46 protein-coding genes and 2 tRNA genes (2 of these 48 only partly in view) are annotated in these 57,671 nt (G+C 42.1%); 13 read left to right on the top strand and 35 right to left on the bottom strand.

Translation table 11 applies throughout. The annotated features are described in order from the left end of the window. From PGR74_RS06685 to PGR74_RS06660, 6 genes are all read right to left on the bottom strand, one after another. On the bottom strand, positions 1–3,061 hold the 5' portion of the coding sequence (locus PGR74_RS06685; RefSeq protein WP_041504349.1) for a SusC/RagA family TonB-linked outer membrane protein. It extends 266 nt beyond the left edge of the window; only the first 3,061 of its 3,327 coding nucleotides appear in the window; it begins with the start codon at positions 3,059–3,061; the stop codon falls past the left edge of the window. A 117-nt stretch (positions 3,062–3,178) separates the two neighbouring features. Continuing rightward, complete coding sequence (gene tig, locus PGR74_RS06680; RefSeq protein ID WP_041504348.1) at positions 3,179–4,531, bottom strand: trigger factor; 1,353 nt, start codon at positions 4,529–4,531, stop codon at positions 3,179–3,181. A 79-nt stretch (positions 4,532–4,610) separates the two neighbouring features. Further along, positions 4,611–4,692: transfer RNA gene (locus PGR74_RS06675), tRNA-Leu, on the bottom strand. Positions 4,693–4,754: 62 nt separating this feature from the next. Next, positions 4,755–5,486 carry an LPS export ABC transporter ATP-binding protein gene (lptB, locus tag PGR74_RS06670; protein WP_041504347.1) on the bottom strand — a complete coding sequence of 244 codons (732 nt, stop codon included), beginning with the start codon at positions 5,484–5,486 and terminating at the stop codon, positions 4,755–4,757. A gap of 105 nt (positions 5,487–5,591) precedes the next feature. After that, positions 5,592–8,087, bottom strand: a complete 2,496-nt coding sequence (locus PGR74_RS06665; RefSeq protein WP_110688811.1) for a DUF5686 and carboxypeptidase-like regulatory domain-containing protein — start codon at positions 8,085–8,087, stop codon at positions 5,592–5,594. Between the two features lie 56 nt (positions 8,088–8,143). Then, positions 8,144–9,109, bottom strand: coding sequence for a KpsF/GutQ family sugar-phosphate isomerase (locus PGR74_RS06660; protein WP_041504346.1), 966 nt, complete (start codon positions 9,107–9,109; stop codon positions 8,144–8,146). A 238-nt stretch (positions 9,110–9,347) separates the two neighbouring features. On the opposite strand from PGR74_RS06660, the gene recQ reads away from it, so the two are divergent. Continuing rightward, positions 9,348–11,522, top strand: a complete 2,175-nt coding sequence (gene recQ, locus PGR74_RS06655) for a DNA helicase RecQ (protein WP_041504345.1) — start codon at positions 9,348–9,350, stop codon at positions 11,520–11,522. A gap of 38 nt (positions 11,523–11,560) precedes the next feature. Here recQ and PGR74_RS06650 read toward each other — a convergent pair whose 3' ends face one another. Next, on the bottom strand, positions 11,561–12,223 hold the full coding sequence (locus PGR74_RS06650) for an MgtC/SapB family protein (protein WP_041504344.1): 663 nt from the start codon (positions 12,221–12,223) through the stop codon (positions 11,561–11,563). Positions 12,224–12,299: 76 nt separating this feature from the next. Here PGR74_RS06650 and nhaD point away from each other — a divergent pair, with 76 nt between their 5' ends. Next, on the top strand, positions 12,300–13,706 hold the full coding sequence (gene nhaD, locus PGR74_RS06645; RefSeq protein ID WP_041504343.1) for a sodium:proton antiporter NhaD: 1,407 nt from the start codon (positions 12,300–12,302) through the stop codon (positions 13,704–13,706). A gap of 30 nt (positions 13,707–13,736) precedes the next feature. On the opposite strand, the gene PGR74_RS06640 is transcribed toward nhaD, so the two are convergent. The 9 genes from PGR74_RS06640 to PGR74_RS06600 all read right to left on the bottom strand — a co-directional run bounded on the left by PGR74_RS06640 (position 13,737) and on the right by PGR74_RS06600 (position 24,365). Continuing rightward, positions 13,737–15,005, bottom strand: a complete 1,269-nt coding sequence (locus tag PGR74_RS06640; protein WP_041504342.1) for an adenylosuccinate synthase — start codon at positions 15,003–15,005, stop codon at positions 13,737–13,739. Between the two features lie 91 nt (positions 15,006–15,096). Then, complete coding sequence (locus tag PGR74_RS06635) at positions 15,097–15,549, bottom strand: Fur family transcriptional regulator (protein ID WP_041504341.1); 453 nt, start codon at positions 15,547–15,549, stop codon at positions 15,097–15,099. 83 nt (positions 15,550–15,632) lie between these two features. Then, entirely contained in the window at positions 15,633–17,843 is a 2,211-nt protein-coding gene (locus tag PGR74_RS06630; protein ID WP_041504464.1) for a RelA/SpoT family protein, read from the bottom strand. A 23-nt stretch (positions 17,844–17,866) separates the two neighbouring features. Further along, on the bottom strand, positions 17,867–18,691 hold the full coding sequence (gene murI, locus PGR74_RS06625) for a glutamate racemase (protein ID WP_041504340.1): 825 nt from the start codon (positions 18,689–18,691) through the stop codon (positions 17,867–17,869). A gap of 94 nt (positions 18,692–18,785) precedes the next feature. Then, a complete protein-coding gene (locus PGR74_RS06620; RefSeq protein WP_041504339.1) occupies positions 18,786–19,301 on the bottom strand; it encodes an OmpH family outer membrane protein in 516 nt (171 codons plus the stop codon). A gap of 106 nt (positions 19,302–19,407) precedes the next feature. After that, positions 19,408–21,963, bottom strand: a complete 2,556-nt coding sequence (locus PGR74_RS06615) for a BamA/OMP85 family outer membrane protein (RefSeq protein ID WP_041504338.1) — start codon at positions 21,961–21,963, stop codon at positions 19,408–19,410. A gap of 5 nt (positions 21,964–21,968) precedes the next feature. Further along, positions 21,969–22,712, bottom strand: a complete 744-nt coding sequence (locus PGR74_RS06610) for an isoprenyl transferase (protein ID WP_041504337.1) — start codon at positions 22,710–22,712, stop codon at positions 21,969–21,971. A 69-nt stretch (positions 22,713–22,781) separates the two neighbouring features. Further along, entirely contained in the window at positions 22,782–23,669 is an 888-nt protein-coding gene (locus tag PGR74_RS06605) for an NAD kinase (protein WP_041504336.1), read from the bottom strand. 30 nt (positions 23,670–23,699) lie between these two features. Further along, a complete protein-coding gene (locus PGR74_RS06600) occupies positions 23,700–24,365 on the bottom strand; it encodes a CBS domain-containing protein (protein ID WP_041504335.1) in 666 nt (221 codons plus the stop codon). A 203-nt stretch (positions 24,366–24,568) separates the two neighbouring features. Here PGR74_RS06600 and PGR74_RS06595 point away from each other — a divergent pair, with 203 nt between their 5' ends. The 3 genes from PGR74_RS06595 to PGR74_RS06585 all read left to right on the top strand — a co-directional run bounded on the left by PGR74_RS06595 (position 24,569) and on the right by PGR74_RS06585 (position 27,444). Further along, positions 24,569–24,820, top strand: coding sequence for a hypothetical protein (locus PGR74_RS06595; protein WP_041504334.1), 252 nt, complete (start codon positions 24,569–24,571; stop codon positions 24,818–24,820). A gap of 113 nt (positions 24,821–24,933) precedes the next feature. Further along, positions 24,934–26,496 carry a DUF4301 family protein gene (locus PGR74_RS06590; RefSeq protein WP_270516855.1) on the top strand — a complete coding sequence of 521 codons (1,563 nt, stop codon included), beginning with the start codon at positions 24,934–24,936 and terminating at the stop codon, positions 26,494–26,496. A 27-nt stretch (positions 26,497–26,523) separates the two neighbouring features. Beyond that, entirely contained in the window at positions 26,524–27,444 is a 921-nt protein-coding gene (locus PGR74_RS06585) for a DUF368 domain-containing protein (RefSeq protein WP_041505128.1), read from the top strand. Between the two features lie 40 nt (positions 27,445–27,484). On the opposite strand, the gene PGR74_RS06580 is transcribed toward PGR74_RS06585, so the two are convergent. Continuing rightward, complete coding sequence (locus PGR74_RS06580) at positions 27,485–29,410, bottom strand: SpoIIE family protein phosphatase (RefSeq protein WP_041505127.1); 1,926 nt, start codon at positions 29,408–29,410, stop codon at positions 27,485–27,487. Between the two features lie 366 nt (positions 29,411–29,776). Between PGR74_RS06580 and PGR74_RS06575 the strand changes: the two genes are divergently transcribed. Then, positions 29,777–31,369: a thiamine pyrophosphate-dependent enzyme gene (locus PGR74_RS06575; protein WP_041504330.1), complete on the top strand. Its 1,593-nt coding sequence runs from the start codon at positions 29,777–29,779 to the stop codon at positions 31,367–31,369. Positions 31,370–31,412: 43 nt separating this feature from the next. Next, on the top strand, positions 31,413–32,000 hold the full coding sequence (locus tag PGR74_RS06570; RefSeq protein ID WP_041504329.1) for an indolepyruvate oxidoreductase subunit beta: 588 nt from the start codon (positions 31,413–31,415) through the stop codon (positions 31,998–32,000). 41 nt (positions 32,001–32,041) lie between these two features. Here the strand turns inward: PGR74_RS06570 and PGR74_RS06565 are convergent, their stop codons facing one another. The 9 genes from PGR74_RS06565 to PGR74_RS06525 form a co-directional block, all read right to left on the bottom strand. Beyond that, a complete protein-coding gene (locus PGR74_RS06565) occupies positions 32,042–32,842 on the bottom strand; it encodes a metal ABC transporter permease (RefSeq protein ID WP_041504328.1) in 801 nt (266 codons plus the stop codon). Between the two features lie 103 nt (positions 32,843–32,945). Further along, entirely contained in the window at positions 32,946–33,698 is a 753-nt protein-coding gene (locus PGR74_RS06560; protein ID WP_041504327.1) for a metal ABC transporter ATP-binding protein, read from the bottom strand. Position 33,699: 1 nt separating this feature from the next. Beyond that, positions 33,700–34,557 (bottom strand): metal ABC transporter solute-binding protein, Zn/Mn family, encoded by an 858-nt coding sequence (locus PGR74_RS06555; RefSeq protein WP_041504326.1) that lies wholly within the window; start codon positions 34,555–34,557, stop codon positions 33,700–33,702. Between the two features lies 1 nt (position 34,558). Next, positions 34,559–35,038: an S-ribosylhomocysteine lyase gene (locus PGR74_RS06550; RefSeq protein WP_041504325.1), complete on the bottom strand. Its 480-nt coding sequence runs from the start codon at positions 35,036–35,038 to the stop codon at positions 34,559–34,561. Between the two features lie 12 nt (positions 35,039–35,050). Then, positions 35,051–35,758, bottom strand: coding sequence for a 5'-methylthioadenosine/adenosylhomocysteine nucleosidase (locus tag PGR74_RS06545; RefSeq protein WP_041504324.1), 708 nt, complete (start codon positions 35,756–35,758; stop codon positions 35,051–35,053). A gap of 1 nt (position 35,759) precedes the next feature. Then, positions 35,760–36,401 carry an MBL fold metallo-hydrolase gene (locus tag PGR74_RS06540; protein ID WP_041504323.1) on the bottom strand — a complete coding sequence of 214 codons (642 nt, stop codon included), beginning with the start codon at positions 36,399–36,401 and terminating at the stop codon, positions 35,760–35,762. A 286-nt stretch (positions 36,402–36,687) separates the two neighbouring features. Then, on the bottom strand, positions 36,688–37,014 hold the full coding sequence (locus tag PGR74_RS06535; protein ID WP_041504322.1) for a hypothetical protein: 327 nt from the start codon (positions 37,012–37,014) through the stop codon (positions 36,688–36,690). A 119-nt stretch (positions 37,015–37,133) separates the two neighbouring features. Beyond that, positions 37,134–38,003: a YitT family protein gene (locus PGR74_RS06530; RefSeq protein ID WP_041504321.1), complete on the bottom strand. Its 870-nt coding sequence runs from the start codon at positions 38,001–38,003 to the stop codon at positions 37,134–37,136. A gap of 89 nt (positions 38,004–38,092) precedes the next feature. Next, positions 38,093–39,799: a glutamine--tRNA ligase/YqeY domain fusion protein gene (locus tag PGR74_RS06525; RefSeq protein WP_052634815.1), complete on the bottom strand. Its 1,707-nt coding sequence runs from the start codon at positions 39,797–39,799 to the stop codon at positions 38,093–38,095. Between the two features lie 78 nt (positions 39,800–39,877). Here PGR74_RS06525 and PGR74_RS06520 point away from each other — a divergent pair, with 78 nt between their 5' ends. From PGR74_RS06520 to PGR74_RS06510, 3 genes are all read left to right on the top strand, one after another. After that, positions 39,878–41,857 carry a putative porin gene (locus PGR74_RS06520; protein WP_041504462.1) on the top strand — a complete coding sequence of 660 codons (1,980 nt, stop codon included), beginning with the start codon at positions 39,878–39,880 and terminating at the stop codon, positions 41,855–41,857. 36 nt (positions 41,858–41,893) lie between these two features. Beyond that, on the top strand, positions 41,894–43,282 hold the full coding sequence (locus tag PGR74_RS06515; protein ID WP_110688809.1) for a transglycosylase SLT domain-containing protein: 1,389 nt from the start codon (positions 41,894–41,896) through the stop codon (positions 43,280–43,282). 114 nt (positions 43,283–43,396) lie between these two features. After that, positions 43,397–44,146 carry a hypothetical protein gene (locus tag PGR74_RS06510; RefSeq protein WP_041504319.1) on the top strand — a complete coding sequence of 250 codons (750 nt, stop codon included), beginning with the start codon at positions 43,397–43,399 and terminating at the stop codon, positions 44,144–44,146. A gap of 40 nt (positions 44,147–44,186) precedes the next feature. Here PGR74_RS06510 and hydG read toward each other — a convergent pair whose 3' ends face one another. After that, on the bottom strand, positions 44,187–45,686 hold the full coding sequence (gene hydG, locus PGR74_RS06505; RefSeq protein ID WP_082032919.1) for a [FeFe] hydrogenase H-cluster radical SAM maturase HydG: 1,500 nt from the start codon (positions 45,684–45,686) through the stop codon (positions 44,187–44,189). Between the two features lie 156 nt (positions 45,687–45,842). Beyond that, the gene (locus tag PGR74_RS06500; RefSeq protein ID WP_041504317.1) at positions 45,843–46,292 is read right to left on the bottom strand and encodes a GatB/YqeY domain-containing protein; all 450 of its coding nucleotides are present in this window, start codon (positions 46,290–46,292) and stop codon (positions 45,843–45,845) included. 114 nt (positions 46,293–46,406) lie between these two features. Between PGR74_RS06500 and PGR74_RS06495 the strand changes: the two genes are divergently transcribed. The 3 genes from PGR74_RS06495 to PGR74_RS06485 all read left to right on the top strand — a co-directional run bounded on the left by PGR74_RS06495 (position 46,407) and on the right by PGR74_RS06485 (position 50,510). Further along, positions 46,407–47,738: an MATE family efflux transporter gene (locus tag PGR74_RS06495; RefSeq protein ID WP_041504316.1), complete on the top strand. Its 1,332-nt coding sequence runs from the start codon at positions 46,407–46,409 to the stop codon at positions 47,736–47,738. 102 nt (positions 47,739–47,840) lie between these two features. Next, positions 47,841–48,767: a lytic transglycosylase domain-containing protein gene (locus PGR74_RS06490; protein WP_041504315.1), complete on the top strand. Its 927-nt coding sequence runs from the start codon at positions 47,841–47,843 to the stop codon at positions 48,765–48,767. Positions 48,768–48,839: 72 nt separating this feature from the next. After that, positions 48,840–50,510 (top strand): nucleoside kinase, encoded by a 1,671-nt coding sequence (locus tag PGR74_RS06485; protein ID WP_041505120.1) that lies wholly within the window; start codon positions 48,840–48,842, stop codon positions 50,508–50,510. A 317-nt stretch (positions 50,511–50,827) separates the two neighbouring features. Here the strand turns inward: PGR74_RS06485 and PGR74_RS06480 are convergent, their stop codons facing one another. The 7 genes from PGR74_RS06480 to PGR74_RS06450 all read right to left on the bottom strand — a co-directional run. After that, entirely contained in the window at positions 50,828–51,478 is a 651-nt protein-coding gene (locus PGR74_RS06480) for an HAD family hydrolase (RefSeq protein WP_041504461.1), read from the bottom strand. 65 nt (positions 51,479–51,543) lie between these two features. After that, a tRNA-Trp gene (locus PGR74_RS06475) sits at positions 51,544–51,616 on the bottom strand. 150 nt (positions 51,617–51,766) lie between these two features. After that, positions 51,767–52,837, bottom strand: a complete 1,071-nt coding sequence (gene mnmA, locus PGR74_RS06470; protein WP_041505119.1) for a tRNA 2-thiouridine(34) synthase MnmA — start codon at positions 52,835–52,837, stop codon at positions 51,767–51,769. Positions 52,838–52,875: 38 nt separating this feature from the next. Further along, entirely contained in the window at positions 52,876–54,537 is a 1,662-nt protein-coding gene (locus PGR74_RS06465; protein WP_041505118.1) for a putative transporter, read from the bottom strand. 22 nt (positions 54,538–54,559) lie between these two features. Beyond that, positions 54,560–55,759: a hypothetical protein gene (locus PGR74_RS06460; protein ID WP_041505117.1), complete on the bottom strand. Its 1,200-nt coding sequence runs from the start codon at positions 55,757–55,759 to the stop codon at positions 54,560–54,562. 4 nt (positions 55,760–55,763) lie between these two features. Continuing rightward, on the bottom strand, positions 55,764–56,735 hold the full coding sequence (locus tag PGR74_RS06455) for a nucleoside recognition domain-containing protein (RefSeq protein WP_236684975.1): 972 nt from the start codon (positions 56,733–56,735) through the stop codon (positions 55,764–55,766). 63 nt (positions 56,736–56,798) lie between these two features. Next, positions 56,799–57,671: the 3' portion of an NAD(P)H-dependent glycerol-3-phosphate dehydrogenase gene (locus PGR74_RS06450; protein WP_041504310.1), read on the bottom strand. The gene runs 129 nt beyond the window's last position; only the last 873 of its 1,002 coding nucleotides appear in the window; the start codon falls outside the window, past its right edge; it ends in the stop codon at positions 56,799–56,801.

Raw genomic sequence — 57,671 nt, 5'->3', positions numbered from 1 at the left:
CCCCCGGTTTACGCCATCTTTCCAACAAAACCCTACGATCTGCATTCTCTTCGGCAATATCTACATTTTCCACCTTTCGAACCAAGGTCTCGTTGTATCGCTGTCCTCCGAACTCATAAAGAAAAGAGGCGAATAATGTCCATCCCTTGTATTTCACATTAAATCCGAAAGCTCCGCGAACATCCGGTTCGTAATCTCCAATGACAACTTGTTCTCCGGACTTCCACTCCTGGGTCATCGTTCCTTGTCGACCAAGAAACAGCTCCTTCCCCGTGGAAGGATCGATTCCCAAAGAGCGCATTCCCCAAATGGCGGTTAAAGATCCCCCCTCCACGTATTTCAACAATGGACGGGTATATTTTAAATCACTCAGCCCCTCGTGATAGTCTCCATAGTACCCGTCAACTTTTCGATTATACTCTCTCAAGGCATCGGAAATCTTCATTATTCGATTCCGATTATGCGACAAATTACCGTACACATTCAAATGAATATCGGATTTATTTATCAAGTTTCCACTCAATGACAATTCGATTCCCCGATTCCGTACCTCTCCCAAATTATCTTTGTAAGAGGGAAAGCCGGAAGAGGCTGCAATCGTCACATCCGTAATCAAATCGCGCGTGCGACTATCGTAATAACTCAAATTACAAGCCAACACCCCCTTAAACAGTTCCAGTTCCATTCCGATATCCATCGTATTGGTCCGTTCCCATTTCAAATTAGGGTTTCCCAAAGTCTTCATCAAAACCCCGGAACCCGTTTTATACAGGTCATCCAAGGTCACCTCGTAAGTGGAGATGGCACAATAGGCGGGAAAATCCACTTTCCCCGTCTGCCCGTAACTCATCCTTACCTTCAGACGATCCACAGCAGACCCTTTTTTCATAAAAGAGCAATGGTGCAGATTGATTCCCGCACCCAACGACCAAAAAGGGGCGAACCGTCTATTTTTTCCGAATTCGGAAGAACCGTCCACACGCCCGGCAACATCAAACAAATAGATCGAGCGATAAGCATAATTCAGACTCCCGAATACACCCAAAAGTCTTTTGGTCACCTCTCCCAACGTCGGTTTTACAACGACTTCCATGGCATAATTGGGAGAATGTAAATCCCCTGAAGCAAATCCCCGGTAAGCAGAAGATATATACTCAGTCCGGGAAGAACGAATATTTATTCCTACCGTCATATGAATATAATGTACCCCCACCGACCTGTCATAGGTTACCAAAGCATTCGTATTCCACTCCGGAGCTTTTCCCTTTCTTATGTCCAAATAGCCTTTCAATGTACTCTCCAGATTTACCGGTTTCAAGGAATGCGGATCCGTGAACTCCTCCCGCTCCGAAGTCCGGTGACTCACACTGATTCCTCCTTTAAAAGAGAGGTAATCATTCACGTACCAGTTTATATCGAAATTATTGATCCATTGATTATAATTCGAATAAGCAAAACTCTTTAAACCGGCTTCATAAAGAGGATTCAGTTTCAAGGGGCCGGAATGCCAATTTTGTAAATAAGGCAGATCGTCTCCTTTATCATCCCGATATTCGTCGTAAGGCAGCTGTTTCGTATAATCGCTAAATACCCCATAAGGGGAATCCTCCGACCGGACAGCGTAATAAGATATCCTGTTCCGAAGTTGCAAAGAACGATAACGAAAATCGAGGTTTAAACCTCCACCGGTCCGGTTCCGGAAAGAACCTTTCATAACACCGTTCTGTTGGTGATAAAGAAAGTCCACCCCCACCCGCAGGTTTCCGGTCTCCCCCTCCATAACCAGCGAGTGTTTATGATTGAAAACCGCACGTACCGGTTTCGACAGCCAATAGGTATCGACTCCTTTAGCCAATTGTTTCAACTTACTATTATACTCCGCAAGTCCCGCTACCTCAGAAGAGGCATTATCCGGTTCGAACAAACCTGCCAACCGTTCGGTTTCAATTTTTTCTGCCGCATGCATCAGATTATAATCCGACAAATCAGGAAACGCCACCTCCCCATTCATACGGTAGCCGACATGCAATTTTCCCGGCCGTATTCCCCGAGTGGTAATAACGATAACACCATTGGCGGCCCTGGAACCATACATCGCCGTTGCCGCCGCATCTTTCAAAATCGTGATACTCTCCACCCGATCCATATCCATATCGTACACTTTCTGAATATCAATCTGAAAACCGTCCAGAATAAACGTCGGCAAATTGGAATTATTTTCCAAGGCCGACTTCGTCAAATCTTCCTTGCTTAACTCCGTGACTCCTATACCCGACCGTCCCCTCACGTAAAGTTCCGGCAAGGTATTCGGGTCTGATCCCCATTCATTATTCCCATGGATTCGGAAAGAAGGTTCAAACGTCTGAATGGCACTCAAAAGATTGGTTTTTGAAACCCTCAGCAATTTATCTCCGGAAATAGTTGTTGAGTTTCCGGTAAAACTACCTTTCGCATAATTAGAATAACCGGTAATCACCACTTCATCTATCAATTCCGGATCATCTTCCAGAAAGACACTTATACCCGTTGTCCGCCCCTGAATAATCGGAATCCTTCGCGGTTTCATCCCGACAAAAGAAAAAAGAAGAACTCCCGCTTCACGAGGGTAAATATCCAACCGAAATCGCCCCTCTCGGTCCGTGGAGACCCCGACAACAGTCCCATCCAACTTCACGGTTACTCCGGGTAAAGGAAGTCCGGAGATATCATATACCCGACCGGAAATCTCCATTTTATTTATCATCTCAGGCTCCATGGGAGTAATAATAATAACACGATTGACAAACTGAAAATCAAGTCCGGAATCTTTCAGGCAAAATTTCAATATATTCTCTATCGTCTCCGACCGGAAACGTTTGGTAACGGGAGGAAGTTCCCGAACTTGTTCGTGATTACATAAAAAACTGATTCCGCTCTTTTGCTTTATCTCTTCCAATACCTTTAAAATGGGGGTATCTTTAAAATCTGCACTTATTCTTATATTAGCGGGATGCCGAGCTTGAGCAAAAGTAAAACACGAAACAAATTGCAATAACAAGATCAGATACAAGACTTTATTCATACAGCAAAAATAGAGTAATCTATTCCATTTTAAAAACAAAACATGTTAAAAACAATAGGAAACATAAAAAAACTGCCGGAAAAAATTTTCCGGCAGTTTTTTCTATATTGAAAAAAATTACTTCTCAAACAATTTCCCGAATTCATCCATCGTTACCAACTGCTCCTCCAATTTTACACCTTCTTTCACGGTAGCGAAAATTTTATTCTCCAAAGCTCTCTCGTACATATTGGCACGTTGCTTTTGATCTTCCAACAAACGAACGGCAAAACCGTCCAACTGTTCATTGGTCAGACCGTACAATCCGTATTGTTGCAATTGAGCTGCCGCAATCTCACGAGCCATTCCTTTCATATCCTCATCCTCTACCTTTATTTCGTACTCCTTAACCATAGCAGTCTTAATCAACTGCCACTTGAACTCCTCCCGATAAGAATCGAAGTCCTTCTCTACCGATTCGGGTGTCATCTCCCTGTTCGTAGCCACCATCCAACGTTTCAAAAAAGCTTCCGGCAAAACAACATCCTCATTCTTTTTCAGCATTTTATCGCGAGCATCCACAGAGAAACGATATTCACTATGTCCCTTAAACTGGTTTCCTAAATCTTCTTTTACTTTAGCGCGAAACTCCTCCACACTCTTTACCGCACCCTCTCCATATAATTTATCAAACAATGCCTGATTAACTTCCGCATCGACATATCTTTTTATCTCACTGACAATCAAACAGAAATCAGACTTAACTTTCTCAGCCTCCTCCTTGCTTACTCCCAACATGGCGGCAAAATCAGTCTTATTCGGATAAGCTCTTGCCGGATTGAAAATAACTTCACTTCCCGCTTTTGCCCCGATAAAAGCATTACGAGCCTCTTCGTCCTTCATATGATACACGGAAACAGAAGCATCCTCATTGCGAATTCCTCCCTCTTTCGGTTTCCCGTTTTCGTCCAATTCGATCAGCTCACCTTTCAAATACTCTGTCCCTTCAACAACATCAACGACCTCAAGACTTCCGCTATTTTTACAGATACTCTCGACCTGTTTGTCTATCATTTCATCATCAATCTTTATCGTATAATAAGGTACTTTCTCACGCTTGCTCAACTTCACATTCATCACGGGAGCCAATGCAATATCATAAGTAAATTCGAAATTCTCCTGATCCAAATTCAAATCCTGTCCTTCCGTTTCGTTAGGAAGCGGTTCCCCAAGCAAATTCAGTGTATTGTCTTGAATATATTTGGTCAGCCCTTCTCCTATCAATTTATTGATCTCCTCTATCAACACGGCCTTACCGTACATCTTCCTTATGATCCCAAAGGGAGTTTTACCTTTACGAAAACCGTCAATTACTGCTTTCTTCTGATACTCCTTCAATGCATCGTTCACGCGGGTAGCGTAGTCATCCTTATCTAATTGAACCTTAAGAGTTGCGTTAAGGTCATCGATCTGGGTTTGTGTTATATTCATACTTCTCTATGATAAATGATAATAATGATAAAACAAACAAAAAAGCCACCTAAATGAAGGCGGCCAGCTCTTTCTCAAGTGCGGGCGAAGGGACTCGAACCCCCACGCCTTGCGGCACTAGATCCTAAGTCTAGTGCGTCTACCAATTTCGCCACGCCCGCTTGCTAATTTGCGGTGCAAATATAGTGCTTTTTTATCAGTTCCAAAATTTTTAAACCTTTTTTTATTTTTTCCTTCTTAGTTCAAAATTCTTTCCCAAGTATACGCGTCTCACCTCCGGATCTTCCGCCAATTGTTCCGCTGAACCCGATTGCAATATACGTCCGTCATACAGCAGATAAGCCCGGTCGGTAATACACAAGGTCTCCTGTACGTTATGGTCCGTAATCAAAATACCGATATTCTTCTCTTTCAATTTCTGTACTATACTCTGAATGTCTTCCACGGCAATGGGATCGACACCGGCAAACGGTTCATCCAACAAAATAAATTTCGGAGAAATGGATAAAGCCCGCGCAATCTCCGTACGCCGACGTTCTCCCCCCGACAGTTGGATACCTTTGCTTTTTCGAATATGCTGCAACCCGAACTCATCCAACATCTCTTCCAAACGTTGCTTTTGATAATCTTTCGGGAACTTACTCATCTCCAGTACGGCTTTGATATTATCTTCCACGCTCAGTTGTCTGAACACGGAAGCTTCCTGCGCCAGATAACCGACTCCCAGTTGAGCTCTCCGGTACACCGGCTCCGTCGTAATTTCCGTATCGTCCAAAAAAATACGTCCGCCATTCGGTTTGATCAAACCTACGATCATATAAAAAGAGGTCGTCTTTCCTGCCCCGTTCGGCCCTAACAACCCCACGATCTCCCCTTGCTCCACGTTTACCGAAACTCCTTTTACGACGGTTCTGCTTTTGTATTTTTTTACCAGATCCTCAGCCCTTAATTTCATATTATTCAGTTTTATCGCGCTAAGATAATTCTTTTCGACGTAAAAGTAAAAGCCGTCACCCAAAAATGATCAAAAGTGACAATTTGCCTATACGATAACTCTCCGTCAGAAATTCAAATGCAAGGAAAAATTAATGGCAAAATTATCCACGTCCTGCCTATCTTTATCCTTCCGATGAGTTATTCTCCACATGGCATCGATACGAATAAATCGAAATATATTTTCAACACCGAACCCAGCCTCTATATAAGGTTTCGAAACCGAAGACATTCCTTGGGGAAAGAGCAACAAAGCTTCCGTGTCGGGTCGGCTTCCGTTATTTTTATCGGACAAAGATCCCCACAACGCTTTTACTGTCGCCACCTCGCGCCACTTCAACCGCTTCATTAACGGAATTTTACTCAAGAAAAATCCCCGGAAATGATGTTCCCAGAAAACAGCTCCCCACAAATCCGAGGCAAACTCGTAGAAATTCATACAAGAAAAAGCATAAGGATCATAGAAATAGGTCGCATTCCCTTCATGCAATTTCAACAAAGGATAGGGAACTTTTCCGAATATTTTCCCTCCGGACAACATAACGTCGCTGTAACCTATCGGAGCAATCGTAAAATCATGTTTAACGGAAAGCTCCAAACGTTGATAATTGTATTGACTGTTAAAAACCCCTTTTACACCTGCGATCAAATCCATACCGACAATAGGGTATTTAGACCCCATAGACATCTTGTCGAAAGTCTTACGTACCACTACCTCATTTTTAGAAAAACGCAATCCCAAGCGGAATTGTGAGGTACGGATCTGGCTTACCTCCATACTATCCGGACGGAAAAAATCCACATAAGGGGTAGGAAACATCTGTCTGTATTCATAGGCAAAAGTATTGGTAAACCACGACCACCACTCTTTTTCATACCGTAAATCAAATTGATTGATAAGCGTCAATTTTTCATTATTACCCCGGGAGAAAATAGAACTTAAAATATTTCCGGTAGTGAAAGCATTTTCGCTCGCACCCAATTGAAGCACATCATGTTTACCCCCGATCGTCATTTTGGAAGTCGGCAACGTATTGAATACGATCTCCACACTCCCCCCTCCTTTAAATTCATTGTCTTTCGTACTGTAAGCACCGTAACCGCTCAGGCGTATTTTCTTGCTGAATTCACTCGTGGTACGGGCTCCCAGCTGGAATCTTGCACCTTCCAGCTTATTAAAACTGAATAACTTATAATAAGGTCCCAACTCCACTTTTTTCACCGGATAATAACCGAACAGCACCGTATTGATCAAATCATATATGTTTTGATACAAAGGCACATTCTTTATCGAGTCTACCATATTATAGATATTCTGTTCCCGTTCGCTCAACTGATAAGGACGCACCGACTGCCAATAACTCTCATCATTCTTCAACACATCCTCACTCAATATCATATCATTATCCAACCTGGCAATTTCCGGCGGAATATCCTCGTTAATCCTTACATCTGAATAGTCGATTTGCCGGTGTCCCATAAAAGATATCAACTTAGAGGAATCTTTCATTTGCACGGTAAAATCCGCCATGATTTTGTCCTGTTTCAAAAACCAGGTCGAATCATTCACCAGCTCGTTGGTATTTTCAATCACCAAATCTCGAATCCAGTTTACATTTAATCCCTTTACCATACGCAAGGTAGCGGACTCCAAAGCCCAGGTCAAAGAATCGATATTGATCTCTCCGTCGAAAACCGGAATCGATTTTCCCTTGGGATGGAAACGAATCTTATATATCTTTCTCCCTTCCTTTTGAACACTATCCACCAAAAAATATTTATAATACATCAATCCGTGTTCACTTAAAGGACTGGCAAAGTTTACTTCAAAAATATTAATATAATTATCATACAGGTTCACGTTCACGTGCAGATGTCCCGTGAATTGGGCCAGGGTATAATCTTCTTCTATGCCCGATATACGACTGGCTTTTACAATTTCCCTGCTTAAGCGGGGGTTTTTCCGATAATAATAGTCAGCTGAAGCTTCCGAAATCATAACGGGCAGATAAGCTTTACCCGTTATAACAGAGGTATCGATATATTGAAATATAAAGCCGAAATTCTTTTGCAGTTTTTTATTTCTAAATTCCGGTTTTATATTGGCCACGTCCAGTTCCATTTTGGTATAAGTGGAACAATGATAAGAGTCCTTCTCGGCCGGGTTGTTTCGTCTCTTATTTTTAGAGATATTACGCAAAATAGCGTGAGCAGGATTCTCCCCCGGAGTCACCATCACTTCTTCTAAATCCGTAACAACCGGTACCAGTTTAAAGTCCACCGTATTGAATGCTCCCGGCTTTATCTTTACCACCTGCCGCTCGTAAGAAAGATAAGCCGCCATAATCTCCGACACTTCAGCGCGGGTTTCAATTGTATAATATCCGTCAAAATCCGTGGTAATTCCGATCGTAGTTCCGACAAAAGAGATACTTACCAAAGGTAAAGGCTCTCCCGTTTTGGCATCGGTCACCCGTCCGCGTACTTTAGTTGTTTGTGCCGATAATTCGGTAATCCATAAAGACAAAAATAAAAATAGAATGAATTTTGCGCGTTTCATCATATTCAAAATCTCCCACTTTTAAATTTTTCATTGCCACCTTTAAAATCATGATCCCATCAAACCACCCCTTCGCGCAATATGTCATGTAAATGAACGATTCCCTTATAACGTAACTTCTCGTCAACAACGACCAGTTGAGTAATACTATTTTTTTCCATCAACCGATAGGCGTTATAAGCCAACTCCTCTTCAAAAATAGTCTTCGGAGACTTCGACATAATATCGTTTGCCGTCAATCCGTCGACATCTTCATATTTCTCCATCATTCTCCGTAAATCACCGTCTGTAATAATCCCTATTAGTTTCTCGTTTTCGTCCACAATAGCAACAGCTCCCAATCTTCCTTTCGACATCGCTAAAATCACCGGACGAATTCCCGCTTCCTTCTTGATACAAGGACGATTATTTTTATCAAAAACATCTGCGACCCTTAAATACAAACGTTTTCCCAAAGAACCTCCCGGATGATATTTAGCAAAATCCCGACTAGAAAAACTTCTGCAACCGATCAGACACATTGCTAATGCATCTCCTAACACTAATTGTGCCGTAGTTGAATTTGTCGGGGCTAAATTTAAAGGACCGGCCTCTTTTTCCACTTTTGCCTTCAAAACATACATCGCATTTTGTGCCAAAAAAGAATCGGTATTAGAGACCATGGCTATGATGTTATGATTACCTATATTCCGTATCAACGGGACGAGTACCTTTATCTCCGGAGTATTTCCACTTTTTGAAACGCAGATAACCACATCCTCCTCCCGGATCATTCCCAAATCACCGTGAATAGCATCAGCGGCATGCATAAATATAGCCTGAGTACCCGTTGAGTTTAGGGTCGCTACAATTTTCGTCGCTATGATGGCACTTTTACCGATACCGGTAACAATGACGCGTCCTTTGCTCTCGTAAATCAATTTTACGACAGCCTCAAAGTCTTTATCTATGTATCGGGACAGATTCTGAATAGCTTCGGCCTCATCCCGAATCACATTCAAGGCGATTGATTTTATGTCTACCATGCTCCTTTTCGTTTATTAATTTCAAAAAACGAGTTTCAGCAAAAAAAAAAAATCAAAATTTATTGCACACTCGGTTTTTGTCTATAACTTTACTAAGGGCAAAAGTATTATTTTTTTACGATTGCCCCAAAAATGTGTAGGAATAGATTTATTATCGCCTATTTTGTTTGTACAAAAAAATTAAGTTATAAATTTGCACTCCCTCCTATGGAGGTGTGTAGAAATTTTTAATAAAATCATGGGATTGCAAATTGATTTACATGCTAAATTAAAAGAGTATTTCGGTTTTGATAATTTTAAAGGGAATCAGGAGCAGATTATTAAGAATGTACTGGCAGGAAACAATACTTTTGTTTTAATGCCTACGGGAGGGGGAAAATCTTTATGTTATCAACTGCCCGCTCTCATTCTGGAAGGGACAGCGATTGTAATCTCTCCGCTGATTGCTTTAATGAAAAACCAGGTGGATGCAATGCGCTCCTTTAGCGAATCTGAAGGCGTAGCTCATTTCATGAACTCTTCTCTCAGTAAAAACGACATATTAAGCGTAAAAGAAGACGTACTCAACGGCAAAACAAAATTATTGTATGTAGCTCCGGAGTCATTAACCAAAGAAAGTAATATCGAATTCCTCCGTAAGGTCAATATCTCTTTCTTTGCCGTGGACGAAGCGCATTGTATCTCCGAATGGGGGCATGACTTCCGTACGGAATACCGGAAAATCCGTCCTATCGTGGAACAAATAGGGAAAGCTCCCATAATCGCCTTAACGGCAACGGCAACACCGAAGGTACAACACGATATTCAGAAAAACTTAGATATGCTGGATGCCCAAGTATTCAAATCTTCTTTTAACCGTCCTAATCTATATTACGAAGTACGACCGAAGATCGATCCGACAAAAGACATCATCAAATTTATTAAAAACAACGAGGGTAAATCAGGCATTATTTATTGCCTGAGTCGAAAAAAGGTAGAAGAACTGACAGAAGTCTTATGTGTGAACGGCATCAAAGCAGCCGCTTATCACGCGGGGATGGATGCGGCAACCCGGAGCATGAATCAGGACAAATTCTTAATGGAAGAGGTAAACGTCATTGTCGCAACGATCGCTTTCGGTATGGGCATTGACAAACCGGATGTCAGATTCGTTATCCACTACGATATACCCAAAAGTCTGGAAGGATACTACCAGGAAACCGGACGCGCGGGAAGAGACGGAGGAGAAGGTTATTGCCTGACTTTTTATAGTTATAAAGATATTCAGAAATTAGAAAAATTCATGCAGGGGAAACCCATTGCGGAGCAAGAGATAGGTAAACAACTTTTGTTTGAAACCGTCTCTTACGCGGAATCTTCCCTATGCAGGCGAAAAGTCCTGTTACACTATTTCGGTGAAACCTACGAGGAAGAAAATTGTGGTTCCTGCGATAATTGCCTGTTCCCCAAAAAAGAATTCGAAGGGAAAGAATATTTGATCGACGCTTTAAATACGATTCTGGAAGTTAAAGAGAAATTCAAGGTCGAGCATCTGGTAAATATTCTGATGGGAGAAACCGATTCTACTATAAAATCGTATCATCACGACGAACTGGAATCTTTCGGTATCGGTTCTGAAAAAACTCCCCAATTCTGGAATATGGTTTTCAGAAGAGCCTTAGTTAGCTGTTATATAGAAAAAGATATTGAACAATACGGTGTCATTAAATTAACTCAAAAAGGACACGAATTTTTAAAAGAACCTAAAGATTTTATGCTGATGGAAGATCATAATTTTGAAGAATCTGAAGAGAAACTTCAGGAAAAGGGGGGTGTTTCAGCGTTAGACAGCACATTATTTGCCATACTGAAAGATTTAAGAAAAAAGATAGCCAAGAAAAACAATCTGCCCCCTTATGTTATTTTCCAGGACCCGTCACTGGAAGACATGTGTATCAACTATCCGATTACCCTCGAAGAGTTAGCTAACATACAAGGAGTAGGAACAGGAAAGGCTCAAAAATATGGTAAGGAGTTTGTCGAGGTGATCAAACAATACGTGGATGACAACGAAATCGAACGGGCTCAGGATATGGTAGTTAAAACCGTCGCCAATAAATCCAAATTTAAGGTATACATCATACAAAATATCGACCGCCAAATCGATCTGGAAGACATCGCTTCCGCAGAAGGATTATCTTTTGAGGAATTAATCAAAGAGATGGAGGCTATTGTATTTTCAGGTACCAAATTGAACATCGACTACTATATTAACAAAATCCTCGATGAAGAGCAGCAACAGGAAATATTCGATTATTTCATGGAAGCCAAGAGCGACAATATCGGAGATGCTTATGATGAGTTCGACGGGGATTACGCGGAAGAAGACCTGAGGTTGATGCGTTTGAAATTCCATTCCAAACATGGAAATTAAACCAATAGAAAAAACTGCCCTGTAAGGCAGTTTTTTTTTCATTCCATACGGTCTATCATCATATCCGGAAGATGTTGCATATATTGAAATAACAAACTTTCATCCCCTGCCCTTCTCGTTTTTATAATTAAAGTCACCCGGTAAGTCGAAGAATCACCTAATTGTCCGGTTTCCGTCGAATAACTTGCGATAGTATGTCCTTTGCGTTCGATCTCATCCGTGACCAATTTAATATTTTCACGCGCACTTGTCGTGAACACCAACAATACACTCCGTAACCCTATCCTCTTAAACAAATACCCCAACCCTTCAAGTCCCAGTAAAGTCAAAACCATAGCCCCGACACCCAGCCAATACATTCCGCCTCCCACGGCAAGTCCGATAGCTGCTGTTGCCCATACCCCTGCCGCGGTCGTCAAGCCGCGTACAAACTGTTTCTGAATAATAATAGTACCGGCCCCCAGAAAACCTATCCCGCTCACCACCTGCGCAGCTATACGACTGGGATCCAACCCTATACCCTTATCTCCCAAAACATCTTCAAAACCATATTTTGAAACAATCATAAACAAAGCGCTACCGCAAGCGACCAAGAAATGTGTTCTAAAACCAGCCTCTTTGGCCCGGTATTCCCGATCCAAACCGATAATCGCACCTAAAACACCCGCAACAAATAATCTAAAAATAAAATCCCAAATCATATCCTCTCTTTTCTATTTATGAATACCAACAAATTTACGCAAAATAACGTATGATGTTTATCAGAAACAAAAGAATATGATCACAATTGCTATCTTACTATTCATCATAGGTTACACGTTTATTGCCCTCGAACATTCCCTTGGGGTTAATAAAACCGCTACGGCCTTGGTGTTAGGAATGCTACTCTGGACCCTTTGTATCTTTGCGGGCCCGGATATCATTATCTCGGCCAACAACACTTCTTTCCATGAATACGTTACGGCAAATCCCTCTCTGCATTCTCTCTCTCTCCGGGAGCAAGCCATTCAGTATCTTATTAACCTGCAAATAATAGACCACTTAGGGAATATTGCCGAAATTTTATTTTATTTACTCGGGGCCATGACAATCGTCGAGATCATAGATACGCATCATGGCTTCGACATCATTACCAAGCAGATAAAAACAAAAAGTAAAAGAAAGTTATTGTGGCTTATCGCCTTTCTTACTTTTTTCATGTCGGCCGTATTAGACAATTTGACGACAGCCATGGTGATGGTCATGTTGTTACGTCGCCTGATTACGGATCGAACGGAACGATGGATATTCGGAAGCATCGTCATCCTCGCCGCTAACGCGGGCGGAACCTGGACTCCCATAGGAGACGTCACCACTATTATGCTCTGGATACACGACAACATAACCGCCGCTCGCATTATGAAACAACTTCTACTTCCCAGCCTGATCTCTATCGTGATACCCCTGATCATCGTCTCTTTTCAGATCAAAGGAGATACGGCTACCGTTTCCAACGCATCATCAACTACCGGCAACAATTTACCCGTCTCCCATCGCGAGCAATTTATTATTCTTTTACTGGGAATCGTCGGTTTGCTGTTTGTCCCCGTTTTCAAATCCATAACCCATTTACCGCCTTTTGTCGGCATCCTATTAGCTTTAGGCATGTTATGGATATACCTTGAGATTCTTTACAACCGCAAAAAAACACCCGCTACGACTTTCCCTTACCGAGTCTCGGCCATACTCCCCAAAGTAGATTACTCGACCCTACTCTTTTTCCTTGGCATCCTTTTGGCCGTTGCCGCTATAGAAACCGTAGGAATATTAAATCATATGGCCACCTTCCTTAACGAGAAACTGGACAATGTCTACCTTATCGACGGTATCATCGGATTACTGTCTTCCATCATCGATAATGTTCCTTTAGTGGCTGCCGCCATGGGCATGTATCCTCTCGTTACCCCGGAAACGCAACCCCTCACGCCCTATTTAATGAATTTCGTCACGAACGGTACCTTTTGGGAACTCCTGGCTTATTGCGCGGGAGTCGGGGGCAGCATCCTCATCATCGGCTCCGCAGCCGGTGTTGTGGTCATGGGGTTAGAACGTATCAATTTCGTTTGGTATCTCAAACATATCACATGGATCGCCCTCCTCGGTTATCTCGGTGGTATCGCCGTTTATATCTTACAGAAAATATAAATGGAGTGTCCTCCGACACTCCATTTTATATTACTCCTGATAACGGACGATCGTTTGTTCCCGATCCGGTCCGACGGAAACGATCTTGATCGGCACTCCCGTCTCTTCTTCGAGAAAAGTCAAATAGTTATTAAACTCTTCCGGAAATTCATCTTCCGAACTCACCCGGGTCATATCGGTTTTCCAACCGGGAAGTTCCACATAAACCGGTTTGATGTTATCATTGATTTCGAAAGGGAAATCCTCTACCTCTTTTCCGTCAATTTCGTAAGCTACACAGGCTTTGATGGTATCGAAAGAATCCAACACGTCACTTTTCATCATAATGAGTTGCGTGACACCATTTATCATAATGGCATATTTTAACGCAACCAAATCAATCCAACCGCAACGACGACGTCTTCCAGTAACGGATCCGAACTCATGTCCCAGGTCGCACAACCGATCTCCCACCTCGTTTTTCAGCTCCGTGGGGAAAGGACCGCTTCCGACACGGGTACAATAGGCTTTAAAAATACCGTAAACCTCTCCTATACGGCTCGGGGCCACCCCCAGCCCGGTACAAGCTCCGGCACAAACGGTATTGGACGAGGTCACAAAAGGATAAGAACCGAAATCGATATCCAACATCGTTCCCTGTGCCCCTTCCGCCAAAATAGACTTTCCGGCTTTCAACGAATGATTGACCTCATGTTCGCTATCTACCAATTGAAATTGTTTCAAATATTCGATTCCCTCAAACCACTCTTTTTCAACGGCAGACAAATCGTATGAAAAATTCAAACTCTTCAATATCTGTTCGTGACGAGCTTTTGCTTTCGCGTATTTAGTATCGAAGTCATGTAAAATATCCCCTACGCGAACGCCATTACGACTGATCTTATCCGTATAAGTCGGTCCGATTCCCTTCCCCGTCGTTCCCACTTTGGCATCTCCTTTAGCCACCTCATAGGCAGCATCCAAGAAACGATGTGTAGGAAGGATCAAATGGGCTTTCTTAGATACATGCAATCTCTTCTTCAAATCATGACCGGACGCCTCGAGTGCCTCTGCTTCCGCCTTAAATAAAGCAGGATCCAACACGACACCATTCCCGATAATATTTATTTTATCCCCCTGAAAAATTCCGGAAGGGATAGAACGAAGAATATATTTTTCACCGTTAAATTCCAGCGTATGTCCCGCGTTAGGACCTCCTTGGAAACGAGCAATCACATCGTAATGAGGCGTTAAAACATCAACGACCTTTCCTTTTCCCTCATCTCCCCACTGTAACCCCAGCAATACATCTACTTTCATTTGATACTATTTTAATTATAATCGCCGCGTAAGCACAACGATTTTGGATTATAAAACAATTACTAAAAAAACAAACGTACAAAGGTAATATTTATTTCGAAGCAGCCAACTTGCAGTCGTGACAGACACCATATATATAAAGCATATGATGATGAACCGAAAAATCATATTTATCCTCCACGTGCTCAACGATCTCCTCCAATCGAGGGTCTGCAAACTCTTCCACCTTTCCGCATACCTTACATACAATATGTTCGTGTTTCCTGTTGTTGTAAGCTTTTTCAAACTGGGCAATATTATTTCCGAACTGATGTTTTATCACCAGTTTGCACTCCAACAGCAAATCAATCGTATTATACAAAGTTGCCCGACTTACCCTGTAATTTTTATTCTTCATAAAAACATACAAAGATTCGATATCGAAATGTCCTGTATGAGAATAGATCTCATCTAAAATAGCATATCGTTCCGGTGTTTTACGATGTCCTTTTTGCTGCAAGTAAGTAGTAAAAATCTCTTTTACCGTCTCCTTTATTTTTTCCATTGAGTCCAAAGCACTTGATTTATGACTTTGCTAAATTACAACAAATCTCGAAAACATGCTCATCTAATTTAGAAGAATTTTAATTAAAGGTCTATATTCTCCACTCGAGATACGTTTTCCACTCCTTTCAACGAAGCTATTTTCATCATCAGATTGTTTAAATCCGCCGTATTATGTACGTATAAATGAATCATTCCTTCGAATATTCCGTCTTTCGTTTCAAAATGCACCGTGCGCATATTCACGTTATTCTCCTTAGAAATAATCATTGTAATATCACTCACGATCCCCATACTATCAATACCGTTCAATTTAATCACGGCTAAAAAAGACATAATCTTATGACTAACCCACTTGACAGGCACAATTCGATCCCCGTAACGGGACATTAAACGAATGGCTTCGGGACATTTACGTTTATGAACGGTAATCTTATCGTCGATCTTCATTCCGACGACATCATCGCCCGGAATAGGATTACAGCAAGGGGCAATAATAAAATCGGAGGCATCCTCCACAACATCATTAAAGACCTTTTCATCCTTTTTCTTTTTATCTCCCGCTCCCCCCTCTTTCGCCGCATCTGATCTGTCGTTTTTGAAAAACTGTAATTTCCAGTATTTTACAAATTTATTTTCCGATTTTCTTTTCAATGCCCTCTTCACCTCTTCCACATCCAGATGCCCTTTAGCCAAGCTAACAAACAAATCCTCTTTTGCATTCAATTTCAAATGATTGAGTGCTTTCCTCATTGTCTCTGGGGAATCGGGTAGACGCATATCCTCCAGCAATTTCTCAAAAATCATTCCGCCATTCCGGACCTGCTCTTTCTTTTCCTTCCTGCAAGTCGCACTTATATTCGTTTTCGCCTTGGCCGTAACCACGAAATCTAGCCAATCGCCCTGAGGCTTTTGCCTATCACTCGTCAACACCTCCACCTGATCTCCGCTTTGTAAAACATGACTCATGGGAACCAACTTATGATTGACCTTTGCCCCGATGCAGGAATTTCCGATTTCGGTATGGATATCATAAGCAAAATCCAAAGCCGTTGCTCCTTTGGGGAGAGTTTTCATATCTCCCTTAGGAGTAAATACCCGGATCTCTTTCGCGTATAAATTCATTTTGAATTCATCCAGAAACTCTAAAGCGTCCGTCCCCGGTTGTTCCAGCATCTCTTTGATCCCAGCCAGCCATTTATCCAATTCGGAATTAGCATCCGTATCGCCCTTATATTTCCAATGGGCGGCTAATCCCCGTTCCGCGATTTCGTCCATACGTTCCGAACGAATCTGAACCTCAATCCACCGTCCCCCCGGTCCCATTACCGTCAGATGCAATGCCTCATATCCATTCGCTTTCGGAACACTGACCCAATCCCGTATACGCTCGGGTTTGGGACTGTACAAATCCGTAATCAGGGAGTATATGTTCCAGCACTGCCATTTTTCGGGTTGATTACTTTTGGGAACGAAAACAATACGTACCGCCAGCAAATCGTATATTTCCTCAAACGAGATATGGCGACGTTGCATCTTAGACCAAACAGAATAGACGCTCTTGGTACGTGCCGTAATCTCAAACCGGTAACCATTCTCCGCCAAACGCTCCCGTATAGGAATAATAAACTGCTGAAAAAGATTCGTATTTTCGGTTTTATAGGCTTGAATCCGTTTTTCTAAAGCTTTATACTCTTCCGGATTTTCATATTTCAAACTCAAATCCTCCAATTCGGTTTTTATCGCATGCAGTCCCATACGATGAGCCAAAGGAGCATAAATATACAACGTCTCTCCCGCTATTTTCACCTGCTTATGTTCGGGCATGGAGTCTAACGTGCGCATATTATGCAAACGATCGGCAATTTTAATCAGAATCACACGAACATCATCAGCCAAAGTAAGGATCATTTTTCGAAAACTTTCGGCCTGCTTCGTGGTATTCGATCCCATCACCTCACTGATTTTCGTCAATCCATCCACGAGAGAAGCGATTTTAGGCCCAAACAGATTGGATATATCTTCTACCGTGTAATCCGTATCTTCCACGACATCATGCAGCAAAGCGGCGATCACCGACTTCGTTCCCAAACCGATCTCTTTCGTCGCGATTTTGGCCACAGCAATCGGATGAAGAATATAAGGTTCTCCGGATTTTCTCCGAACCCCCTGATGCGCCTCGTTGGCAAACTCAAACGCCACCCGAATTAACCTCTTATTCTCTTCAGTGGTCCCCTTCCGCATGGAATTCAATAAATCCTCGAAAGCTGCCTCTATTATTTCCTGCTCTGTCATATCCATCATGATTTAGGTCACGGTTATATCTCTATATGCCGGGAAGTTACGTCCGATTGCAGGAATAAAGCCGCCATCCGGTCAAACATACCCCCTTTTTCAGTCGTATAATATATGATTTTCCCCTCTTTGGAAAGCCGCCCGTCAATTTCAGGATGACGTTCCAAATAATCTTTTAAACTTCGGGCCACCAAGCCCCCCTGCTCAACAACAGTCACGCCCTCGGGTATAATCTCATCTATTTTCTCTCTTAACAGCGGATAATGGGTACAGGCCAATATAATCGTATCTATCATCGGGTCTTTTTCCATTAGCTCCTGAACATATTTTCTTACAAAATAATCCGTCCCCGGCGAATCTATTTCGTCATTCTCCACCAGAGGAACCCACATGGGACATGCCTGTTGCGTAACCCGGAGTCCCTTTTCCGAATGTATCTTGGCAATTTCCATAAGATAGGAACCGGAAGCCACGGTACCCTTGGTCCCCAATACCCCGATATGCCCGTTCGTCGTAAAACGGGGAACAGCCTCCACGCTGGGACGAATAACCCCCAGCACCCTTCTTTCCGGGTCAATCAAAGGTAAATCCACCTGCTGAATCGTACGAAGAGCCTTGGCCGATGCGGTATTACAGGCAAGTATGACCAACCGGCAATTCATTTCGAATAATTTAAAAACCGCCTGGCGGGTATATTCATAAACGACATCAAAGGATCGGGTTCCGTACGGTGTCCGAGCATTATCGCCCAAATAAATATAATCGTATCCAGGCATCTCTTTCACAATATCTTTCAATATCGTAAGCCCTCCATAACCAGAATCAAAAACCCCTATTGGACAACTCATACTTCTTTTCTATATATAGGTGCTAATATAACCTTTTTCGAGATATTAAACAAAAAAAAAGCCGCCATCGGCGGCTTTTTATATCGGATCGACTTTATAGAATCCCGAGTTTCTTCTTAATCAAAGGCAATACATCATCGCTATTATCAGCTGCAAACAGCAATGCACCGGCTGCAAAGATATAGGTATACCCATTCTCTTTTCCCACTTCGGTAATCGCTTTTTTAATCTTTTCAAGAAGCGGAGCCATCAACTCGTTTCTCTCTCTATCCAATCTTTCACCTGCATTCGTATCAAAATCCTGTATTCTTTGATTCATTTGTTGCAATTCCTGCTCTTTCGTTTCTCTGATAATATCAGTCCACGTTTTCGCATTTTGCTGATACTCTTGATACTTTTTGGCAAACTCCGCACGCATATCCTCAGACTCTTTCCTTGCAGCCTCAAATTTCTGTTGTATTTTCGTCTGTACATCCTTAAATTCCGGCATTATACTTAACAGCTTATCCGTATCTAAATGCCCTAACTTTATAGGACTCGTCTGAGCCGAAGCTGTAAGTGCAGCAAAAATAAATGCTACAAAAACAAAAAATTTCATTGTATTCCTCATAATGTTTGTCTATTTGATGATTTACAAAAGTAATAAATTAATTGCTTTTTCACTCTTTTATCTTATTAATCTAACCTAACAAATTACAAAAAAAAGATTATGTCAACTAAAATTCCTGACCGAGTACAAAGTGTATTTGCGATCCGGCAGCTCCCGGACGACCGGGCACTTCATCAAATCCATACCCCCAGTCTATACCCAACAAACCGAACATAGGCAAAAATACGCGTAAACCGACCCCGGCAGAACGATACAGGTTAAAAGGCTCAAAATCCTTTAATTTATACCATGAGTTTCCCGCCTCCAAAAATCCCAACGCGTAAATAGTCGCCGATTGTGCCAACGAAATAGGATAACGGATCTCCATGGTAATCTTGGAATAAAGACTCGCATCCGCGGCATTCGGTGCAATAAAGCTCGACCCCGCATTCGTCAACGATCCGTTCTCGTATCCTCTCAACCCGATATATTCACGACCGTACAAGCTATATCCCGACATTCCGTCTCCACCCATTTCGAATCCTTCGAACGGGGATTTTTTATCACTATCGTAATGTCCCAGGTAACCGTATTGAACGGACGCATAAAGGACCAAAGGACGAGGTTTGTTCACATCCGTCAAAGGGACATAAACTTTCCCGCTAAACTTCCATTTATGATATTCGATCCATTTATACCTTATCCGGTCCTTCTCCGTCGCGTAATCACGATTATCAAACCAAGAGTAAGGAGGAGTAAAAGCCAAGGACAAGGTAAATTCACTTCCCTGTTTCGTGTACAAAGGGTTATCTATCGAACTCCGCTTCAACACGGTTGCAAAAGATAGATTATTGGAATTTCCGTCACTAAAAATATAATAGGGCCAATTCTTCAACTCGTAACGTTGATAAGAGATCTCGTTATACATTGTAAACCAATCGTCCGGCCAGGTAATTCTCCGTCCCAGCCCGACACTAATACCGTAAGTCAACATCAACTCGCTCGAATTATAAAAATCCTTGGATTTATTGGAGTTCACGTAATAAGAATTATAATAATTACGGGAATAACCTGTCTGGCGGGAAAAATAGGCCGAAACACTCAGCGAGTTCGGACGCTTCCCTCCTAACCACGGTTCCCGGAACGAGATACTGAACGAGGTATAATACTTACCGTTCGTTTGAGCTTTCAAACTGAATGTTTGTCCATCTCCTTGCGGTAAAGGACGATAGGAATCCCAATTAAAAATATTCCGGATAGAGAAGTTGTTGAATGTCAATCCTAACGAACCGATGATCATTCCGGCCCCCCAACCTCCGGATAACTCGATCTTATCATTGGGTTTTTCTGATACATTGTAAATAATATCCGTTGTTCCGGCTTCCGGATGCGGTTCGAATTTAGGATCGATCTTTTCCGGATCGAAGTGACCCATGTTAGCCAATTCCCGAATACTCCGAATAACATCTTGTCGACTGTACAGCTCACCCGGATACGTGTATAATTCCCGACGAATCACATGTTCATGCGTACGGGTATTACCCCTTATCATTAACTTGTTAATAGTGGCCTGAGGTCCTTCGATCACACGAATTTCCAAGTTAATCGAATCATTGCCGACAATCGTTTCAATAGGATCCAGTCTCGAAAAAAGATAACCGTTATTCTGGTATATATTACTTACTGCATCCTCATCCATATACAACCGTTCTTGGAGGTACTTGCTATTGTAGACATCTCCCTTCTTGATATTCAATAGTGAAGATAAACGCCACGATTCGTATTTGGTATTACCCACCCAAGTAATATCGTTAAAATAATATTTATTCCCTTCTTCCAGATTAATATAAATCTTCACCCTGTTCGGCGAAACCGGAACGATCGAGTCCGACAGGATAACGGCATCTCGATACCCTTTTTCATTGTATCTGCTCAGAAGATTAAATTTGTCTTCGTCATAATTTTTCTCTATAAAGTTAGCGGATTTAAAGAAATTAACAAAAGATTTTTCTTTTGTTTTTTTCATCGCCGCTTTTAATTTCCGGGCTTTAATCTCTTTATTCCCCGTAATAATAATATCGGAAATTTTAATTTTGCTATTCTTCTCGACAATAACATCCAATATCACACTCCCCTCCACGGCAGGATCATCTCTTTGAATAATCTTGATAGAGGAATTGTAATACCCTTTCTCTTTTAAATATTTCTCAATACCTCTTTTTATATTGACCTTCGTGTTCTCTGTTACCTGGATACCCGGCATAAGAGCTAATTTTTCCCGTACTTTTGTCTCTTCCGATTTTTTCAAACCGACATACAATACTTTCGAAAGCCTATAACTTCCTTGAATATACAAATTCAGATACACTTTATCTCCTTCGATCCGGTCCACGGAGATAGAGATATCAGAAAAAATCCCCTGATCATATAATCTCCGTATAGCTTTTGTTATCGCATCTCCGGGTATGGTAATCCTTTGTCCGACAATCAATCCGGACATCTGTAATAAAATATCCTTATCATAACCTCCGCCGCTACCGGTTATCTCCACCCCGGCCAACTCGTACGATTTAGGATCAGAATAATAAATCTCGATTTCTTTTTTTGTCGAATCCGCAACTTGGGCCTCAACCCAATTAAAACAAAATATAAATATCAGTACAAACGCTGTTTTTCCTATCATCTGACTCACTTTTTTAGTTGTTCTCCGGTTTTTCCGAAGCGTCTCTCTCGTTTTTGAAAATTACGAATGGCCAAATATAAATCTTCTTTTTCAAAATCAGGCCAAAATTTGTCAATAAAATATAGTTCCGTGTACGCCAATTGCCACAAAAGGAAATTACTTAACCGACATTCACCGCTTGTCCGAATTAACAAATCCGGATCCGGAATCCCGGTCGTTGTCAAATATGACGCGAATTTTTCATCATTAATACTCTCTAAATCAGATATTTTCCCACTCTTATAATCCTTAGCCAAATGTTTCGCCGCCTCCAAAAGCTCCCATCGGGCTCCGTAACTCAATGCCAGTACCAGGGTCACCCCTGTATTTTCCGACGTCAGAGCGATCAAATTTTTCAATTTCCGATATACCGCTTCAGGCAAATCCGACAGGTTACCGATAGCCATTACCCGTACTTGTTGCTTCATCAGGTTGTCCGTCTCGGCAAGAATGGCATCAACCATCAATCCCATCAACATACTTATCTCTTCCTTAGGCCGATTCCAATTTTCTATCGAAAAGGTATAAAGAGTCAAGTATTTCAGTCCGATTTCCCCACTTGCCTCCACAACTCTTTTTACCGTATCCACCCCCTCTTTATGTCCTTGCCATCGTTCCAACCCCCGACTCTTGGCCCATCTTCCGTTACCATCCATGATAATGGCCACATGATCCGGCACGTTCCTTTTGTGTTTGATTTCTTCTATCATAATTTTTCACCAGATGAGATTGCAAATTTACAAGAGTTCTCCATATCCTCTCACACTTTTTACTATTTTTCACTTTTCGTTTCGCAAATCCTCACCCCACCGCAATTTATTCCTCAGTGTTTCATAATAACTGTGATCCGGCATTTTAACCACATTCAATTTAAAATTCCCCGAAGATATGTACAATTCACGAATATTCGATATTTTATGCATCCTGGAATCCAAACTCAGCATAAAGTCTGCAGACCTGCTTTCCACTTGTAGCTTGACCCTCACGTTTCCCGGTAAAATCAAGGGACGGATGCTCAGATTATGAGGACTTACCGGAGTCAGAATTAAATTGTCGCAGGCAGGAGACACGATGGGCCCCCCGCCACTCAAAGAGTAAGCGGTAGAACCGGTCGGAGTCGCCACAATCAGACCATCGGCCCAATAAGTGGTCAAATATTCACCTTCAATATAAGCGTGTACTTTCAAAAGAGAAGATCGCTCCGTTTTCAACACGCTAACCTCGTTCAATGCATAATTGAAATCAGAAAACGGATTTTCTTCTATATCCAGGTGGATCAGATCCCGCCGTTCGATTTCAAAATCTCCAGTGCAAAGCATCGCCACGGCCCGAGAAATTTCCTCCTGAGCGATATTGGCCAAAAAACCTAATCGCCCGCTGTTAATGCCTAAAATAGGTATACCGCTATCCCTTACATAGATAACGGAGTTCAGGAAAGTTCCGTCTCCTCCCACGCTAAATAACACATCGACCTCCCCTTTAGACAAAACCCCGTCGAAAGTGGAGTCGAAATACTTCGCCATATCCCCGCTCCGCCGCTCCAAAAAAGAATAAAAAGGACGGTAACAACTCAACACGGCTCCTCTCCTTCTTAAATCTTCCAACATGCTCTCCAAAAAAGGGAAAAAATGAGTTTCCACCACCCTCCCGAATATTGCTATTTTCATATCACCTACAAAATTTAATCAGATGCTTCTTCACATCTCCATATATCTCATCAATTGACCATAACGCTCCCTCAACTCTTCGCCGTACTCCTCGCCGTTTACAAAAGTAATTTTTATCGAATACTGGTATCGGTTGAAAGTCTCCAGTATAGGTTCCAAATTAGAAGTATTCACTTTTAAGACGACATACACTTTGTTAGTATCCCCACCTCCCGTTACACAGCAACTGACGACTTTCGCTTCATTATACTCGACAATTTGAGCGATCTCCGCTAAAGAATAGTCAATATTATTTACCTCCAAAACAATAATCCCACCGGGCAAATTAGCACCTAACAAGCGATCAACCTGATACAAAATATCAGCAGGCAGAATAACTCCTCTGTATTTTCCACTCCGGCTCAACACGGGGATAACGGACAACATTCCGGCTGAAGCCACACCGACAATATCATAAATATAAGTATCCTCATATACAAACGTCGACTCCCTGTGAATCTCCAAAGATGCGATAGGGTCTTCCAAATTTCCATGAGCATATATTGTCTCATCCTCTAATAACCCCAAATATTCATCTCCCTCAACAACAGGCAAATGAGAAACTCTAAAAATTTCCATCCACCCCAATGCTTGAGAACAACGATCTTCCCGGTTCAATACGGGAATAACCTGTGATAATATTTTTAATGCAATCATTGTTAACTCCTTGAATATATGACGTTACCCCAAAAGAGCATCCGTTCCTCCCTTCTTGAACTTTAAATTCTATCTCTTTTTATGCCCTAAAGATACGCTTTTTTCTCTACTTCCCGTTCACCCGAAAATAATTTTCGGGTTTCAATTTTCAATTTTCAATTATTCTTTATATTTGCCTTTGAATTTTTAAAACAATAAACATTATGTTACCGAAGTTTCTCATCGCAGACAATTCACAGGAAGCATCTGATCTATTGTATGTTGTACATACAGAAAAACCTCGTTGTATCATACAATGCGATATGGACGGCTTCTATAGTAATCAACGTATTTACTGGATTGACGAAGAGCCTCTTTGCATCGATGATGTAGAAAGTCTATTGGAAGAAGCAGAAGATTTCTTTGAAAAAGAGCTGGACAACCAAGAAGACCTATACGATGAAGATGAAAATTAAATAAAAGCGCGGCCCTGCCGTGCTTTTTGTTTAATTTAACAATTAATCGCATACTATTTCACAATTCATTCGTACATTACGGAACTATTACTAACCTTTCAAATTTGAAATTTATGTATACAAAGAACGATATTAAACAATTTAGACACCGGGGCATCAAACTCGTACAAATTGATAAACAAATCGAAAATTTCAAGAAAGGTTTCGGATTTGTCAAACTTCAAGATGCGGCCACTCTTCGGAACGGGATAAAAAGTTTAACAGAAGAAGAGGAAAACAATTATATTTCAATCTTCGAAAATAAAAAAGACGCTCTCGATATGGTTAAAATGGTTCCGGCTTCGGGTTCCGCTTCGCGAATGTTCAAAACCTTAAACACATTCTATAATACCTACACGGGAAGCGACGAAGATTACCTGAATTTCCGACAAAACAAAGAGCCGGGAACCATATTCTCCTTCTTCGAAAAACTAAAAGAATTCCCCTTCTATCCTCATCTGAAGGAAGCCCTTTATAAAGACATGTTAGATGTCGATAAGCTTTTGTGGAAAAATCAATTCTCTGAAATCTTAGAGTACCTGTTGACAGAAAAAGGGTTGAATTACAATTCGACACCCAAGGGCCTTATTGATTTTCATATTTACCAGGATCATATCCGAACCGCATTGGAAGAGCATCTCGTGGAAGCCGCATTGTATTGTAACAACGGGAAAACAGCCAATCTGCACTTTACAGTTTCCGAAGAGCACCTCGGTAAATTCAAACTACTGTTAAAAAACATTCTAAAGGATTACCAAAAAGAGTACAACATAAAATACAAGATCTCTTTTTCCCTTCAAAAGCCCTCAACGGATACGATTAGTTTGGATGCAGATGGAAATATTTTACGCGATGCCCAGGGAAACATCGTTTTCCGGCCGGGAGGACACGGAGCCTTAATCCATAACCTGAACGATTTGAAAGAAGAGTTGATCTTTATCAAAAATATCGACAACGTAGCTCCGGACAGGAACAAAGCCGACACGATCAAATACAAAAAGATCTTAGCCGGACTATTGCTCGATATCCAGGAAAAAGTATTCGGTTACCTGAAGATTCTGACTAAAAACAGGAATAATTTAACGGAAGAAAAATTGAACGAGATCGAAAACTTCATAAGTGAGAATTTAGGGTACAAACTAAAGGAAGGATTTACATTCTCCTCTGCCAAAGAGCGAATCAAATACCTGAAACATTTACTGGATCGCCCCATTCGCGTATGTGGCATGGTTAAAAATGAAGGAGAACCCGGAGGAGGACCTTTCTGGGTCGGCGACGATACGGGAAGCCGCCTAATGATCTTGGAAAGTGCCCAAATCGATCTAAAGGATAAGGAACAGAAAAAAATATTTTCCAAAGCGACTCATTTCAATCCGGTAGATATCGTATGCAGTACTTATAATTATCGCGGAAAAAAATTCGATTTAAATGAGTTCATCGATGCGACACAAGGATTCATCTCCAAAAAATCTTATGAAGGCCAGGAAATCGAAGTTCAGGAATTACCCGGACTTTGGAATGGAGCCATGGCAAACTGGAACACGCTCTTCGTCGAAGTTCCCTTGTCAACTTTTACCCCGGTAAAAACCGTATTTGACTTGCTGCGCTTTGAACATCGCAACGTGTTCAGCGTATAAGCGAAAAAACATTTTTAATATAAATATATGCAAAAAAGAAACTATCTATTACTTGTCTTGCGGGGATGTGCGATGGGTGCGGCTGATGTCATACCGGGAGTATCCGGAGGCACCATTGCTTTTATTACCGGAATATATGAAGAATTAATCAACTCCATTCGCTCCATTAATTTACAAGCTTTACGACTTCTGTTCACCTTCAGATGGCAAGAATTATGGAAACATATAAACGGTAATTTCTTATTTTCCGTGGTTGCCGGAATAGCTATATCCATATTCTCCTTAGCCAAACTAATGAAATTCCTGTTAGAAACATATCCTATTCATGTCTGGTCTTTTTTCTTCGGACTAATCATAGCCTCCGCCTTTTTAGTTTTTAAAGAAGTTAAAAACTGGAACACCTTTACCGTACTCTCGTTATTAGCAGGAGGTGTAATAGCCTACACGATCACGGTACTTACCCCAACCACGACACCGGAGACCTGGTGGTTTATCTTACTCTCGGGAGCTATAGCCATTTGTGCCATGATCCTACCCGGAATATCCGGAGCGTTCATTCTCCTTTTACTCGGGAAATACGAATATATCATCACCGCCGTTAGTAATTTCAATATCGGTATACTACTTATTTTTTTAGTAGGAGCCGTTTCCGGATTAATCGCGTTTTCTCATTTACTTTCTTGGCTATTAAAAAATTATCACGGACTGACGGTTGCGTTATTGATCGGGTTTATGATCGGATCTTTGAATAAAATATGGCCCTGGAAAATCAACAATCCGGAATTCATCAACGGAAAGATATTCGAAACGGAAAAAAATGTTCTGCCCCATACCTTCGAACAAATGCAGGTAAGCGATCCTTATACATGGCAAGCCGTACTCATGTGCGTCCTCGGGTTCTTACTGATTTGGGGGATCGAAAGAATGGCCGTAGCGTTAAAAAAATGACATGGGACAGGCGACCTTATTCATGCACGAACAAGGTCGTCTATTCTTCTGTTTCCGGATAAAAAGATATACTTAACAAGGTCTGATCGTCAGATTGAAGGGCTCCCGAAACAAACTCATTGACATCGATCAGAATGGCTTCGATCATTCCTTTCGAAGAGGAAGAAGCATGGTTTCGAATCGTTTCCAACAGTCGCTCTCGCGAATAAAGCTTATGTCCGACATTCTCCGCTTCCGTAATTCCGTCCGTATAGAGCAACATCTTTGCTCCCGGCTCCCATGAACAATTGTACTCCTTATACTCGTACTCCTTCAATATGCCTAAAGGAAGACTCGGTTCCATCTCCATAATCCGAACCGAATGGTCCGGTTGGATCATAACGGGTAAAGAGTGACCTGCATTGCAAAATTTAAACTTCCCGCTCTTCAAATGAAGCATTCCGACGAAAAAAGTGACAAACCGATCCGGCTGTCCCGAACGCAATAACCCCTGATTGATAAAATTCGTCACGTATTGAGGTTCGAAATTCGAAAAGGAGATGGAACGCATCAAACTCAATGTAGTAGCCATCAATAAAGAAGCCGGAACTCCTTTTCCCGACACATCCCCTATCGCAAAACAAAGTTCGTCTCCAATTACAAAGTAATCGTAAAAATCACCCCCGACCTGTCGCGCGGGGTTCAGAACGGCATAAAGTTCCACCCCTTCCCATTTGGGACAGGCAACAGCCGGTTTAGGAAGTAACCCCATCTGAATATCGTGAGCAATTCGCAATTCACTCTCTATCTTTTCTTTTGCCGAAGTGGTCTGCTGTAAGCGCTCGATAAACATCGTCAATTGTTGCTGCATGTATTCAAACGAATCCCGCAACTCTGCCATCTCATCCCTCGAATGGATGACGGGCAAAGGCGTATCAAACCTTCCTAAGGCTATCGTCCGGGCCGATTGAGCGAAATCTTTCAACGGAGCAGTCAGACGCCTAATCGTTCCGGAACTTATGATGTAAAGCATCAATATTATAATCAAAAAAGCCACCCATAAGATAACATTAAACTGAAAAAATTCGCGATAGATCTCCTGGTAGGGACAAACGATTGCCATATACCATTCGGTCGCATTTAAAGGCATATAATATACATAGGCATCTTCATCGTTATCCAACATCCGCATCTTCCCTTTTTTACCCGCCGCAAGCCGCTTGGCAACCAACATTGCCGTCGTATCGGACATCGCCTCGGCCACGTCGAAAATGGTCCGTTCCACCATATTTTTCTCCCTCTTATGAACAATATAATTCCCTAAGCTATCAATAACAATAGCATAACTACTCGGGTACGGCTTAATAGAATCCACCAGATCGGTCAACCAATTAGTCGACAAATCGACAGAGAAAATACCGATAAAACGTCTCTTCCTATCGTACATCGGAACGGAATACGTGGATGTAATTATATCATGATCCCCAAACTCCCTATAAGGCTGACTCCATCGCGATATACCGAATTTCTTGGAACGGGCATACCATCTCATTTCAAAATAGTTATAGGCGACATCTCCCAACTGAACGGTTATCACCGAATCCCGGCTCATGTAAGAATAAGGAGCAAAATAATATCCTTTAGACTTGAAATAATTCGGCTCAAAAGCAATGGCACAACCAAAAACTTCATCGTTGTCTTCCACCACCCGGCGAGTAACACTGAAGATAGAATCCGCATCCAAGAACCCATTGGATATCATCCAAGCCATATTTTTCGGAATTTTCTCCACCCCTCGCAAAAGAGTGGTCAATCGCAAATCTGATTTTTCAGCAATATTCCATATTCGCTCGTCTACATCCCGCTCCAACTTCAACACGGCATAGTGATAAAAAACACCAAACATAACAATCGCCCAAACAGTCATAGAGGCTATCAAATAAAAACTCAACTTAGCCGAAAATGACCTCTCTATACGTTTAAACATGATCTCAGTGATTAATTGGTCGAAATTAACGAATTCCCTCAAGAAAAACAGGTATTTGACTCTATTTTTTTATTTTTCAGACTCGTTGGATGCTTAAAATAGAGTTATCAGGTAAAACGATATAAAAATTTGCTCTTGTTAAATAATAATGCTACATTAGCACCGAAATGAGTATTGAAAACGTTTTAAATAACGCGTGATGTATCGTCCGTCAGAGTATTATTTCGTATTAGCTTACATTGTAGGCGTTCTTAAACTGTTCGGAGGACTATAAACCGAACGCCCCGTTGTCTCACGATTGTAGATCGTGAAACCGTTTTTCCATTATAAAAATCAACAAAAACTTAATATCATAATCTTATCACTATGCAAAAACAACTATTATTAGGTGTTGAAGCTATTGCACAAGGTGCTATAGACGGAGGAATCTCCGGAGTATACGCTTACCCCGGAACCCCATCAACAGAGATCACTGAGTACATTCAAGAATCCAAACAGGCTATCGCCCGTAACGTTCACAGGATGTGGTCCGCTAACGAAAAAACAGCCATGGAGGCTGCTTTGGGTATGTCTTACGCCGGTAAAAGAGTATTGGTTTGTATGAAACACGTGGGAATGAACGTCGCTGCCGATTGTTTCATGAACTCGGCTATTACCGGGGCAAACGGCGGAATGGTGGTCACGGCTGCCGACGATCCGTCCATGCACTCTTCTCAAAACGAGCAAGACTCCCGCGCTTACGGAAAGTTCGCACTCATTCCCATGTTAGAACCCTCCAACCAACAGGAAGCATACGAAATGACCCGCTACGGTTTTGAACTTTCCGAAAAAATGGGAACCCCCGTAATGATGCGTATCACTACTCGCCTGGCTCACTCCCGTGCCGGAGTCGAAACCCGAGAGGCCGTCAAGGAAAACGACTTGCACCTGCCGGAAGACAAACGCCAATTCGTATTATTACCTGCCATCGCAAAAAAAAGATACAAGATATTATTAGAAAAACAAACCGCTTTCGTAGAAGAATCCGACCGTTCCGCATTCAACCGCTACATCGACGGGGCCGACAAATCCATGGGGATTATTGCCTGCGGTATCGGTTACAATTACCTGATGGAAGTATTTAAAGGAAAATGCCCTTATCCGGTAGTTAAGGTTAGTCAGTATCCCCTCCCCAGAAAAATGATTACCCGATTGGCTGAAAGCTGTGAAAAACTTCTGGTAATCGAAGAGGGATATCCTATCATGGAAGAATTACTAAAAGGATACCTGGAAAAAGAAGAAGTACACGGACGCTTGGACGGCACGCTTCCCCGCGACGGAGAATTGAATCCGGATTGGATCGCCAAGGCTTTCGGAATACCCGTAACGGAAGGAGCTCCCGTACCGGAAATAGTAGCCCCCCGCCCGCCCGCTTTATGCGTAGGTTGCAGCCACCGGGATGTATATAACGCGTTAAATGCCGTCGTGGCCGAATATCCCAACGCAAGGGTTTTCTCGGACATCGGATGTTATACCTTAGGTGCCCTTCCTCCTTTCCAAGCCATTAACTCCTGCGTAGATATGGGAGCCTCTATCACTATGGCCAAAGGTGCAGCGGACGCCGGATTATATCCCGCCGTATCCGTTATCGGAGACTCTACTTTTACCCATTCGGGGATGACGGGGCTTTTGGATGCCGTAAATGAAAAATCCAACATTACCATCATTATTTCAGACAACGAATCCATCTCTATGACTGGAGGACAGGAATCCTCCGCCTTAGGACATCTTGAAGCCATCTGTCGCGGTATTGGAGTAGAGCCGGAACACATCCGGGTTTTGCTTCCTGTTCCGAAAAACCACGATGAACTTTGTAAGATTATTCGCGACGAGATAGAATACAAGGGTGTATCCGTGATCATTCCGAGAAGAGTTTGTATCCAGAAAGCTTCCCGCGATGCTAAGAAAAAGAAAAAATAAAAGATAACGGATCAATTGGAAATCCATTTTAAAATTAAAAATCATGAAGACAGATATCATATTAGCCGGTGTAGGAGGACAAGGTATATTGTCAATCGCTGCCGCTTTAGGTTCCGCGGCCCTCACCAATAATTTATACATGAAACAGGCCGAAACCCACGGGATGAGCCAACGGGGCGGGGATGTTCAATCCTATATGAGAATATCGGATCAACCGATCTTCTCCGATCTGATTGCCAAAGGCTCAGCCGACATCATTCTTTCGGTTGAACCTATGGAAGCTTTACGTTATTTGCCTTACCTGAAACAAGGCGGATACGTGGTAACCAACTCCACGCCGTTCATCAATATTCCGAACTACCCGGATACCGAAGAGCTGATGAAAACATTAAAGGCATTACCTCACCAGGTAATCATCGATGCCGATACCATCGCAAAAGAAGCAGCCGGAAACGTCAGAGCCAGTAATTTTGTCATGTTAGGAGCCGCATCACCCTTTATCGAGATTCCTTTCGAATACCTCGAAAAAGGAATTGCAGCAATCTTCGAACGGAAAGGAGCCGACATCGTGGAAATGAATCTAAAAGCCTTACGTGCCGGACGCCAATTCGCACAAAACTACATCAAGTAAATAACAATACCCCGGGTACGCTTGAGAACCGTGCCCGGGATTCACTTTTTGCGTCTAATCAAATAGCAGAACAGAAAAACGACTAAAAAGCAGAGGACAATAGCAGCCCCGGAAGGGATCTCCAAAAAAGCGGAAAGAAAAAGTCCCACGACAGATCCTAAACAACTAATTAAGGTAGAGAGTATCAACTGTTGTTTGAAATTTTTATAAAACATACCTCCGATAGCCTGAGGCATGGTCAGGTAAGAGATAACAAGAATGATTCCCGCCAACTTCATGCAAAGAACGATACAAAGAGCAATTAAGGCCGTAATTCCGATCTCTATCGAAGAAAGAGCGATATAATGGGTCCGACTGTACTCTTTATCGAAAGCGATATAAAAAAGCGGACGATAAAACTTCATAAAAAAAAGAAAAATCATTACACAGAGCAACAATGCCATCATAAGTTGATCCCCGGTAATAGTCAATATATTACCGAAAAGATAAGAAAGGAGATTCGGAGCATAGCCCGGTGTCAAGTAGATAAACAGTACTCCGATAGCCATTCCGGCCGACCAAAATATACCGATTAAAGAGTCTTCTTTGAAACGCTTGTTATCGGATAAATACAAAATGCAGAAAGCGGCAATCAAAGCAAATACAGCAGCACCGAAAAGGGGTGAGATACCCAAAAAATAAGCTAATCCCAAACCTCCGAAGGAAGCATGAGTGATTCCCCCACTAATAAAAACCATTCGCTTAGCCACGATATAAGTTCCTATCAAACCGCAGCTTATCCCGATTAATATCGTTCCGGCTAAGGCATTCTGAAAAAATCCGTACTCCAATAAATCGAACATCTTCTAATTTTAAATTTACAATTGTAGATTTTAGATTCTAAAAATATGATATTTTCATGATTATTAATAAGTTGTATTTCATATCATTCCCCATCTCTAATTTTTACTCCCCGTCTTTCTCGTGTTTCAATAACACCCGATGAGGCACCGTCCCGTGAGAGATCAACTCTATCGGGCAATTATACATCTTCAACTGTTCCTGAGAAATCAGATTCGACTCATGATAATGTAAGCCCCCATTCACACAGGCAATCGTTTTCACGTAAGAACATATCATCCCCAAATCATGGGAAACCATCACGATACTCATCTTTTTATTCAACTCTTCCAATAATTCGTAAAACTCCTTCTCAAAATTGGAATCCACGTAAGTTGAGGGTTCATCCAGAATCAACACTTTAGGAGATGAAATAATAGCTCTACACAAAAACACCCGCTGCATTTGTCCTCCAGACAGATCCCCGATAGGTGTTTTCTGATATGCCCCCATTCCGTAAGTATCAAGTAACTCCTTTACTTTCAACCGATCTTCTTTCGAATAGGTTTTCCATACTCCCTTTTCTGACATCAACCCGGACAACACAACTTCTTCCACGCTAATTGGGAAACGAACATCAAAACGACTGTTTTGCGGCAGATAACCAAATAATGATTGCTTGGAGGTATGATAAATAATCTCCCCGGAAAACGGTTTCATCAAACCCAAAATGACTTTTAATAAAGTGGTCTTTCCTCCTCCGTTTGGTCCGATAATACCGATAAAATCATTGTCATGAATGGTTAGATTTACTCCCCGCAAAACGACATGATTTTCATATCCCGCACTTATTCCTTTTAATTCCAGAATTTCATTCATATCAATCCATCTTTTGATCGATGATTTTTAACAAGGAGATCATCTCTTCCTTCCAATCCGGACTCAAGGGATCAATTGCTATCACTTCTCCCCCGATCTCCGTAGCGATAGCACGCGCATTAGCCTCATCGAACTGACTCTGAATAAAAACAACCCGCACTCCCTTTTCCCGGCTACGATCAATAATCGCCCTCACATGAACCGGATTAGGCTCTTTACCCTCGTCTTCTATCGCTATTTGTTCCATTCCGTAATCCCGGGCAAAGTAAGTTAAAGCCGGATGATATATCAAAAACAATTTATGCCGTTTGGATAAAATAATCCGACGGGCTTCCCGATCCACACTATCTATCTCCTGCATAAAGCGATCGCAATTTTCCGAAAAAAGATTCTTTTTTTCCGGAAAATTATCACTCAAAACGTCCCGTATGGTTCGAGCCATCTGTTTGGCGTAAGTTGGCGACATCCAAATATGCGGGTCCAAACTTTCCACGTCTCCATGTTTATGCGCCGGAAACTCCTTTTCCGGAAGCTCGATAGCGTCAGTATGTTTTATCAGTTGAATATCCCTCCTGTTTTTCAATAAGGAGTAAATATGAGTAAGCTCGAACGGCAAATACCCGACTGCAAAATAGAGAGAACTATTATTCAGCATTTTCAACTGCTCGGATGTCAAATCGCTTATAGCAGGATTGGCGCCGGGCGGAATCATCACGTTCACTCGTACGAAATCCCCCGCGATACGCTCTACAAAATATTTTTGCGGCAATATGCTCACACTGATATTTTTGGATTTATCCTGCTTTGTACCGCAAGCGACAATACATAACAGCAGCACTATTCCCCAAATCCATTTCATACTATTCCGGATATACCATATTTTTTTCTTCAATCACATCCAAGACCTCCGTCAGGTATTTAGCCGCTTCATATCGGGCCATAGGTAAATTATGTAACAAATAATTTCCGCAATCCTTAGGTGCCGCTCCCGGAATCTCACCCTCAAAATCCCGGATGAACCGGAAGGTCTCACGCATCAATTCCACAATATCCCGAGGCTCCAAATCCCCTTTTACCAAGAAATAGTTTCCGGTACAACAACCCATCGGACCCCAGAAAATAATTTTATCTCTCCATTGCGGGTCATTTCTCAAATAAGTGGCTGCCAAATGTTCGATGGTATGCAACTCTCCTTGGCCCAATACCGGTTCCCGGTTCGGCTCTTTCATCCGGATATCGAAGGTCGTAACCAGCTCGTTTCCGACTGTATCCTTCCGAGAAACATATATTCCTCTTAACAAACGAATATGATCTATAGTAAAACTCGGTATCTTTTCCATTATTCTTCCATTTTATATCCTTGCTTTCATTTTTCCGACACGCGTAATCAACTCTTTCAACATCGCGAAAGAACGTTTAGGGGCCTCTTCCCAAAAGTTTCGATATTGTCCGGAATGATTCTCCACTCCAGGGGTATCGCTAATGATACGATAACTTAAAAAAGGAATATCCATCAAATAACAGACCTGAGCGATAGAACAGGATTCCATGTCCACGGCCAAACCCTCCGGAAATCTCTTTTTTATTTTAGCTAAAGCCGCCTGATCCGTAATAAACTGATCCCCGCTACAAATCAACCCGCCATATACCTGTCCTTCATGAGGAATATCCAACGCAACCCGATAAAGCTCCTCATCCGATACAAACCGGGACGGTAATCCTTGTACTTGCCCGTATTCATTTCCTTCTCCGCACCAAACATCGTGATATACCATCTGCTTTCCGACCACAATATCCATCACCCGAGTAAGCGGATCGATTCCCCCGGCCACCCCGGTATTGATAATGACATCCGGAACATAATCCCGAATTAACAGAACCGTTCCCACGGCCGAGCATACTTTACCGATCCCCGACTTCACCAAAACAACCCGACACCCCTCTACCTGTCCTTCCAAAAAACATATCCCATGATGCTCTTTCTCTTGCTTTCCCGTTAAAAGCGACCTGACCAGCTCGTATTCCGAACTCATGGCCACCATAATTCCAATCGTTTTCATCTCAAACCTGAAAAAAAGGGTTATATCTCTTTTCCGCTCCGATCGTTGTCTCCCTTCCATGTCCCGGAATAACCCGTACATCATCGGGTAAAACAAACAATTTAGCACGTATCCCATCCAAAAGTTCCGCCATATTGCCACCCGGTAAATCCGCCCGTCCGACACTCCCCTCAAACAGCACATCACCGGAAATCAACAACTTATCCTTTTTGCTATAAAAACAAACGCCACCCGGAGAGTGACCGGGGACATGAATGACTTCCAATTCCGAATGACCGAAACGAACGATCTGGCCGTCTTCCAAAAAATCACCCAAGGCCGGTGGCGGAGTAATCCCCCGTACCCCCAACATAGCCGCATACTTTTCCGCATCCTCTACCCAAAAAGCATCCGCGGGATGAGCTTGAGCCGACAAACCGTATTCATTAAACATAAAATCGTTCCCGAAAATATGATCTATATGCAAGTGGGTATCCAGCAACGCAACCGGTTTCAAATGATGATCCGCTAAAAAATCCTTCACCCGCAGACGTTCTTCTTCCGAAAAACATCCGCAATCTATTACCACGGCCTCACCCGTCTCATCATACAATACGACCGTGTTCTCTTGCCATGGATTATTTACAAATACCTTTATTTCCATCTCTCTCCATTTTATATCTCTTACAAAGATAATACGATTTACGATTTATAACGGAGGATGACTTGATGAAAATCAAAAAATCATAAAACAAAAATCTTCCCGCATCGCTTAAGCACAACTAAGGACGATCCAAAGAAAAAATAAATTATCTAATTAAATTTAAATTCCTCCTCCATGATGACATCATCCGTAGGTTCTTCTGCCGAAAAATCAAACCGGCGCAAAACAATCGAGTCTCGTCCTAAGCTGGTTGTATCAATCACATAAATCCGGTTCCTCCAATTATCTAAAATATCGACTTTGGGAAAGACAACAACCATTTTTCATCATAATAAGAGATACTATCCAAAAAAGAACGGGATTTGATTAATGTATCATTTAAATAATCTTCCCGCATATTGGTATAGCGAACAAAAGTGCATTCTAAATCAAATGTATCCTTAAAACTGAACCAATAAGTAGTATGTTGTCTACAACTGTCATATTCCTCAACATATTGAATATTCACCGAATTTTTCCCGATCAAAACATACACCGGAATACTCCCTTCCTCTTTACTTTGCAGCAAAAGCAAAGGGAAAAAGAAAATAACCATTACAAAAAACTTTATCATACTATTTTTACATTAATCTTTACATCTAATAACCGCTTCCGCAAACATAAACAGTCATAAAAATCCTCCCCGGTTTGCAATAACAGATCGGGGAGGATTTTTTAAAATAATATTCAGGGTTAAGGTCTTAAGGTATCGAATCCCTTACCGTAAACCCCCATTACCGTGTTCATGGTTAAAAACGCCTCCGGATCGACCAATTTGGTCACCCGCATGATATTTTGCATCTCGCTTTTACGGACCACCACTACCAACATTTTCCGGGCCGATCCCGTGTACCAGCCCAAACAATCCAAAACAGTCACCCCCCGCTTCAGATCATGGGTAATGGAATTAGCCACCTCCTCGTATTTATCCGAAAAAATAAGGAATTGCACGGATTGCATCTGCCCGGTAAATACCATATCGATGGTATAAGAAACCACTCCCATGACCACGTAACCGTACATAATATCCTGAAAACTCCCTTCGATAAAATAACTGCAACCGATGATTACCACATCGATATACATGATAATCTTACCCGGACTGATATTCCGGTATTTATTTATGATCATGGCTATGATATCCGTTCCTGCCGTACTTCCCCCGTTTACCAGAGAAATTCCGATTCCGGCACCGCACATGATACCGGCGATGATGGCACACATGAAACGGTCTTCCAACAGAGGTTCCCGGATATAACTCTGCAGTATTCCCAATAGAAAAGAACTCATGAATATCGCGTAGATCGTCTTAATTCCGAACTTGGGACCCAATATCTTCATGGCGATAGCCACCAACAAGAAATTGATGACGAAATAGCTGACACCGATAGGAATCAACTCATTCGATAAAAAATAAATAATCGTAGCTATACCCGTCACCCCGCCTCCTACAATCTTTTGAGGAGCTAAAAAGGCGGTCACGGCAAAAGCATACATCATCAGACCTATCGTAATCAATACATATGCCCTGACTTCCGATACAACTTTCTTTTTCGACAACATTTAGTTTTAATTTTAAAGTACAAATTACGATTTACAATCGCCGGAAAAAGCCGGCATTGCAAATCGTACATCTCATTAATATCAAGTAATTAACTATTCTGTTTTGCCCAAGTATCCTTCAATCCCACGGTACGGTTAAACACCAATTTCCCCGGCTGCGAATCCTTGTCCACACAAAAATATCCCAGTCGCTGGAATTGGAAACGATCTCCCTCCTTCACCTCTTTCAAACTCGGTTCCAGCTTACAACGAGTAAGCACCTTCAAAGAGTTTTCATTCAAAAATTCCTTAAAATCAATATCTTTATGCCCGGCAGGATCCGGATCTTTGAACAGGCGATCGTACAATCGCACCTCCGCATCGATAGCTTCCGCCGCGGAAACCCAATGCAAAGTCCCCTTTACTTTCCGGTTGCTATTGATCCCGCTACCACTCCGCGTATCCGGGTCATACGTACAATGGATTGTCGTCACGTTTCCCTCCTCATCTTTTTCCACGCTTTCGCATTTTACGATATAAGCTCCCTTTAAACGGACCTCATTTCCGATCGTCATACGGAAAAACTTCTTCGGAGCATTCTCCATAAAATCATCCCGCTCGATATAGAGTTCTCCGGAGAAAGGGACTGCCCGTGTTCCGGCACTCTCGTCTTCCGGGTTATTTTCGATCTCCACGTATTCAGTCTGTCCTTGCGGATAATTATCGATAACTACCTTCACGGGGTCCAACACGGCCATTACCCGAGGGGCCACCTTATTCAAATGCTCCCGTATACAAAACTCCAACAAGGCCATATCCACGACTATTTCCCGGCGGGCAACGCCCACTTTTTCGGCAAAATTACGAATGGATTCGGGAGTATACCCGGCCCGACGCAAACCGGAGATAGTCGGCATGCGGGGATCGTCCCATCCGGCCACGATTCCCTTCTGCACCAGCTCCAACAAACGACGTTTACTCATCACCGTATAACTCAGATTGCGACGAGCGAATTCGATCTGCCGGGGACGATATTCGGTTTCGATCAACTGATCCAAAAACCAATTGTATAACGGTCGATGTACTTCAAATTCCAAGGTACATATGGAATGAGTGATCCCTTCCAGGTAATCGCTTTGCCCGTGCGTAAAATCATACATGGGATAAATACACCATTGATCGCCGGTACGATGGTGAGCCACGTGCATAATACGATACATGATCGGGTCGCGCATCAACATATTAGAAGAGGCCATATCTATTTTGGCCCGCAACACTTTCTCTCCGGCCTGAAACTCTCCGCTTTTCATTCTCCGGAACAAATCCAGATTTTCTTCCGGAGTCCGGTCCCTGTAAGGACTGTTTACTCCCGGTTCGGTAGGCGTCATCCGTTGGGCGCTGATTGCTTCTGCCGGTTGATCGTCCACGTAAGCCTTTCCCTCCATAATCATCTTTTCCGCCCAATCATACAATTGTTGGAAATAATCAGAAGCGTAATGAGGTTCTCCTTCCCATTGAAATCCCAGCCACCGGATATCCCCCAATATCGAATCAATATACTCCACATCCTCCTTCGACGGGTTGGTATCATCGAAACGTAAATTGCATTTCCCGTTGTATTTGGCCGCCAAACCGAAGTTCAGACAAATCGACGTCGCGTGGCCGATATGTAAATAACCGTTAGGTTCCGGCGGAAAACGCGTGTGCACCCGTCCTCCGTTCTTGCCCTCTGCCAGCTCCTCTTCCATGATCTGTTCTATGAAATTCAATGATTTCACTTCATTCTCTTCTTCTGATACGAGATGATTCTTATCCATACTAAAATTATTTAACATACGAGTCGCAAAGGTAATTAATTTATGAGAGTTTTAAAAGTTTCTGTATATTTGCAGGCCATGAAAAAATTATTTTATATCATCATATTTTGTCTAAGCTCTATCATATCGCTGGCACAGAGCGATTATGACTATGACAACGAGGAGGAAAGAGATCCCCGGGACAGAAGAATGGAACAAGATTCCGTAGAAAAGCCCGATGTCAAACATTATCGTATGACTTGGAGATGGATGCACAACGGTGTTTATAAAAAATTCATCCCTTTGGACACTCTTACGGATGGAATCCAAAACTTCAATCCCATATTTAAACAAAGCGTCTCCAATACCTACTTGGGCAATTTACCTTCGGCCTATGAATCCAATATCTTTATCAACCGGATCGAAAGCGAAGATTTTTTCCCTCTGAACCGGGTAAGAGCTTATATATTCAAACCGGAAGACGCCTTGGAATACAACACGACAACCCCTTTCACCCAACTCAACTACTTCAACGGAGGAGGCCGTACCAAATCAGAAGACCTGTTAGACGTATGGCACGTCCAAAACATCCGTCCTTATTGGAGTGCCGGTTTCCGCTACAATATCATATCGGGACTCGGGGCTTACTCTTACCAAAAGTCCAAAACCTATAATCTCTCGTTCTTTTCTTCTTACGAGCTAAAACGGGTAGCCATATCTTTTTTCATCAACCAAAATGTCGGCCACTATACTGAAAACGGAGGAATTCAGGATCTCTACTTTTTACGGGATACGACCTTGGATTCGCAATTAATCCCGACGAATCTCGTCAGTGAACCTCGAAACAATTTTTATAATTTCAATCTTTATACTTTAGGCCAATACAACATCGGGAAGGGAAAAGAGATCGTTACCCAACGGGACTCCGCCCGTACGGACACGACCATCGTCTATCCGATGAAAGCGGTATTATCCTTTAATGTGCAAGATAACCAGTACAAATTCAAGGAGAAATCCGTAGAAACATCTTTTTTCCCGAACACTTATATCGACAGCATGTCCAATGCGGATATCGTCAACAACAAACGGTTCGAGATCACGACCAAACTCATCGTGAATGAACATCCCAAGTACAAATACTTACCGGGTATATACGCCGGATTAAATTTCAAGTACCTGAATTATCACCAACGAATCAATATAGATCAGGATACGACAACGAACGATTTCGGAAGCAGTAAGTACACGGGGACTTATTTGACAGCCGGAACCTTTAACGTAGACACCAACTCCCTGTTTAATTTCGACATATGGGCCGCCTACTGTTTATTCGGCGACTACAATACGGATTATAACTTACAGGGAGAGATCACACAATACCTGAACCGGGGAAAAAATTCGTCGGTAACGATCAATGCATCATTGGAAAATAAAACCCCCAACCCATTTTATGAGCTTTACATGGGAAATCATAACATCTGGAAAAATAACTTCGGAAAAATTCATTCCTACCAACTACAAGGAAAATACCGGAATATTCGTCGCCGTACAGAAGTCGGCATCGCCTTAAACAATACCAAAGGATACATCTATCTGGATACGACTGCCATGCCCCGGCAATACGACGGGAACTTAATGATATTCACGGCTTGGGTAAAACAAAATTTCAGGTTAGGCAATTTTTATTTCGATCAAAAAGTCTACTATCAGGTCAGCAATAAGGAAGATATACTTGCACTTCCCCAGATTGCCCTATATTCCCACAACTATTATCAAAATCGTCTATTCAAAAGGGTGTTAGGCCTGCAATTCGGTATCGATGTTTTCTACACGACCAAGTTCTATGCAGACGCCTATATGCCCTCCATCATGCAATTTTATAACCAAAGAAAAGAGAAAATCGGCAATTATCCCAAGATGGACGTATTCCTCACGTTAAATATAAAACGGGCGGATATTTTTGTCAAATACGATCATTTCAATGAATTCTTCGGCAACCGGAACTACCTTTCGGCTACCAATTACGCCATCGGACCGGCAACCGTAAAATTTGGTTTAAGATGGAATTTCTTTGACTAATTTGATAATTTACAGATCATTTCCTATATTTGTTGTATGTACGTTGTAAAAAAGATTACATACATCTTGTTTTTCTTATGCTGCTTAAACGCTTGCAAAGTAAAACAAAAGGAGCCTTTTGTATTTCCCCGGTCGGGTCTATTGGAAGAAATCACGAAGCGAGGCGTATTGAATGTCTGCACTTACTATAACACGACCGACTACTATGTTTACAAAGGCGTCACAAAAGGCTTTCATTACGAACTCGTCAAAGATTTTGCCGAATATCTCGGAGTAAAGCTGCATGTCGAAGTAAACTCGGACATGGAAGAGTGCATTCAGGAATTAAACGAAGGGAAATACGATCTGATTGCCATGAGTCTATCCGTCACCGAAAACCGGAAGAAAAGAATCCTTTTCACGAATCCTCTATTCAAAACCCATAGTGTACTTGTACAAAATAAAAAACGAAAGGAACACGTCGATTCGCTATCGCAACTATCGGGTAAAGACATTTACATCCAAAAAGGTACTTTCTATGAAGATTTTTTACAACAGTTGAAAGACTCGTTACATTCGGAATTCAATATCTCTCCCCTAACGGAGGCGACGTATGAAGACATTCTGGTCATGGTAGAAAACATGGAAGCGGAATTTACCGTTACAGACCATAATATTGCCAAAATAGCCGCACATTACATGCCTTATCTGGATTACAGCCTGGGCCTATCCGACGAATTTCCCATTGCCTGGGGGACTGCATTAAACGGAATTCTCCTTACCGACGAACTAAACGCGTGGTTAAACAACATTAAAAAAAGCGGCAAATTCAATGTTCTATACAACCGATATTTCAATAGTAGCTACGTGACCTCCCTGCACAATTCCAAATACTACAAATTAAAAAACGGCAAGATATCGAGTTTTGATCCCATCATAAAAAAAGCAGCCCAAACGATGGGATGGGATTGGCGATTATTGGCCGCTATTATTTTCCAAGAATCCGGATTTAATCCGGAAGCCGTCTCATGGTTAGGAGCCGTAGGATTAATGCAAGTCATGCCGGAAACAGCCCTCACTCTCGGTATCGAAGATTATACCAATCCTAAGGATAATGTCCGCGCAGGAACAACTTATCTCAAACGCTTGGAAAAAATATTTTCCAAATACCCGTTGAAAAAAGAAGACCTGATCAAATTCACGTTAGCTGCGTATAATGCCGGCCCCGGACATGTCATAGATGCGATGAAATTAGCCGAAGCGTACAATAAGAATCCCTATGTATGGAATAATAATGTCGATTACTTTCTACTCCACAAGTCCAATCCCGAGTTCTATCGGGATACATTAATCCGGCATGGGTATTGTGACGGCAAACAAGCTTATGATTTTGTAAATAATATCCTCGAAAATTATTCCCATTACAAAAACACAATTCCGGAATAAAATTGAAACTCAGTCAAATTTAACAAAACTCATTGTACGAATTATTGATTCCCACATCTTTTTTTCATACCTTCGCATTTAGAACTTGTCATACTTTATAATTATAGGAATATCATGCCTTACAGAAGATTACCCAATACGGATGCGGCCAGGATACGTGCTTTGGAAACAGCATTGAAGAACGAAGCATCCTCGGATTTCAACGATTTGCCTTTTTCTCCTTCGTTGAAACAAAAAATAGAGTTCTTTTTACCCAAATTCAAAACGGCCATTACCAATTCACAGGTCGCGAGAGACAAACAAAACGTTAACAGCCGAAAATACGCTGAATACACCAGAAAAGCAAAATTATACATATCCCATTTTTTACAGGTATTGAATTTTACTATTGCCCGCGGAGAATTGAAATCCTCGGCCAGAACCTTTTACGGGTTAGATGAAAACAATTCGAAACTTCCTCCCCTGATTAGCGAACAGGATTTATTGGAATGGGGAGCCAAGATCATCAACGGAGAACAGGAACGGACCCGTAACGGAGGAGGTAATCCTGTCTATAGCCCTTCCATCGCTTTAGTAAAAGTCAATTATGAAAATTTTAAACAGGGATATGCTTCTCAAAAACAATTCCAACAGAACTCGGCACGTTGTTGCGCAGAAGTAGCTCAATTCCGTAGTGAAGCGGATGAGTATATTTTAACCTTATGGAATGAAATAGAAAACTATTACATGGAAATAGAGGACGAGGAGGAACGTCGTAAGAAATGTGAATATTACGGTTTAATATATGTTTTCCGGCGAGGAGAAAAAGAGAGGATTAAAAGACAAAAAGAAGCCGAACGCATTACATTAAAATTGCCTTTTTGAATGAATCAAAAAGGCAATTTTAATATTAAAGAGTCCTTTACTACATGTATAAGTCACGTTCCCCTTTAGCTATACGATCGTAATAGGATTTGAACGTGGGTAATAACTTCTTATCCGTAAAGAAAGAGGTGTGTTCTATCTCCTGCAATTCCCTTTCAATCAATTGTTCTCCGATCGCTTTGGTTTCAGGAGAAGCATAATCATTCAGATATTCCCGGAACGTCAAGACGGCATTCAGCTTACAAAATTTTCCCTCCACACCTTTTTCCAACAAATTCATAATCTTGTCTCCCGTACGCCCGCAACGATAACCGGCCGTACAGAAAGAGGTTATCATTCCATCCTGGGCCAATTCCCGAATCACCTCATCCAAGCTTCGCTGGTCTCCCAGCATAAACTGGACTTTATCCGAATTCTCCTCTTGACGCAATTTCTTCGAATAGGCTCCAATACCTATTTTAGAAGAAGCATCAGTCTGCGTACATCCCATATGAATCAACTCTCTCCTGAACTCGGGATTCTCTCTGGCCGTCACGATCAATCCCGTGTAAGGAATAGCCAGACGTATAACAGTTACCAACCGCTTTGTAGCCTCATCCGTTACCAAATATGGTGAATGTTCACTAATAAAAGATCCAGGAGCAGGCTGCATTCGAGGGAAGGAAACCGTATGAGGTCCTATACCGAATTGCCGTTCCAGATCCAAAGCATGATACAATAAGCCCATCACTTCAAAACGCCAATCGTATAAACCGAACAAGGCTCCAATAGCAACGTCATCGATACCGGCCTCCATAGCCCGGTGCATCGCGTAAAGCCTCCACCCGTAATTTCCTTTAATCGTATGAGCCGGATGTAGTTCGGCATAACGTCCACGGTGGTAAGTTTCTTGAAATACCTGATAGGTACCGATACCGGCACGCCACAACTTTTTTAAATCCGCTATCTCCATGGGCGCCGCATTCACATTCACCCGACGAATATTATTAAACCCGTTCCCGGTAGGAGTCGTCCGTTTAGTTGCATAGATCGTTGAAATGGAATCAGCCATATAATCGGCACTATTTTTCGGGTGTTCTCCGTAAACGGCTATCATCCTCTTATGTCCCTCGTCAATAACGGCTGCCGTCTCCTCGCGTACCTCATCCATAGTCAAAACATGCCGTTTCTCCTCCTTGTTCTCTGCACGGAAACCACAATACACACAACTATTTACACACAGATTCGACAGATACAGGGGAGCGAAAAAAACGATACGATTATCGTATACCCGTCTTTTAACTTCCAAGGCCGCTTCCTGCATCTCCAGCAATAACTCCGGATCCTCCACGTTCAACAAAGTAGCCGTTTCGGCAGGAGTCAGAATCTTAATCTCCAACGACTTTTTTATAATATCACGCACCTTTTGCTTGTCGGGATTTTTTTGGCGTTCAAGCTCCTCAAATATCTCGACTTCATCGATAAAATCTTTTCCATTGACCAAGTATTTATCGATTTCAGCCTGTTTAATCACATTTTTTGTCCAATCTTTTACGTCCATCTCTATATTTTTATATTACGATTCACACGAGTATAAATCGCAGATTCTTTTCCTGTTGACAAAGATCAGCATTAATTTTATATTATTACAGTATTATCCTATTCTTATTTTCGATGGAGAGATAGAGAAAATCAATGCCTTTTTACTCGTAAGCGATCAACCCAATAACTCTTTGACTTTTGCCGAAATAACTTTTCCCTCGGCAACGCCAGCCAACTCTTTGGTAGCAATTCCCATTACTTTGCCCATATCTTTAGCCGACGTGGCTCCCGTCTTCTCTATAATCCCTTTCAGTGCAGCTATCAACTCTTCTTCCGTCAACGGTTGGGGCAAAAACTCATCCAGTACTTCAACCTGCGCCATTTCATGGGAAAACAGATCCTCCCTACCCTGCTGCTTATAAATAACCGCGGCGTCCCTACCTTGCTTGGCCAATTTCTGTATGATCTTCACACTTTCGCTGTCGGGAATCGAATCTCCCGCCCCCGGAACGGCTTTAGCTTCAATAAACACTTTCTTTATATTTCTCAATACTTCCAAACGTACCGTGTTCTTAGCTTTCATGGCTTCCATGATGCCCTTGCTAACTCTTTCTTCTATTGTCATCTGATATCTTTTAATTTTGAACTTACGAAGTTACTATTAAATTCTCGCATTTTCAATCTCCCGCTTTCAATTTTCGTAAACAAGGTGTAATTTTGTATCTCAAATAAAACATGGATGAAGACAAGCATAAGCAACAAAATCATATGGAACATCGCCTATCCTATCATATTGGGAAGTTTGGCACAAACTTTAATTACACTTACCGATACCGCTTTTCTGGGGAGAGTCAGCGAGATTGCTCTCGGAGCTTCAGCCATAGCCGGAATCTACTATTACGTCTTTTCGACTTTAGCTTGGGGATTTTCCATCGGTATCCAAATTATCGTGGCAAGACGTCTCGGAGAAGGAAGGCTTAATCGAATCGGAGTCGTATTCGAGCACGGGTTATTTTTCGTCGCTTTTTTAGGTACGTCCCTTTTTCTTGTACAGCATTATTTTACCAAAGAGCTGTTGGAAACAGCAATCCACTCACCCAATATATATGCTGCCGCCATGGAATATATGTCATTCCGGCATTACGGCATTATTTTCGTTTGTTTTAATTTCCTTTACCGGGCCCTATATATCGGATTATCCAATACCAAGATCATCGGGTATTCGACAGCCGTTATGGCTACCGTAAACGTGCTATTCAATTACCTTCTGATCTTCGGGAAATTCGGTTTTCCAAACTTGGGAGTCGGTGGAGCAGCCCTTGCTTCCGTTATGGCAGAAATTTCCGCCTTTCTTTTTTTCACCCTGTATACCCTACTTAAACTCCCTCTCAAACAATATGCCCTGTTCAGTTTTCACAAAATAGAAGGATGGCTTATGGGAACGATTCTAAAGACAGCTCTTCCCACCATGCTACAAAAACTTCTCTCTTTCGGGACCTGGTTTATTTTTTTCATCCTGGTGGAGCATATGGGCGAACGGCCCATCGCCATTACCATTGTAGTCCGAAGCGTTTATATGCTCATCGTCATTCCGGTATTCGGCTTCGGAGCCACAGCCAACACATTGACAAGCAGACTAATAGGAGAACAAAGACAAAAAGAGGTTATGCCCATGCTCACAAAGGTCATTCGCCTCTCCATGCTAAGTGTTCTCCCGATATTAGCCATCTGTTATCTATTTCCACAACAAGTACTGTCCATCTATTCGGATAGCAGCGAACTGATACAAGCATCCGTCAACTCCCTGTATGTCGTCGGATTGGCCGCACTCGCCCTTTGTTTCGGCATCACCTTTTTCGAAGCTATATCCGGAACGGGAAATACCTCTCACGCTCTCATCCTCGAGACCTTCGTACTTATCCTGTATACTGCCCAGATTTGGTTTTTGGCAAGCGTACTGCAAACGTCAGTCGAATCTGTATGGACGGTGGAAGTCACTTACGGCTTGTGTATCGGCTTTATCTCGTTACTCTATATGAAACATTTCCGCTGGCAAAAGCACAAATTATAATTAAGGGAATTTATATTAACCTAAAAAGTACCTGTCAATGACTACATCTGCAAGGAAAATAGGTATAAATATATTATATTCGAAAATTAAAATAGAAAAGAAGTGAAGAAAGAAACCATTATAAAAATCCTGTTCCTTATCGTACTACTCGATACGGCTGCCGTCATTTACCTCATTTACCGTCCTGTCACGTTAGAGATACAACACGTATCCAAGGTTGTTCCTATGTTGAAGCCGTCGGATATTTATTGTCCGGAAACATTCGATTTGGCAGGCGAGTATGTACCTTTAAAAAGAACCGACATTGCAGAAGCATTCCGCAAGGAACTAATCGTCAACACCTATTTACACTCCCATACGATTCAGGTATTAAAGAATGTCTCCCGGTATTTTCCCATCATAGAACCCATATTGGAAGAGGAGGGAATACCGGATGATTTCAAATACCTCGCCGTCATCGAAAGTAGCCTGAACCCCTTGGCCGTCTCTCCCGCCGGAGCCGTCGGCTTATGGCAATTCATGAGCGGTACGGCCAAAGAACTGGGAATGGAAGTGAACAAAATTGTAGATGAACGGTATCATATCGAAAAATCGACGCGGGCAGCGTGCGCGTACCTGAAAAAAGCAAAAGAGAAATTCGGTACTTGGGTAATGGCCGCTGCTTCCTACAATGCCGGAATGAACATGTTAACAAGACAAATCAATCTTCAAAAAGAGAACAATTATTATGACCTTCTTTTAGGAGAAGAGACGGGAAGATATGTCTTCCGGATCATGGCGATGAAGCAAATCATAGAGAACCCCCATTTATACGATTTTCACGTATCGGAGAAATATGAAGTAGAAAAATGCGAAGAGGTCAAAGTCAATAAAAACATCAAAGATCTGGCTCACTTTGCCAACACTCACGGAATATCTTACAAAACTTTAAAACGTTTTAATCCTTGGCTCAGGGCAAACACGTTACATGCTTCCGGAAAGAAAAGTTATTATATCGCGATTCCCCGACAGCCTGAAAAATACAGATAATCGAAGCGGCACACAATTTGCATTACTGTTTTCATAAGTATGAGTTCCCTAAAAAATAAAATATTCAATGCTATGGAAAAAAATAAAATAACGATCTATTGTGAAAATAACAAACAAGAATATATAATACCCACAGGATGCAGTTTGAAAGAACTCAAACAAATCGTATTCCCCCAGAACCATCAAAATATACTCGGAGCGTTAGTCAATAACGAATTACAGGATTTACATTACGAGATTTACAATCCCAAATGGATAAACTTTATAGACGTTACCTCTCTCGACGGTTATAGCATCTATATCCGTTCTCTTATTTTCGTTCTCTATAAAGCCGTAAAAACGCTTTTCCCGAAAAAGACGTTGATTGTCGAATACTCTATCTCCAACGGTCTGTTTTGCCGGATCGCAAATAAGGACCTGGTTCTTACGCCCGAAACGATCCTGAGTCTGAAAGAAGAAATGACCAGAATCATCGAACAAGACACGGAGATAATACGCCGGGAGACCCCCACGGAAGAAGCTATAAAACTTTTTCAACGGGAAGGATTGAAGGACAAAAAACTCTTGCTTTCCACCCGCGGCAAAATGTATACTTCGGTATATTCCATTAACGGGACCTCGGATTATTTCTACGGAACTCTTGCTCCAACCACGGGTTGTCTGAAAGTATTCGATCTGATCTCCTATAAAGACGGTATGTTGTTGATGTTACCCGACAGAAACAATCCGACGGAAATCTCACCCTTAATCCCACAAGAGAAATTATTCAACATTTTCAGTGAATACAAGAGATGGGGAAAAATCCTGGAAATTTCTCAAATCGGAGATCTGAACCAAATTATAGAAAATAAACAAGTGGGAGCCATGATCAAAATAAGTGAAGCTCTCCACGAGAAAAAAATCTCCCAAATAGCGGATTTAGTCAAAAAGAAACACAAAAAGGTAAAGGTAATCCTGATCGCCGGTCCTTCATCCTCCGGTAAAACAACATTTGGCAAACGATTGGCCGTGCAACTCATGGTCAATGGAATCAAACCCGTAAATTTATCCTTAGATAACTATTTCGTCGACCGGGAAAATACCCCCAGAGACGAAAAAGGAGAATACGATTTCGAAACCATTGACGCTCTCGATATCGACACGTTCAACGATAATATCCTGCAATTACTACAAGGAAATGAGGTCGAGATTCCAAAATTCTCCTTTGAAACGGGACAACGTTTTTACGACGGAGAAAAACTCAGGATCTCAAAGAATAACGTGATTATAGTGGAAGGCATACATGGTCTGAATCCTCGTTTGACGGAGTTCCTGCCCCAAGAAAGTCTTTTCAAAATCTTTATTTCGGCATTAACTTCAATATCCATTGACAACCACAATATCATAAACCCCAAGGACAATCGTTTGATCCGACGGATGGTTCGCGATCATAAATACCGGGGATATTCGGCTTGGGACACCCTTAAACGATGGGAAAGCGTACTATCCGGAGAACAAAAACACATCGAACCTTATCAAGAAGAAGCAGATGTTATTTTCAATTCGGCATTGGTATACGAATTAGGAGCTCTTAAACAACAAGCTGTTCCTTTACTGGAAGAGGTACAGACCAAATACCCGGAACACTCCAAGGCTCTACGTCTCTTAAAGTTCTTCTCCTATGTACAATCCGTTCCTACCAGAGAAATTCCGCCGACTTCCATTATTCGCGAATTTCTCGGAGGCAGCTCTTTCAAATACTGACAAAAGACAATGAAAAGATTAAAGGATTCTGAGATTTAGAGATTTAGAGATTTAGAGATTAAACGATTTAGAGATTAAAAAGATTGTATATTGTAAATGGAACGCTATTTTCTTAATTTACAATCTACAATCTAAAATTTACAATGAACACGTGGATCGGGTGATTAATAGATTGACGATTGGAAGATTGTAATTGCATCACGGAATCAATAAATCATTGAATCACAGAATTCTGTTGATTTAAAATGAATATGCGGATAGGAGGAACAGGTGATCAGTTGCAGAATCACCTGTTCCTCTTATCGCAAGCTCCCTTATTATCGCAATAATTTCAAGATATCGGAAGGACGGTCAACGATATGTATCGCTCCGTTTTCTTTTAATTCTTCAGCAGAACGGAATCCCCAGGTCACCCCGATTGAGACGATCCCGCTATTAGATGCGGTCTGCATATCTACGCCGGAATCTCCTACATACAATACTTCTTCCGGTTTTACCCCGGCCTCCTTTAGAATATCAAAAACAATTGTCGGATCTGGTTTCACCGGAATACCTTCCCGTTGACCATAAACAAAACCGAAGGTATTTTCACCGAAATAATGAGGGATTAAAGCTTGAGTTGCCGAATGGTATTTATTAGAAGCCACCGCCAATAAAATATTTTTCTTTCTCAAGGCCTCCAGCAACTCCGCAATTCCCGGATAGGGAGCCGTGTAATCGGCTTTATGCACGGCATAATAAGCCATAAAATCCTCCCGTATCTTTAACACATTTTCTTCGGTTCTCGCCTCTTCCGGCAATGCGCGTTCCAACAACTTGTTGATTCCGTTTCCCACGAAACGTCGATATTCAAGCAACTCATGAGTGGGATAGCGATGCTTTTGCAAAGCATAATTCGTACTAACCGCCAAATCATCCAACGAGTTCAACAAAGTACCGTCCAAATCAAATATGACTAACTTAACCATAGGCATACCTTTAAAACATTCATCCGCTATCAAATAAAAAAACCACCTCGGCAGGTGGTTCTATGCACGGGAGGAGAGGTTCGAACTCCCGACCCTCGGTTTTGGAGACCGATGCTCTACCAACTGAGCCACTCCCGTGTTTAGCGTTGCAAAATAACAGATTTTTCTCGAGAAAAACAAGTAGAAACCATAGCCTCTCCGGTCATTTCCCCGACACCGATCGGAGTTTCCAGAGCCTAAGCCACTTAACGCATCAAATTTTCACTCCACTCCCGAAAAATTCCGACTTTAAGATTCATCACCGTCAATGATCGTTTTTCGAACGATTCCCCCTCCGATCAACCGCTCTCCCCGGTAGAGAGCTACCGGTTGCCCGGGAGCTACCGCCCAGGCCGGATGGGACAAATACAACATCAACCGATTCCCGGGTAACTTCTCCACCTGAACATACCCCGACGGATTTAACCCCAATCCCCTGACTTTTATCTCGATATCTGCAGCATTCATCTCTTCTGGATCAATAAGATGAACGGATTCTATCTCTATGCGCTTCCGGAACAACGCAGATTTATCACTCACGATAATCCGGTTACTACCCGCCTCTATCCGAGAAACATATTGAGGATTCCCGTCCTTTAAAGGAATATCCCGCTTTTGTCCGATCGTGTAATTCAAAACTCCATGATGGCTTCCCAATACATTACCCTGCTCATCCCATATCTCACCCGTTGAGGAGCCAAAAGACGATCCGGTATGTTGACAGATAAACGTACGATAATCCGTTCCTTGTAAAAAACAGATCCCGGAGCTCTCCCTTTGCTTGGCAAGCAGCGGGAAACCATTCATTCGGGCTATCTCTTTTACCTCCTCTTTCCTGTAGATTCCCAACGGAGTCAAGGCTCTGCTCAAAATCATCTCGTTCACTCCCCACAAAAAATAAGATTGATCTTTATTGGAATCCACCCCTTTGTATATGTAATAGTGTCCGTTCTCTTTACCGATGCGCACATAATGTCCTGTCGCTATATGTTGAATTCCTTGCCGATCCGCAAACTCTTTCAACAATTCCCATTTGACAAAACGGTTACACACGGCACACGGATTCGGTGTAATACCCGCCAAATACCCCTGAAGAAAAGGAAGAACCACGTCACGTCCAAAACGTTCCCTCCCTTCAATACGATACAAGGGAATTTCTATTTGTTTACAAAACTCCTCCAAATCACGATTGTGTACCTGCCCATTCGCCGGCCATAGATCCATATTTACCCCTATAACCTCATACCCCTGTTGTCGTAACAACAAGGCTGTCACAAAACTATCTATCCCTCCGCTAAGACCGACGACTATTTTTCGCATTCTTCGAATCAGATACAATTAACAAAATCATCCTTCCCTCATGCTACAAACAAAATCAAAAGCTGTGCTGTCAATACGCGCAGGAACATGGTTAACGGATAAACCGTTGCATAACTCACCGAAGGCATATCGTTTCCGACCACTCCATTCGAATAAGCTAAAGCGGGCGGGTCTGTCGTGCTGCCGGCGATCAATCCCATCAAAGTAAAGTAATTGATTTTATAGAAAAGCCGGGCAATGATCCCCACGATCAATAAGGGTAAAACGGTAATTACGACACCGTATCCGATCCAATTCAATCCGCCCCCATCGATCACCGTCTCCACGAATCCTTCTCCGGCTCCCAACCCGACACCGGCCAGGAACAGAGAAATTCCCACCTCCCGCAACATTAGATTCGCACTCATCGTGGCATAGGTCACCAATTTATAATGAGGACCAAAACGACTGATCAATATGGAAACGATTAAAGGACCTCCTGCCAATCCTAATTTCACCGGTTGAGGAATACCCGGGAATGTAAAAGGAATACTTCCTAAAAAAACGCCCAAAAATATACCTAAAAATATAGGGACCAAATTGGGTTCTCTCAATCTACGCAACGAATTACCCAATACCTTCGCCACATTATTAACAGCAGCCTCCGGCCCCACGACAGTCAAACGGTCTCCCATCTGCAATTGCAAATTCGGCTTGGCGACCAAATCGAAACCAGCGCGATTTACCCGCGTCACGTTTACGCCGAAACAGTTCCGCAACTTCATCTCTCCCAATAACTTTCCGTTTATATCGGATTTGGTAATGACAACCCGTCTTGAAACCAGCTGTTTGTCCAATTGTTCCCAGGCAACATCCACTTGTTCTCCCAAAAAGGCTGTAATAGCCTCTATATCTTTCGATGCAGCCACAACCAATAGTTTATCCCCCGCCTTCAATCGGGTATCGGAAGAACCGATTTCAATCCGGTCATCCCCGTGGCAAACCCTGGAAAAAACGAACTTACGGTTGATAAGACGGGTTACCTCCATCACGTCCTTGCCAAACAGAGCCGGATTAGTGACTTTCACGGAAAATTGTTGCGCACTCGTGGCCTTATCTTCATCCTGCTTTTCCAATACCTCATGCTCACGTTCAAATTTAATCCTGAAAATCACACGTATCAGTAAAATAGACCCGATGATTCCGATAACCCCCAAAGGGTAGGCAATCGCGTAACCTAAAGGAATCGTAGGATCACCTATCCCGGTCATATCCGTATAGGCTTGCTGGGCAGCTCCCAATCCCGGAGTATTGGTTACGGCTCCCGAAAGGATTCCTACCATAGTCGTTATCGGCAATCCGGTTATCAAGTGAATCACGTAGGCCGTGATCACACCCAAAAAGACAATCATCGAGGCCAACACGTTCAAGGTCAATCCCCCTTTCTTAAAGGAGGAAAAAAAACCGGGCCCGACCTGCATTCCCACGGAATACACGAAAAGGATCAACCCGAACTCTTTTACAAAATGCAATGTCTGTTCATCCACCCTCATCCCGAAATGACTACAGATAATACCCACGAAAAGTATCCAGGTAATACCCAGGGAAATCCCTTTTATCTTTACTTTGCCCAAAACAATTCCGATAGCGATAACGATAGCGAACACCAAGACGGAGTGCGCTATACCTTGCCCGAAAAATAAGGAGTCTAACCAAGCCATACAATATCTGTTTATTTAATAATTACGAATTCGTTTCCGAACGTTCTTTCATTTTATCTATCGAACGGCAGAAGCGGATATCCTCCCGAAACAATTTACGATATGTAATATGCGTCTTGGATATCTTTGCTCCTATATACTCCATCAAATGAATCATCTGCGGATTAAAATCACCTATCCAGTTCATCTCCAACCAATCATATTTCTTACGCCTTTCGATTATATTACTACAAAATACCCGGATCAAAGCGGCTTCAACACCCTTTCCCTGAAACTCGGACACCACTCCAAAAATCTGTCCCAACGCCACATTTCCTTTCTTGATATGACGGTAATATAAAAATTTTAAAAGTCCTATTCCGTTCAATTTCCCATTGAGGTGTTTGATAATATAGTTCAATTCCGGAAACATGATAAAAAAACCAATCGGTCGTCCCTTATAATAGGCAAAATACAACAGATTCGGGTCTAAAATCGGCTTAATAGTCTTAAACAGGGCTTCTACCTGCTCCATTTGCATTTTTCCCACCCCGTGTACATTCTCGTTCCAAGCATGATTATATACCTCTAAAAAGGCTTTTTTCGCCTCCCGGGCATCTATTTGAGAGTAACATACAATCGAATAATCCGGATTTTTCAATAAACGATCCGACTTCCATACCACTACTTTCGAAAGACTTTCCATAACCAACCGGGTCCGATAGGTATACTGCTTGAAATAATCCAGGAAACCGTACTCTTCGAAAAATTTTATATAATATTTATGCGTATAAGGCATTCCATAGTTTGGTTGCACAAAACCGTCTACCAAGAGTCCCCACCATTCATTGCGTTCGCCAAAATTCACGGGCCCCTCCATCGCCTCCATTCCCCTGGCTTCCAACCACTCCCGGCAACGATCAAAAAGCATAAAAGCCGCCTTTCGATCATCGATACATTCAAAGAAACCCATTCCCCCCACAGCATAAGAATCCATACGACAGGTATGTTCATCGATAAAAGAGGCTACCCTTCCCACGCAAACTCCGTTTTCATCCCTCAGTAACCAACGGGTACATTCTCCGTGCTTAAAATAAGGATTTTTATCAGGATCAAATACATTATTGATATCATTGTCTAAAGGACGTACCCAATTTTTATCATTTTTATAAAGGGTCACAGGCAACATTAAAAACTCTTTTGCCTGTTGTTCATTCTCAACTTCTTCTATTGTATATTCCATAACACTAATTTAAAGAATTGGATACCTGAGATTTTACAAGCCACTTTTCATGATCATGACGAGAACGTATAAAATACTCCCCTCTTTTTATCCACACGACGATCAAAGCCAGCACCATTCTCGGTAACATCAACCACCAAAAAGGTAAACCCATAACCCAAAACAGAAGAGGATCCTCCAACTGAGAATGGGAGATCGCCAAATGATGGTTCAGTAAATTCGCTTCCCGGTGACTCAACTTACCCGATTTCGCACAATCCAACATGATGGCCGAACCATAGGCCAACCCCACGGTATTACCTACCAACCAAAGAAAAGCGACCTCGGGAGATAACCCGAAAATACGCATCAGGGGCGATAATAAACCGGACAATACTTTTAATACACCAAACTCCTCCAAGACCCGTTGCAAAATCATTAACCCCGAAATCACCCCTACGATTTTCAAAGAGAGAAACAGGGCATTAACCAGCCAATGCTGCATCGTTGCCCAAAACGGTAAAACCGTTAAAGTCTCCTTCATCATTTTTTCTCCCATCTCCGGCAATAAAATATTCAATCCGAACGCAGCGACAAAACTCATAACAATCCTTAAAACGATCATACCTATAAAAGAAGAACCCGTTTTCTGCAACACCAAAGTCTCCACGATAAAATTGTGAGAAATCAGGCACATGGTCGCCATAATCACACACTCCCGTGCGGTAAAATCCAGCGTCGAAAGCAAAGCGATCACCGTGTATATATTCGTAAAAATACTCGTGACAAAAACCAAAGCCGCATCACCCGGCAACCCGACCCATTTAAATAAAGGAGCTGCAAAAGAGGAGATATAAGGCAGAATATCGAAATAAGAAAGCAACGTGACGAACAAAGAGACGGGTAACATGATTTTCAAAAACCACGACGACGTCCGCAAGGCAACCGGCAACGCCCTACTTACACAATGTCCCATCCTTTTCCCTATCTTTTTCACCACACGCTTAATTTACAATTCCAAATTAAAATCATTTTTTCAGCATCATCCCCCTTAAACATGCTACCTTAATTCATCCGTTAAAAGCCGTATCTCCATCGTCGGGCTTATTCTCTCGTATAAAATATTATAAACCGCATTGGTAATAGGCATATGTACGTTATAATGTTCATTGATCTCATGAATTCCCTTCACACCAAAATACCCTTCCGCGATCATTAACATCTCTAATTGAGCCGACTTCACGGAATATCCTTTCCCGATCATGGTTCCGAAAGTCCGGTTCCGACTAAATTGCGAATAAGCCGTTACCAACAGATCTCCCAGATAAGCCGAATTTTTAATATCCCGTTCTATCGGATGTACCGCATCCACGAAACGCTTCATCTCCTGAATCGCATTGGATATCAAAACAGCCTGAAAATTATCGCCGTATCTCAATCCATGACAAATTCCGGCCGCAATGGCAAAGACGTTTTTCAATACGGCTCCGTACTCCGTCCCGTAAATATCATCCGATATCGCCGTTTTCACGTAATGACACTCAAACAATTGCGCTATCGCCCGGGCCAATTTCAAATCTTCACATGAAAAAGTAAGATAAGAGAGACGCTCCAAAGCAATCTCTTCGGCATGGCAGGGACCGGAAATAATTACGATCTGCCCGAAAGGTACATCATAACATTTATGAAAAAACTCCCCGATAATCAAATTATCGTCCGGAATCAATCCTTTTATGGCGGATACGACAATTTTCTCTTTCAACGGAACCCGTAATCGAGATACCACATTTTTCAAAAAGGCACTCGGAATGGCAAAAACAATAATATCCGATTGAGTAACCAATTTATCCAAATCATCGGTAAAATTAATTTTCTCCAGGTCAAATTCAACTTCACACAAATACCGCGGATTGTGATTCAAACCTTTAAAAGC

The organism is Sanguibacteroides sp. AM78-02pH3A (assembly GCF_027666085.1).
Classification (GTDB): Bacteria; Bacteroidota; Bacteroidia; order Bacteroidales; family Marinifilaceae; genus Gabonibacter; species Gabonibacter massiliensis.
The sequence above is the reverse complement of the archived record's forward strand: the minus strand, read 5'-3'. Positions and strand labels throughout refer to the sequence as shown.

Coding starts and splice junctions, on each gene's coding strand:
- tig (WP_041504348.1), bottom strand. CDS start 4,531: ATGAATATAACACAAACCCAGATCGATGACCTTAACGCAACTCTTAAG.
- lptB (WP_041504347.1), bottom strand. CDS start 5,486: ATGAAATTAAGGGCTGAGGATCTGGTAAAAAAATACAAAAGCAGAACC.
- PGR74_RS06665 (WP_110688811.1), bottom strand. CDS start 8,087: ATGATGAAACGCGCAAAATTCATTCTATTTTTATTTTTGTCTTTATGG.
- PGR74_RS06660 (WP_041504346.1), bottom strand. CDS start 9,109: ATGGTAGACATAAAATCAATCGCCTTGAATGTGATTCGGGATGAGGCC.
- recQ (WP_041504345.1), top strand. CDS start 9,348: ATGGGATTGCAAATTGATTTACATGCTAAATTAAAAGAGTATTTCGGT.
- PGR74_RS06650 (WP_041504344.1), bottom strand. CDS start 12,223: ATGATTTGGGATTTTATTTTTAGATTATTTGTTGCGGGTGTTTTAGGT.
- nhaD (WP_041504343.1), top strand. CDS start 12,300: ATGATCACAATTGCTATCTTACTATTCATCATAGGTTACACGTTTATT.
- PGR74_RS06640 (WP_041504342.1), bottom strand. CDS start 15,005: ATGAAAGTAGATGTATTGCTGGGGTTACAGTGGGGAGATGAGGGAAAA.
- PGR74_RS06635 (WP_041504341.1), bottom strand. CDS start 15,549: ATGGAAAAAATAAAGGAGACGGTAAAAGAGATTTTTACTACTTACTTG.
- PGR74_RS06630 (WP_041504464.1), bottom strand. CDS start 17,843: ATGACAGAGCAGGAAATAATAGAGGCAGCTTTCGAGGATTTATTGAAT.
- murI (WP_041504340.1), bottom strand. CDS start 18,691: ATGAGTTGTCCAATAGGGGTTTTTGATTCTGGTTATGGAGGGCTTACG.
- PGR74_RS06620 (WP_041504339.1), bottom strand. CDS start 19,301: ATGAGGAATACAATGAAATTTTTTGTTTTTGTAGCATTTATTTTTGCT.
- PGR74_RS06615 (WP_041504338.1), bottom strand. CDS start 21,963: ATGATAGGAAAAACAGCGTTTGTACTGATATTTATATTTTGTTTTAAT.
- PGR74_RS06610 (WP_041504337.1), bottom strand. CDS start 22,712: ATGATAGAAGAAATCAAACACAAAAGGAACGTGCCGGATCATGTGGCC.
- PGR74_RS06605 (WP_041504336.1), bottom strand. CDS start 23,669: ATGAAAATAGCAATATTCGGGAGGGTGGTGGAAACTCATTTTTTCCCT.
- PGR74_RS06600 (WP_041504335.1), bottom strand. CDS start 24,365: ATGATTGCATTAAAAATATTATCACAGGTTATTCCCGTATTGAACCGG.
- PGR74_RS06595 (WP_041504334.1), top strand. CDS start 24,569: ATGTTACCGAAGTTTCTCATCGCAGACAATTCACAGGAAGCATCTGAT.
- PGR74_RS06590 (WP_270516855.1), top strand. CDS start 24,934: ATGTATACAAAGAACGATATTAAACAATTTAGACACCGGGGCATCAAA.
- PGR74_RS06585 (WP_041505128.1), top strand. CDS start 26,524: ATGCAAAAAAGAAACTATCTATTACTTGTCTTGCGGGGATGTGCGATG.
- PGR74_RS06580 (WP_041505127.1), bottom strand. CDS start 29,410: ATGTTTAAACGTATAGAGAGGTCATTTTCGGCTAAGTTGAGTTTTTAT.
- PGR74_RS06575 (WP_041504330.1), top strand. CDS start 29,777: ATGCAAAAACAACTATTATTAGGTGTTGAAGCTATTGCACAAGGTGCT.
- PGR74_RS06570 (WP_041504329.1), top strand. CDS start 31,413: ATGAAGACAGATATCATATTAGCCGGTGTAGGAGGACAAGGTATATTG.
- PGR74_RS06565 (WP_041504328.1), bottom strand. CDS start 32,842: ATGTTCGATTTATTGGAGTACGGATTTTTTCAGAATGCCTTAGCCGGA.
- PGR74_RS06560 (WP_041504327.1), bottom strand. CDS start 33,698: ATGAATGAAATTCTGGAATTAAAAGGAATAAGTGCGGGATATGAAAAT.
- PGR74_RS06555 (WP_041504326.1), bottom strand. CDS start 34,557: ATGAAATGGATTTGGGGAATAGTGCTGCTGTTATGTATTGTCGCTTGC.
- PGR74_RS06550 (WP_041504325.1), bottom strand. CDS start 35,038: ATGGAAAAGATACCGAGTTTTACTATAGATCATATTCGTTTGTTAAGA.
- PGR74_RS06545 (WP_041504324.1), bottom strand. CDS start 35,758: ATGAAAACGATTGGAATTATGGTGGCCATGAGTTCGGAATACGAGCTG.
- PGR74_RS06540 (WP_041504323.1), bottom strand. CDS start 36,401: ATGGAAATAAAGGTATTTGTAAATAATCCATGGCAAGAGAACACGGTC.
- PGR74_RS06535 (WP_041504322.1), bottom strand. CDS start 37,014: ATGATAAAGTTTTTTGTAATGGTTATTTTCTTTTTCCCTTTGCTTTTG.
- PGR74_RS06530 (WP_041504321.1), bottom strand. CDS start 38,003: ATGTTGTCGAAAAAGAAAGTTGTATCGGAAGTCAGGGCATATGTATTG.
- PGR74_RS06525 (WP_052634815.1), bottom strand. CDS start 39,799: ATGGATAAGAATCATCTCGTATCAGAAGAAGAGAATGAAGTGAAATCA.
- PGR74_RS06520 (WP_041504462.1), top strand. CDS start 39,878: ATGAAAAAATTATTTTATATCATCATATTTTGTCTAAGCTCTATCATA.
- PGR74_RS06515 (WP_110688809.1), top strand. CDS start 41,894: ATGTACGTTGTAAAAAAGATTACATACATCTTGTTTTTCTTATGCTGC.
- PGR74_RS06510 (WP_041504319.1), top strand. CDS start 43,397: ATGCCTTACAGAAGATTACCCAATACGGATGCGGCCAGGATACGTGCT.
- hydG (WP_082032919.1), bottom strand. CDS start 45,686: ATGGACGTAAAAGATTGGACAAAAAATGTGATTAAACAGGCTGAAATC.
- PGR74_RS06500 (WP_041504317.1), bottom strand. CDS start 46,292: ATGACAATAGAAGAAAGAGTTAGCAAGGGCATCATGGAAGCCATGAAA.
- PGR74_RS06495 (WP_041504316.1), top strand. CDS start 46,407: ATGAAGACAAGCATAAGCAACAAAATCATATGGAACATCGCCTATCCT.
- PGR74_RS06485 (WP_041505120.1), top strand. CDS start 48,840: ATGGAAAAAAATAAAATAACGATCTATTGTGAAAATAACAAACAAGAA.
- PGR74_RS06480 (WP_041504461.1), bottom strand. CDS start 51,478: ATGGTTAAGTTAGTCATATTTGATTTGGACGGTACTTTGTTGAACTCG.
- mnmA (WP_041505119.1), bottom strand. CDS start 52,837: ATGCGAAAAATAGTCGTCGGTCTTAGCGGAGGGATAGATAGTTTTGTG.
- PGR74_RS06465 (WP_041505118.1), bottom strand. CDS start 54,537: ATGGCTTGGTTAGACTCCTTATTTTTCGGGCAAGGTATAGCGCACTCC.
- PGR74_RS06460 (WP_041505117.1), bottom strand. CDS start 55,759: ATGGAATATACAATAGAAGAAGTTGAGAATGAACAACAGGCAAAAGAG.